Source organism: Pseudomonas sp. A-R-19 (genome assembly GCF_019956575.1).
In the GTDB taxonomy this organism is placed as follows: domain Bacteria; phylum Pseudomonadota; class Gammaproteobacteria; order Pseudomonadales; family Pseudomonadaceae; genus Aquipseudomonas.
Window position 1 is genome coordinate 57672 of record NZ_JAHBDR010000093.1, and the last position, 57671, is coordinate 115342.

General features: G+C 60.5%; 47 protein-coding genes (2 of these 47 cut by a window edge). 27 read left to right on the forward strand and 20 right to left on the reverse strand.

Annotated features, from left to right (window positions below):
• The 3 genes from KGA88_RS26010 to KGA88_RS26020 all read right to left on the reverse strand — a co-directional run.
• A protein-coding gene (locus tag KGA88_RS26010; protein WP_223595216.1) for a GntR family transcriptional regulator crosses the window boundary here: on the reverse strand, positions 1-566 show its 5' portion. 166 nt of this gene lie to the left of the window's left edge; 566 of the gene's 732 nt are visible here — the first part of the coding sequence; the start codon lies at positions 564-566; its stop codon lies beyond the left edge, outside the window.
• Between the two features lie 454 nt (positions 567-1020).
• A complete protein-coding gene (locus tag KGA88_RS26015) occupies positions 1021-1524 on the reverse strand; it encodes a murein L,D-transpeptidase family protein (RefSeq protein ID WP_110660615.1) in 504 nt (167 codons plus the stop codon).
• Positions 1525-1630: 106 nt separating this feature from the next.
• Positions 1631-2182 carry an NUDIX hydrolase gene (locus KGA88_RS26020; protein ID WP_110660616.1) on the reverse strand — a complete coding sequence of 184 codons (552 nt, stop codon included), beginning with the start codon at positions 2180-2182 and terminating at the stop codon, positions 1631-1633.
• A 147-nt stretch (positions 2183-2329) separates the two neighbouring features.
• Here KGA88_RS26020 and KGA88_RS26025 point away from each other — a divergent pair, with 147 nt between their 5' ends.
• The 10 genes from KGA88_RS26025 (at position 2330) to tadA (ending at position 11845) form a co-directional block, all read left to right on the forward strand.
• Positions 2330-2929 (forward strand): CoA pyrophosphatase, encoded by a 600-nt coding sequence (locus KGA88_RS26025; protein WP_110660617.1) that lies wholly within the window; start codon positions 2330-2332, stop codon positions 2927-2929.
• 45 nt (positions 2930-2974) lie between these two features.
• Positions 2975-3499, forward strand: coding sequence for a gamma carbonic anhydrase family protein (locus tag KGA88_RS26030; RefSeq protein ID WP_110660618.1), 525 nt, complete (start codon positions 2975-2977; stop codon positions 3497-3499).
• A complete protein-coding gene (locus KGA88_RS26035) occupies positions 3496-3711 on the forward strand; it encodes a DUF1289 domain-containing protein (RefSeq protein ID WP_223595218.1) in 216 nt (71 codons plus the stop codon). Before KGA88_RS26030 ends, KGA88_RS26035 begins: the two co-directional genes overlap by 4 nt.
• 227 nt (positions 3712-3938) lie before the next feature.
• Positions 3939-4406, forward strand: a complete 468-nt coding sequence (locus KGA88_RS26040; RefSeq protein ID WP_110660620.1) for a VUT family protein — start codon at positions 3939-3941, stop codon at positions 4404-4406.
• 87 nt (positions 4407-4493) lie between these two features.
• Positions 4494-5675: a formate-dependent phosphoribosylglycinamide formyltransferase gene (purT, locus tag KGA88_RS26045; protein ID WP_110660621.1), complete on the forward strand. Its 1182-nt coding sequence runs from the start codon at positions 4494-4496 to the stop codon at positions 5673-5675.
• Between the two features lie 172 nt (positions 5676-5847).
• Positions 5848-6396: a sugar ABC transporter ATPase gene (locus KGA88_RS26050; RefSeq protein ID WP_110660622.1), complete on the forward strand. Its 549-nt coding sequence runs from the start codon at positions 5848-5850 to the stop codon at positions 6394-6396.
• A 228-nt stretch (positions 6397-6624) separates the two neighbouring features.
• Complete coding sequence (guaB, locus tag KGA88_RS26055) at positions 6625-8094, forward strand: IMP dehydrogenase (RefSeq protein WP_008053208.1); 1470 nt, start codon at positions 6625-6627, stop codon at positions 8092-8094.
• A 99-nt stretch (positions 8095-8193) separates the two neighbouring features.
• On the forward strand, positions 8194-9771 hold the full coding sequence (gene guaA, locus KGA88_RS26060; RefSeq protein ID WP_110660623.1) for a glutamine-hydrolyzing GMP synthase: 1578 nt from the start codon (positions 8194-8196) through the stop codon (positions 9769-9771).
• A gap of 200 nt (positions 9772-9971) precedes the next feature.
• The gene (locus KGA88_RS26065; protein ID WP_223595220.1) at positions 9972-11348 is read left to right on the forward strand and encodes a multicopper oxidase family protein; all 1377 of its coding nucleotides are present in this window, start codon (positions 9972-9974) and stop codon (positions 11346-11348) included.
• Positions 11348-11845, forward strand: a complete 498-nt coding sequence (gene tadA / locus KGA88_RS26070; protein WP_110660624.1) for a tRNA adenosine(34) deaminase TadA — start codon at positions 11348-11350, stop codon at positions 11843-11845. Before KGA88_RS26065 ends, tadA begins: the two co-directional genes overlap by 1 nt.
• A 121-nt stretch (positions 11846-11966) precedes the next feature.
• Here tadA and cmoB read toward each other — a convergent pair whose 3' ends face one another.
• The 7 genes from cmoB to KGA88_RS26105 form a co-directional block, all read right to left on the reverse strand.
• Entirely contained in the window at positions 11967-12923 is a 957-nt protein-coding gene (cmoB, locus tag KGA88_RS26075; RefSeq protein ID WP_223595221.1) for a tRNA 5-methoxyuridine(34)/uridine 5-oxyacetic acid(34) synthase CmoB, read from the reverse strand.
• Positions 12920-13663 (reverse strand): carboxy-S-adenosyl-L-methionine synthase CmoA, encoded by a 744-nt coding sequence (gene cmoA / locus KGA88_RS26080; protein WP_223595227.1) that lies wholly within the window; start codon positions 13661-13663, stop codon positions 12920-12922. Before cmoA ends, cmoB begins: the two co-directional genes overlap by 4 nt.
• A gap of 255 nt (positions 13664-13918) precedes the next feature.
• Positions 13919-14554 (reverse strand): lysoplasmalogenase, encoded by a 636-nt coding sequence (locus tag KGA88_RS26085; RefSeq protein ID WP_223595229.1) that lies wholly within the window; start codon positions 14552-14554, stop codon positions 13919-13921.
• Positions 14555-14556: 2 nt separating this feature from the next.
• Positions 14557-14949 (reverse strand): protease inhibitor I42 family protein, encoded by a 393-nt coding sequence (locus KGA88_RS26090; protein WP_223595231.1) that lies wholly within the window; start codon positions 14947-14949, stop codon positions 14557-14559.
• A gap of 190 nt (positions 14950-15139) precedes the next feature.
• On the reverse strand, positions 15140-17557 hold the full coding sequence (gene lon, locus KGA88_RS26095) for an endopeptidase La (RefSeq protein ID WP_223595232.1): 2418 nt from the start codon (positions 17555-17557) through the stop codon (positions 15140-15142).
• 215 nt (positions 17558-17772) lie between these two features.
• Complete coding sequence (locus KGA88_RS26100) at positions 17773-20184, reverse strand: glucose/quinate/shikimate family membrane-bound PQQ-dependent dehydrogenase (RefSeq protein WP_223595234.1); 2412 nt, start codon at positions 20182-20184, stop codon at positions 17773-17775.
• 214 nt (positions 20185-20398) lie between these two features.
• Positions 20399-21781, reverse strand: a complete 1383-nt coding sequence (locus KGA88_RS26105) for a carbohydrate porin (RefSeq protein WP_223595237.1) — start codon at positions 21779-21781, stop codon at positions 20399-20401.
• Positions 21782-22156: 375 nt separating this feature from the next.
• On the opposite strand from KGA88_RS26105, the gene KGA88_RS26110 reads away from it, so the two are divergent.
• Entirely contained in the window at positions 22157-22387 is a 231-nt protein-coding gene (locus KGA88_RS26110; protein ID WP_090453280.1) for a VF530 family DNA-binding protein, read from the forward strand.
• A gap of 2 nt (positions 22388-22389) precedes the next feature.
• Positions 22390-23031: a Pr6Pr family membrane protein gene (locus KGA88_RS26115; protein WP_223595343.1), complete on the forward strand. Its 642-nt coding sequence runs from the start codon at positions 22390-22392 to the stop codon at positions 23029-23031.
• A 175-nt stretch (positions 23032-23206) separates the two neighbouring features.
• On the opposite strand, the gene KGA88_RS26120 is transcribed toward KGA88_RS26115, so the two are convergent.
• Both KGA88_RS26120 and KGA88_RS26125 read right to left on the reverse strand, forming a co-directional pair.
• Positions 23207-23989 (reverse strand): siderophore-interacting protein, encoded by a 783-nt coding sequence (locus KGA88_RS26120; protein WP_223595239.1) that lies wholly within the window; start codon positions 23987-23989, stop codon positions 23207-23209.
• Positions 23986-24561, reverse strand: a complete 576-nt coding sequence (locus KGA88_RS26125; RefSeq protein WP_160389834.1) for a PadR family transcriptional regulator — start codon at positions 24559-24561, stop codon at positions 23986-23988. Before KGA88_RS26125 ends, KGA88_RS26120 begins: the two co-directional genes overlap by 4 nt.
• A gap of 504 nt (positions 24562-25065) precedes the next feature.
• Here KGA88_RS26125 and KGA88_RS26130 point away from each other — a divergent pair.
• The 6 genes from KGA88_RS26130 (at position 25066) to KGA88_RS26155 (ending at position 32137) form a co-directional block, all read left to right on the forward strand.
• The gene (locus KGA88_RS26130; RefSeq protein ID WP_110660073.1) at positions 25066-25545 is read left to right on the forward strand and encodes a CS1 type fimbrial major subunit; all 480 of its coding nucleotides are present in this window, start codon (positions 25066-25068) and stop codon (positions 25543-25545) included.
• A gap of 111 nt (positions 25546-25656) precedes the next feature.
• A complete protein-coding gene (locus KGA88_RS26135) occupies positions 25657-28179 on the forward strand; it encodes a TcfC E-set like domain-containing protein (protein WP_223595241.1) in 2523 nt (840 codons plus the stop codon).
• Positions 28180-29424: a hypothetical protein gene (locus tag KGA88_RS26140; protein WP_223595243.1), complete on the forward strand. Its 1245-nt coding sequence runs from the start codon at positions 28180-28182 to the stop codon at positions 29422-29424.
• A gap of 79 nt (positions 29425-29503) precedes the next feature.
• On the forward strand, positions 29504-30775 hold the full coding sequence (locus KGA88_RS26145) for a hypothetical protein (protein WP_223595245.1): 1272 nt from the start codon (positions 29504-29506) through the stop codon (positions 30773-30775).
• A 59-nt stretch (positions 30776-30834) separates the two neighbouring features.
• Positions 30835-31578 carry a molecular chaperone gene (locus tag KGA88_RS26150; protein ID WP_110660070.1) on the forward strand — a complete coding sequence of 248 codons (744 nt, stop codon included), beginning with the start codon at positions 30835-30837 and terminating at the stop codon, positions 31576-31578.
• 64 nt (positions 31579-31642) lie between these two features.
• Entirely contained in the window at positions 31643-32137 is a 495-nt protein-coding gene (locus KGA88_RS26155; protein ID WP_110660069.1) for a CS1 type fimbrial major subunit, read from the forward strand.
• 37 nt (positions 32138-32174) lie between these two features.
• On the opposite strand, the gene KGA88_RS26160 is transcribed toward KGA88_RS26155, so the two are convergent.
• The 3 genes from KGA88_RS26160 to KGA88_RS26170 all read right to left on the reverse strand — a co-directional run bounded on the left by KGA88_RS26160 (position 32175) and on the right by KGA88_RS26170 (position 40865).
• Entirely contained in the window at positions 32175-36824 is a 4650-nt protein-coding gene (locus KGA88_RS26160) for a dermonecrotic toxin domain-containing protein (protein WP_223595247.1), read from the reverse strand.
• A 171-nt stretch (positions 36825-36995) separates the two neighbouring features.
• Positions 36996-40118 carry a transglycosylase domain-containing protein gene (locus KGA88_RS26165; protein ID WP_223595249.1) on the reverse strand — a complete coding sequence of 1041 codons (3123 nt, stop codon included), beginning with the start codon at positions 40116-40118 and terminating at the stop codon, positions 36996-36998.
• 288 nt (positions 40119-40406) lie between these two features.
• Entirely contained in the window at positions 40407-40865 is a 459-nt protein-coding gene (locus KGA88_RS26170) for an REP-associated tyrosine transposase (RefSeq protein WP_223595253.1), read from the reverse strand.
• 528 nt (positions 40866-41393) lie between these two features.
• Here KGA88_RS26170 and KGA88_RS26175 point away from each other — a divergent pair.
• Positions 41394-42815 carry an amino acid permease gene (locus tag KGA88_RS26175; protein WP_110662956.1) on the forward strand — a complete coding sequence of 474 codons (1422 nt, stop codon included), beginning with the start codon at positions 41394-41396 and terminating at the stop codon, positions 42813-42815.
• 226 nt (positions 42816-43041) lie between these two features.
• Here the strand turns inward: KGA88_RS26175 and KGA88_RS26180 are convergent, their stop codons facing one another.
• The gene (locus KGA88_RS26180; RefSeq protein ID WP_223595255.1) at positions 43042-44166 is read right to left on the reverse strand and encodes an OpgC family protein; all 1125 of its coding nucleotides are present in this window, start codon (positions 44164-44166) and stop codon (positions 43042-43044) included.
• 245 nt (positions 44167-44411) lie between these two features.
• On the opposite strand from KGA88_RS26180, the gene KGA88_RS26185 reads away from it, so the two are divergent.
• The 3 genes from KGA88_RS26185 to KGA88_RS26195 are packed head-to-tail and all read left to right on the forward strand — an operon-like array spanning position 44412 to position 47234.
• On the forward strand, positions 44412-44786 hold the full coding sequence (locus tag KGA88_RS26185) for a GtrA family protein (RefSeq protein WP_110660673.1): 375 nt from the start codon (positions 44412-44414) through the stop codon (positions 44784-44786).
• Positions 44783-45724: a glycosyltransferase family 2 protein gene (locus tag KGA88_RS26190; RefSeq protein ID WP_110660674.1), complete on the forward strand. Its 942-nt coding sequence runs from the start codon at positions 44783-44785 to the stop codon at positions 45722-45724. The genes KGA88_RS26185 and KGA88_RS26190 overlap by 4 nt, the downstream gene beginning before the upstream one ends.
• Position 45725: 1 nt before the next feature.
• Positions 45726-47234, forward strand: a complete 1509-nt coding sequence (locus tag KGA88_RS26195; protein ID WP_223595257.1) for a glucosyltransferase domain-containing protein — start codon at positions 45726-45728, stop codon at positions 47232-47234.
• A gap of 27 nt (positions 47235-47261) precedes the next feature.
• Here the strand turns inward: KGA88_RS26195 and KGA88_RS26200 are convergent, their stop codons facing one another.
• Positions 47262-48881: an FMN-binding glutamate synthase family protein gene (locus KGA88_RS26200; RefSeq protein WP_223595258.1), complete on the reverse strand. Its 1620-nt coding sequence runs from the start codon at positions 48879-48881 to the stop codon at positions 47262-47264.
• A gap of 160 nt (positions 48882-49041) precedes the next feature.
• Positions 49042-49842 carry a helix-turn-helix transcriptional regulator gene (locus tag KGA88_RS26205; protein WP_110660677.1) on the reverse strand — a complete coding sequence of 267 codons (801 nt, stop codon included), beginning with the start codon at positions 49840-49842 and terminating at the stop codon, positions 49042-49044.
• 124 nt (positions 49843-49966) lie between these two features.
• Here KGA88_RS26205 and KGA88_RS26210 point away from each other — a divergent pair, with 124 nt between their 5' ends.
• The 5 genes from KGA88_RS26210 to KGA88_RS26230 all read left to right on the forward strand — a co-directional run bounded on the left by KGA88_RS26210 (position 49967) and on the right by KGA88_RS26230 (position 54090).
• Entirely contained in the window at positions 49967-50788 is an 822-nt protein-coding gene (locus KGA88_RS26210) for a carbon-nitrogen hydrolase family protein (protein ID WP_110660678.1), read from the forward strand.
• A gap of 224 nt (positions 50789-51012) precedes the next feature.
• Complete coding sequence (locus KGA88_RS26215) at positions 51013-52338, forward strand: APC family permease (protein ID WP_110660680.1); 1326 nt, start codon at positions 51013-51015, stop codon at positions 52336-52338.
• Positions 52339-52493: 155 nt separating this feature from the next.
• Positions 52494-52928 carry an NUDIX hydrolase gene (locus KGA88_RS26220; RefSeq protein WP_110663195.1) on the forward strand — a complete coding sequence of 145 codons (435 nt, stop codon included), beginning with the start codon at positions 52494-52496 and terminating at the stop codon, positions 52926-52928.
• Between the two features lie 23 nt (positions 52929-52951).
• Positions 52952-53590, forward strand: a complete 639-nt coding sequence (locus KGA88_RS26225; protein ID WP_223595259.1) for a LysE family translocator — start codon at positions 52952-52954, stop codon at positions 53588-53590.
• A 2-nt stretch (positions 53591-53592) separates the two neighbouring features.
• The gene (locus KGA88_RS26230) at positions 53593-54090 is read left to right on the forward strand and encodes a GNAT family N-acetyltransferase (protein ID WP_223595261.1); all 498 of its coding nucleotides are present in this window, start codon (positions 53593-53595) and stop codon (positions 54088-54090) included.
• 177 nt (positions 54091-54267) lie between these two features.
• Here KGA88_RS26230 and metR read toward each other — a convergent pair whose 3' ends face one another.
• A complete protein-coding gene (metR, locus tag KGA88_RS26235; RefSeq protein WP_015093694.1) occupies positions 54268-55185 on the reverse strand; it encodes a transcriptional regulator MetR in 918 nt (305 codons plus the stop codon).
• A gap of 117 nt (positions 55186-55302) precedes the next feature.
• Positions 55303-57671: the end of a dermonecrotic toxin domain-containing protein gene (locus tag KGA88_RS26240; protein WP_223595263.1), read on the reverse strand. It continues 2866 nt past the right edge of the window; only the last 2369 of its 5235 coding nucleotides appear in the window; its start codon lies off the right edge, out of view — the gene reads right to left on this strand; its stop codon occupies positions 55303-55305.

Genomic DNA, 57671 nt, shown 5'->3' on the forward strand with positions numbered 1-57671 from the left:
GCCTGGATGTGCTGCAAGGCGCGGACAATTGGTTTGCCGATGCCGTCGAGGAATTCGTAGAGGGAGTCGCCGACCATTTGCGGCTTGGCAATGATCGAGGCGGGCAGGGTGCTCATCTCGATGGCCATGACCGTGTCGTCGGCCTTGCGCAGGCGTTTGAGGCGCGCAACTTTGTCGTTGGGCGACAGGCCGAGGCGGATCAGCTCTTCGTGGGTCGGCAGGGTGATTTCCCGCTCCAGCCATTGCGAGCTGGGCACGAAACCCTTGAGACGGAGCATTTCACTGAAGCCGGACAGGCGCGACAACGGTTGTTCAAGGCGCGGCGTGATAAAGGTGCCGGAGCCTTGGTTGCGCCGGATCAGGCCTTGATCGAACAACACTTCCAGCGCCTTGCGGGCGGTGACGCGGGAGATGCCCAGCGTCTCGCTCAGATTGCGCTCCGACGGCATGGCCTGTTCGGCTTTCCACTGGCCGGCATGGATCGCCGCTTCCAGATTGCGCGCCAGTTGCAGGTACAACGGCGTGGGTTGGGTGTCGTCGGGGCGCAGGGCCTGTAGGTCGTTCATGGCGAGTGTCCGGGGCGGATGTTGGAATGTTTTTGCCCGTGAATGGGCGAAAACTAATACCACTTGAATACCATGTCAACACCAGTGCTTTACCGCTGGCGGATGGAAACTAGCCGGCTGTGGTCTGCTGGATGCGGGTTGGTTTGAAGTGGTATTAGTGGTGGGGTTTAAAGCGACAACGATCGCAGCCTGCGGCCGCTCCCGCGGAGCGAAATGGTATTCACCCTGCAGAAGCTGCGGCTGGCTGCGATCTTTGGAATTTATTTTTGCGATGGCGACAGAAGGTAGTGCGAGGACCTGTGGCGAGGGGGCTTGCCCCCGTTCGGCTGCGAAGCAGTCGTAAAATCAGCCACCCCGGTGAGTCTGGTGGACCTAGGTTGCAGCTTTAAGCACTGCTTCGCAGTGCAACGGGGGCAAGCCCCCTCGCCACAGAAGCCCCCGCTTATCCGGAATGTTACGGACGAATTTCGATCATCGTGCCGTCCGGCACCAGGTTCCAGACTTCGCGCATGTCCATGTTGCGCATGGCGATGCAGCCGTCGGTCCAGTCCAGGGTGTGGAACAGGTCTTCCGGGGTGTCTTCGGTGTCCGGGGTGCCGTGGATCATGATCATGCCGCCAGGCTCGACACCTTCACGGCGGGCGCGGGCCGAATCGCTGATGTTCGGGTAGGAAATGTGCATCGCCAGGTTGAATTTATCACTGACCTTGCGCCAGTCGACCCAGTAGAAGCCTTCCGGGGTGCGTTTGTCGCCTTCCATCAGTTTCGGGCCCTTGGGACGCTTGCCCAGGGAAATGCGATAGGTCTTGAGCGGCTTGCCGTCATTGATCAATTGCAATTGATGGGACGACTTGAGAACCAGGATTTTCTCGATGACCTTGCCGTTCAGGGTTTCCACGGCAGAAGCCTGGGACACCGTGACGAACGACAAGCAGAACAGGGCAAGCAACCAGCGCATTGAAACGATTCCCCAGGAGGTGTCGCGACTATTTATTTATAGATGTTTTTGTAGGAGCTGCCGCAGGCTGCGATTTTCAGCGGCTACGAATGATAGCAATACGGCATCAAATAATGGCAGGCTGAGCAAGCGGAGGGATCGATTCAGACCGTACGGGATAGACCTCGGTCCGCCGGTCAGCGAAGAAGCATTCTAAGGTACGGCCCACTGTGCGGAAAGCCAGCTCATCCCATGGAATGTCCGCTTCGTCGAATAGTTGCACTTCCAGGCTCTCGGGGCCGGCAGAAAAATCCAGGTCCGCCAACTCGGCGCGGAAGAACACATGCACCTGGCTGATGTGTGGCACGTCGATCAGGGTATAGATGTTCAGGTTGCGCACCCGGGCGCAGGCTTCCTCGGCGGTTTCGCGAATGGCCGCTTGCTCGATGGTCTCGCCGTTCTCCATGAAACCGGCGGGCAGGGTCCAGTAACCGCGTCGCGGCTCGATGGCCCGTCGACACAGCAACACCTGGGTGCCCCAGGTCGCCACGCAACCGGCGACGATGTTGGGGTTCTGGTAGTGAATGGCCTGACAGCTGTCGCAGACAAAACGCAGGCGCGAATCGCCTTCGGGAATGCGCTGGGTCACCGGGTTACCGCACTGGCTGCAAAATTTCATGCTGGGGTTCCTGAATGCTGCGCCTATCTTGGCGTGCGGCAGTGCCGGTCGGCAAGTTGTCGTTTCGCGACATGGGGCTGTTGCGGGGGTTGGGCGGCCGCAGCGATTGGTGCATGATGCCGGGTAAGGCACAGATCGAGAACACTCATGCTGGACGAGCTACTGCATCGGGTTAGTCACTACACTCCACGCATATTGGAGACCGACCGTCGTTTTCCCGAGGCCGCGGTGCTAGTGCCCATCACTCGCAGTGACGAACCTGAGCTGGTGTTGACCCTGCGTGCCAGCGGCCTGTCGACCCATGGTGGCGAAGTCGCCTTTCCCGGCGGGCGTCGTGACCCGGAAGACCCCGATCTTGTTTTCACCGCCCTGCGCGAAGCCGAAGAAGAGATCGGCCTGCCGCCGGGACTGGTCGAGGTGATCGGCCCGCTCAGCCCGCTGATCAGCCTGCATGGCATCCAGGTCACGCCCTATGTCGGGGTGATTCCGGATTTCGTCGAATACCGGGCCAACGATGCCGAGATCGCCGCGGTGTTCAGCGTGCCCCTGGAATTCTTCCGCAAAGACCCCCGCGAACATACCCATCGCATCGATTATCAGGGCCGCAGCTGGTACGTGCCGAGCTATCGCTATGGCGAATACAAGATCTGGGGGCTGACGGCGATCATGATCGTCGAGTTGATCAACCTGCTGTATGACGCCAAAATCAGCCTGCACCAACCTCCCAAAAGCTTTATCAATATCTGAAGCCATCATTCGAATGGCCCTGCCTGAGCCCTGAGGAATACAACAATGAAGTACCGCCTGGGCGACGCCCGCGTCGAAACCCATCCACAGAGCTGGGTCGCACCCAATGCCGTGCTGGTGGGCAAGGTCAAGCTGGAAGAGGGCGCCAACGTCTGGTTCAACGCCGTGCTGCGCGGCGACAACGAGCTGATCCTGATTGGCAAGAACAGTAACGTCCAGGACGGCACCGTGATGCACACCGACATGGGCTACCCGCTGACCATCGGCACCGGCGTGACCATCGGCCACAACGCCATGCTCCACGGCTGCACCGTCGGCGATAACAGCCTGATCGGCATCAACGCAGTGATCCTCAACGGCGCGAAGATCGGCAAGAACTGCATCATCGGCGCCAACTCGCTGATCGGCGAAGGCAAGGAAATTCCGGACGGCTCGCTGGTCATGGGCTCGCCCGGCAAAGTGGTGCGCGAATTGACCGAGCCGCAAATCAAGATGCTGGAGGCCAGCGCTGCTCACTACGTGCACAACTCGCAGCGTTATGCCCGCGACCTGGTCGAGCAGGAACAATGACCGCCACCGAACGCCCGGTAGCATCGCCCTGCGTGAATATCTGTGCGCTGGACGACGATGACATCTGCACCGGTTGCCAGCGTACGGTGGAAGAAATCACCCGCTGGAGCCGCATGGACAACGACGAGCGGCGCAAGGTGCTGGGGTTGTGTCATGAGCGGGCCAAGGCCAGTGGGTTGGTGTGGATGCTCCCTTCCAAATCCGATCGCTGAGTGGCAGGGGCTTTTGTGGCGAGGGGGCTTGCCCCCGCTGGGCTGCGAAGCAGCCCCAAAACCATTCAATCGAATAGCTTCAGATACACCCGATTAGCCGGATTTGCGACGGCTACGCCGCCGAACGGGGGCAAGCCCCCTCGCCACAAAATCACCTCGCCACAGGTTATTTGTGTACCGAAGATGAAGTATCCTGTGCACAAAATTGACAGGTACTTTCACCCCCCATGCTCTTCCTGATCGCCTACATCAGCAGCGTCGTGCTGATCAACTTCGCCTTCTCCACCGCGCCACACCTGGACATCATCTGGTCGGCCTGGGGCGGTCTGGTGTTTATCCTGCGCGACATGGTGCAAGCCCGATTCGGACACGGTGCCCTCGTGGCGATGCTGGTGGCGCTGGTGCTGTCCTATGTCACCTCCGATCCGTCCATCGCCCTGGCCAGCGCCACGGCCTTCGCGGTTTCCGAGTGCATCGACTGGCTGGTGTTCAGCATCACCAAACGCCCGCTGCATGATCGCCTGTGGATAAGTTCGGCCCTGAGCATTCCCCTCGATACCTTTATCTTCTTCGGCATGATCGACGCCCTGACACCGGGGGTGATTCTCACCGCCCTGGGCTCGAAATTCGCCGGGGTCACCGCCGTGTGGCTGATCATGGCCTGGCGCCTGCGCAAACAGGCTGTCGTCGGCTGAAGTTCATGTAAAATGCCGCGCTTTCTCCCCATGGGAAGCGCGCATGGCGACGCGTCCCTCGATGATCCGCTCCTTGAGGACCTTCAGATGACCCGTATCGGAACTCCATTGTCGCCCACCGCGACCCGCGTATTGATGTGTGGCTGTGGCGAGTTGGGCAAGGAAGTGGTGATCGAGCTGCAACGCCTGGGCGTTGAAGTGATTGCCGTGGACCGCTACGCCAACGCGCCGGCCATGCAGGTGGCGCACCGCAGCCACGTGATCAACATGCTTGATGGTGCTGCCCTGCGCGCCGTGATCGAAGCCGAGAAGCCGCACTTCATCGTCCCGGAAATCGAAGCCATCGCCACCGCGACCCTGGTGGAACTGGAAGCCGAAGGCTTCACCGTGATCCCGACCGCCCGCGCCGCGCAGCTGACCATGAACCGCGAAGGCATTCGTCGCCTGGCCGCCGAAGAGCTGGACCTGCCGACCTCGCCGTACCACTTCGCCGACACCTTCGAGGACTACAGCAAGGCCGTCGAAGACCTCGGTTTCCCGTGTGTGGTCAAGCCGGTCATGAGTTCCTCGGGCAAGGGCCAGAGCCTGTTGCGCAGCTTTGAAGACGTCAAAACAGCCTGGGATTACGCCCAGGAAGGCGGCCGCGCCGGCAAGGGCCGCGTGATCATCGAAGGTTTCATCGATTTCGACTACGAAATCACCCTGCTGACCGTACGCCACGTCGGCGGTACCACGTTCTGCGCGCCGGTCGGCCACCGCCAGGAGAAGGGCGACTACCAGGAGTCGTGGCAGCCGCAAGCCATGAGCCCGATTGCCCTGGCTGAATCCGAGCGTGTCGCCAAAGCCGTGACCGAAGCCCTGGGTGGCCGTGGTCTGTTCGGCGTCGAGCTGTTCATCAAGGGTGATCAGGTGTGGTTCAGCGAGGTCTCGCCGCGTCCGCACGATACCGGTCTGGTCACGCTGATTTCCCAGGATCTGTCGCAGTTCGCCCTGCACGCCCGCGCGATTCTGGGTCTGCCGATTCCGTTGATCCGTCAGTTCGGGCCATCGGCCTCGGCGGTGATCCTGGTGGAAGGGCAGTCGACCCAGACTGCTTTCGCCAACCTGGGCGCTGCCCTGAGCGAGCCGGATACCGCGCTGCGCCTGTTCGGCAAGCCTGAAGTCAACGGCCAGCGCCGCATGGGCGTGGCCCTGGCGCGCGACGAGTCGATCGAAGCCGCCCGCGCCAAGGCGACCCGTGCTTCGCAGGCGGTTGTCGTAGAACTGTAAAAACAGCTATGGCGGGCCTATACCTTCTATAGGCTCGCCACATTTCACTGTAGGAGCGAGCCTGCTCGCGATGGTCGTTAACGATAACGCGGGGAGTCTGGTTCCCCGCGGTGCTCTTGAGTCCATCGCGAGCAGGCTCGCTCCTACAGGTCATTCTTCAGGCCTGTACCCCATGAATTCGCAAAGCATCATCGTGCCGAAAATCTCCACCCTGCCGGTGCACGAGCCTCGGGCCCGGGCGATTGTGCGCTGGCTGGTGCGCAAGAACATCATCGAGGAAGAACTGACCACCTGCGGCCGCACCGGCAATCGCATGGCTTATGCCATCGGCGACGGTGCCCGCGCCGTGGTCCTGCACCCGGAGGCCCTGCCGTTCGGCGAAGCGGTCAACGGTCTGGAGATCGTCACCAAGCGCTGCATCTACACGCCAGCCAAGGGTTTCCTTGAAGAAGCGGGCTGCGCCGAGTGCCGCAAGGAAGTCGGTGAAGCCCTGTTCGAAAGCCTGGAAGACTGGATGCCGGGGCGCACCGATAACTTCACCTGCCCGGAGTGCGGGCATGAAGACGACATCAACGGCTTCCTGTTTCTGCAGGAGTGTGGATTCTCCAACCTTGGTTTCATCTTCAACAACTGGGCCGAAGCCGGGTTCAAACAGAGCTTTCTCGACGAATTCGCCGATTGGCTGGATCAACCTGTCAGTTGGGTGAAAGTCGAACTCTGAACACCTGTAGGAGCGAGCTTGCTCGCGATGGACTCAAGAACACCGCGGGGAACCAGACTCCCCGCGTTATCGTTAACGACCATCGCGAGCGAGCTCGCTCCTACAGAAAAGCAGCAATATCATCCCGTACATCAGTAATGCCAATAATAGACAGAGTTTTACATTGAACCCGAGGGGGTGTCTGACTATAATGGCGCGCTTCCATTTTCCCGCTCGGGAGCCCCCGCGATGCTGCGTATCAGCCAAGAAGCTCTGACATTCGACGACATTCTCCTAGTGCCCGGTTATTCCGAGGTGCTTCCTAACGAAGTCAGTCTCAAGACCCGCCTTACCCGTGGCATCGAGCTGAATATTCCACTGGTTTCCGCTGCCATGGACACCGTCACTGAAGCCCGTCTGGCAATCGCCATGGCTCAGGAAGGTGGTATCGGTATCATCCACAAGAACATGACCATCGAGCAGCAAGCTGCCGAAGTCCGCAAGGTCAAGCGTTACGAAGCTGGTGTGGTCAAAGACCCGATCACCATCGTCGCCGACGCCACCGTGCGCGAGTTGTTCGAACTGACCCGCATGCACAACATCTCCGGCGTTCCGGTGCTGCACAATGGCGACCTGGTCGGCATTGTCACCTCCCGTGACGTGCGTTTCGAGAACCGTCTGGAAGCCACTGTCCGTGAAGTGATGACGCCTAAAGAGCGCCTGGTCACGGTCAAGGAAGGCGCCGACAAGAACGATGTTCGCGAGCTGCTGCACAAGCACCGCATCGAGCGCGTGCTGATCGTCGACGACAAATTTGCCCTCAAGGGCATGATGACCGTCAACGACATCGAGAAAGCCAAGGCTTACCCGCTGGCCAGCAAGGACGATCAAGGTCGTCTGCGTGTTGGCGCAGCAGTCGGCACCGGTAAAGACACCGGCGATCGCGTTGCCGCCCTGGTCGCTGCCGGCGTTGACGTTGTGGTGGTCGACACCGCTCACGGTCACTCCAAAGGCGTGATCGACCGCGTTCGTTGGGTCAAGCAGAACTTCCCTGAAGTGCAGGTCATCGGCGGCAACATCGCCACCGGCGCTGCCGCCAAGGCCCTGGCCGAAGCTGGCGCCGACGCGGTCAAGGTCGGTATCGGCCCTGGCTCGATCTGCACCACTCGCATCGTCGCCGGTGTCGGCGTGCCGCAAATCAGCGCCATCGCCAACGTCGCCGCTGCCCTCGAAGGCACTGGCGTACCGTTGATCGCCGACGGCGGTATCCGTTTCTCCGGTGACCTGTCCAAGGCCATCGTAGCCGGTGCTTCCTGCGTGATGATGGGCTCGATGTTCGCCGGTACCGAAGAAGCACCGGGCGAGATCGAACTGTTCCAGGGCCGTTCGTACAAGGCTTATCGCGGCATGGGTTCGCTGGGCGCCATGTCCCAGGCCCAGGGTTCTTCCGACCGTTACTTCCAGGACTCCTCGGCAGGCGCCGAGAAGCTGGTTCCGGAAGGCATCGAAGGGCGTGTTCCGTACAAGGGCACCCTGAGCGCGATCATCCACCAGTTGATGGGCGGCCTGCGTTCCTCGATGGGCTACACCGGCAGTGCCGACATCGAAGAAATGCGCACCAAGCCTGAGTTCGTGCGGATCACCGGCGCCGGCATGGCCGAGTCCCACGTTCACGACGTGCAGATCACCAAGGAAGCGCCAAACTACCGCGTAGGTTGAGCCTTCAAGCAACACGCTAAGCAACCGGGGCTGTTTTATTCAGCCCCGAGTTGTTTCTGAATCACGACTGTTTCCGAATTTTTTAGACGAGACTGAATCATGGCCCTCGACATTCACGCCCACCGCATCCTGATCCTCGACTTCGGTTCCCAGTACACCCAGCTGATCGCCCGCCGCGTGCGTGAAATCGGCGTGTATTGCGAACTGCATCCGTTCGACATGGACGAAGATGCGATCCGCGAATTCGCTCCTAAAGGCGTCATCCTCGCCGGCGGCCCGGAGTCGGTCCACGAAGCCAACAGCCCGCGCTGCCCGCAAGCGGTGTTCGACCTGGGTGTGCCGGTCTTCGGTATCTGCTACGGCATGCAGACCATGGCCGAGCAACTGGGCGGCAAGGTTGAAGGTTCCGAGCTGCGTGAGTTCGGTTATGCCCGCGTAGACGTGGTCGGCAAGAGCCGCCTGCTCGACGGCATCGAAGACCACATCGACGCCGACGGCCTGTTCGGCCTCGACGTGTGGATGAGCCACGGTGACAAGGTCACCCGCATGCCGGAAGACTTCCACATCCTGGCCAGCACCCCGAGCTGCCCGATTGCCGGTATGTTCAACGATGCTCGTGGCTACTACGGCGTGCAGTTCCACCCGGAAGTGACCCATACCAAGCAAGGCGGTCGCATCCTGTCGCGCTTCATCCTCGACATCTGCGAGTGTGAAGCCCTGTGGACCCCGTCGAAGATTGCTGAAGACGCCATCGCCCAGGTTCGCGCCCAGGTCGGCACCGACAACGTCCTGCTCGGCCTGTCCGGCGGTGTTGACTCCTCGGTAGTTGCCGCGCTGCTGCACAAGGCCATCGGCGACCAGCTGACCTGCGTGTTCGTCGACAACGGCCTGCTGCGCCTGCACGAAGGCGAGCAAGTGATGGCCATGTTCGCCGAGAACATGGGCGTCAAGGTGATCCGCGCCAACGCCGAAGATCAGTTCCTCGACAACCTGGCCGGCGAAGCCGACCCAGAGAAGAAGCGCAAGATCATCGGCCGTACCTTCATCGACGTATTCGATGCCCAGTCGAACAAACTGGAAAACATCAAGTACCTGGCTCAGGGCACCATCTACCCGGACGTGATCGAGTCGGCTGGCGCGAAAAGCGGCAAGGCCCACGTGATCAAGTCGCACCACAACGTGGGCGGCCTGCCGGAAGAGATGAACCTGAAACTGGTCGAGCCACTGCGCGAGCTGTTCAAGGACGAAGTCCGTCGTCTGGGCCTGGAACTGGGCCTGCCGTACGACATGGTCTACCGTCACCCGTTCCCGGGCCCGGGCCTGGGCGTGCGCATCCTCGGTGAAGTGAAGAAGGAATACGCCGACCTGCTGCGTCGCGCCGACCACATCTTCATCGAAGAACTGCGCAAGGCCGACTGGTACCACAAGGTCAGCCAGGCGTTCGTGGTGTTCCAGCCAGTGAAATCGGTTGGCGTGGTGGGCGATGGCCGTCGTTACGCCTGGGTCGTGGCCCTGCGTGCCGTGGAAACCATCGACTTCATGACCGCGCGTTGGGCTCACCTGCCTTACGAACTGCTGGAAACCGTTTCCGGCCGCATCATCAATGAAATCGAAGGCATCTCCCGCGTTACTTACGACGTGTCGAGCAAGCCGCCGGCGACCATTGAGTGGGAGTGATCCCGCGCCGGCCCTGAGGGGTTGATCGTTGGATGAAAAGCCGTGTGAACCTGAGTTCACACGGCTTTTTGCATTACTGCGGTAGCTTCCTGCGGCCCGTCGCCGCGCCCGCTTTGCTGTTTCTTTCACAACTGCGGGTGTATCGTATTCGCCTTTTGCGGGCCCAGGGCCTGCCGCGTTCAAGTGAGGTAGTTGAGTTCATGTCCTTTACCCGTCGCCAAATCCTCGGTGGCCTGGCCGGTCTTGTAGTCGTTGGCGTGGGGGCAGGTGGTGCGTCGCGTTACTGGCTGGGCAAGATGGCCGACGCGGATGCCGGTCACGACTATGAGCTGATTGCCGCACCGCTGGACGTCGAACTGGTGGCGGGGCACAAGACCGAGGCCTGGGCGTTCGGCCCGTCGGCGCCGGGCACCGAGTTGCGGGTGCGCCAGGGTGAATGGCTGCGGGTGCGCTTCATCAATCACCTGCCGGTGGCGACCACCATTCACTGGCATGGCATCCGCCTGCCGCTGGAAATGGACGGCGTACCCTACGTCTCGCAATTGCCGGTGCTGCCGGGCGAATACTTCGATTACAAATTCCGCGTGCCGGATGCCGGTAGCTACTGGTATCACCCGCATGTGAACAGCAGCGAAGAACTCGGCCGTGGCCTGGTCGGCCCGTTGATCATCGAGGAGCGCGAACCCACCGGGTTCAAGTACGAAAAGACCTTGAGCCTGAAGAGCTGGCATGTCGACGACGTCGGCAATTTCGTCGAGTTCAGCATTCCCCGGGAAGCGGCCCGTGGCGGTACGGCGGGGCGCCTGGCGACGATCAACGGTGTGCCGCAGGCAGTGATTGATTTGCCGGCGGGGCAGATCACCCGGGTGCGCATTCTCAACCTCGACAACACCCTGACCTATCGCCTGAACATTCCCGGCGTCGAAGCGCAGATCTACGCGGTGGATGGCAATCCGATCGAGCCGCGTCCGCTCGGCAAGGAGTACTGGCTCGGTCCGGGCATGCGCATTTGCCTGGCGATCAAGGCGCCAGCGGCCGGTGAGGAGTTGTCCCTGCGCAACGGTCCGGTGCGCCTGGGCACCTTGCGTTCGGTGACCAATACCGACGCGCCGACCGAATGGCCGCCGGCATTGCCGGCCAATCCAATCGCGGAGCCGGACCTGGCCAATGCCGAGAAACTCAACTTCAATTTCGAATGGGTGGGTTCGGTGTCGGTCAACGTCGACAACGGCAAGCCGCCGAGCCTGTGGCAGATCAACGGCAAGGCCTGGGACATCACCGACAAGACCTGCTCCGACCGGCCGATTGCCAAGCTGGAGAAGGGCAAGAGCTACATTTTCGAATTGAAGAACATGACTCAGTACCAACACCCGATTCACCTGCACGGCATGAGCTTCAAGGTCCTTGCCTCGAACCGGCACAAGGTCATTCCGTACTTCACCGACACCTATCTGCTGGGCAAGAACGAGCGCGCACAAGTGGCGCTGGTGGCGGATAACCCTGGTGTGTGGATGTTCCACTGCCATGTGATCGATCACATGGAAACCGGCCTGATGGCCGCCATCGAGGTGGCGTGATGCGTCAGATTCGACCCGCCGCCATCATCGACCGCAGCCGTGACCGCGACTTCATGCGTGAAGCCCTGGCCCTGGCCGCCCAGGGTGCCGCCCTCGGCGAAGTGCCGGTGGGCGCGGTGCTGGTGCAGGATGGGGAAATCATCGGTCGCGGCTTCAATTGCCCGATCAGCACCAGCGATCCCAGTGCCCACGCCGAGATGGTCGCGATCCGCGCCGCCGCCGAGGCCGTGAGCAACTATCGTCTGCCGGGTAGTACGCTGTATGTGACGCTGGAGCCGTGCAGCATGTGCGCAGGCTTGATCGTGCATTCGCGCATTGCCCGGGTGGTGTATGGCGCGCTGGAGCCGAAAGCCGGGATCGTACAGAGCCAGGGGCAGTTCTTTACCCAGGGCTTTTTGAATCATCGGGTGTTGTATGAGGGTGGGGTGTTGGCGGAGGAATGCGGGGCAGTGCTCAGCGAGTTCTTCAAGGCCCGCCGCGCAAAACCAGCAGACTGAACAGCGAACCCCTGTAGGAGCGAGCCTGCTCGCGATGGACGTGAACGATGACGCGTAATGTCTGGTTTACCGCGCCGCCTTCAAGTTCATCGCGAGCAGGCTCGCTCCTACAGGATTGGGATTACTTGCGAGCGACGATAACTGCCCGCATCGGCGCCGGCAGCCCTTCAACGGTCTTGCTGTGATCCTCGGGATCGAGGAAGTCACTGAGCGACTGATACTTCATCCACTCCGTCCCGCGCTGTTCCTCGATCGTGGTGGTGCTCACATCCACGCACTTCACATCCGTGAACCCGGCACGGCGCAGCCACAGCTCCAGCGCCGGCACCGACGGCAGGAACCACACGTTACGCATCTGCGCGTAACGGTCTTCCGGCACCAGCACCTGATGCTTGTCGCCTTCGACCACCAGGGTTTCCAACACCAGCTCGCCGCCCTTGACCAGGCAATCCTTCAGCGCCAGCAAATGCTCGATGGGCGAGCGGCGGTGGTAGAACACGCCCATGGAAAACACCGTGTCGAAGCCTTCGAGGTTTGGCGGCAGGTCTTCGAACGGGAAGGGCAAGTGCCAGGCGTTCGGCTCGGACAGGTAGCGCTGCACCGCCTGGAACTGGCAGAAGAACAGCCAGTTCGGGTCTACGCCGATCACGCTGTCGGCACCGGCGCCGAGCATGCGCCACATGTAATAGCCGTTGCCGCAGCCGACATCGAGGATGCGCTTGCCTTTCAGATCCAGGTGCGGGGCGACCCGCGACCACTTCCAGTCCGAGCGCCATTCGGTGTCGACGTGCACGCCGAACAGGTCGAACGGCCCCTTGCGCCATGGCGACAGGCCCATCAGCGCGGAACGCATTTGCGCGCGGGTCTCGTCGCTGCATTCGGTGTCGAGCTTCAAGCCATTGAGCAGATCGACTTCGCTCGGCTGTATCTTCGGCAGGGCGTCCAGCGCGCTTTGCCAGCGTTCCAGGTCGCCGTGGCCCTTCTCCATTTTCTTGTCGAGTTGCGCTTGCAGGGTGTTGGCCCAATCGGCCAGCGGGGTTCCGGCCAGTCGGCGGGCGAGGGGAGACAGATCAATCATGGCAAGGCAATCAACGAGGCAAAGTTAAGACACTGGAACCACGGCACGACTTTCGAGAATCCGGCGGCCAGCAGGCGTTCGCGGTGTTCTTCGAGGCTGTCGGGCTTCATGACGTTTTCGATGGCACTGCGCTTCTGGGCAATTTCCAGCTCGCTGTAACCATTGGCGCGTTTGAAGGCGATGTGCAGATCGGTGAGCAGCGCGTGCTCCTGCTCGTCTTCGAAGCGCAGTTTTTCCGAGAGGATCAGGGCTCCGCCGGGCAACAGCGACTGACGGATGCGCGCGAGCAATGCCGTGCGCTGGTCCGGGGCAATGAATTGCAGGGTGAAGTTCAGCGCGACCACCGAGGCTGGCTGGAATTCCAGGGCAAGAATGTCGCCTTCGATCACTTCGACCGGCAGCAACTCTTGGAACATCGAATCCTGGCCGTTGAGGTATTCGCGGCAGCGTTCAACCATGGCCGCCGAGTTATCCACAGCGATGACGCGGCAACCGTCGGTGCGCACGTGGCGGCGCAGGGCCTGGGTCACGGCGCCCAGCGACGAACCCAGGTCGTAGAGCACGCTGCCCGGCTGGGCGAACTGCGCGGCGAGCACGCCGAGGTTTTCGACGATGGTCGGATAACCCGGCACCGAACGCTTGATCATGTCCGGGAACACCCGCACCACGTCCTCGTTGAAGGCGAAGTCAGGCACCTGGGCCAAAGGCTGGGCGAAAAGGCGATCGGGTTCTTTGCTCACGGCGGTTCCAGCGGTGTAGGTGGAAAAGGCCGGCATTTTAGCCAAGTTGGCGCGGGGATGCGCGGGTTGTCTGATAAAGCGGCGGGGCTGACGCAGTTTGAATGCTGGCGGGGCACCTGTGGCGAGGGGGCTTGCCCTCGTTCGGCGGCGTAGCCGTCGTAATTCCGGCTGATCGGGTGTATCTGAAACTATTCGATTGAATGGTTTTGGGGCTGCTGCGCAGCCCAACGGGGGCAAGCCCCCTCGCCACAGGGGTTAGCGTGATCTTTGGGAAAATGCCGAGGCAGTGATCCCCCATTGCCCCAGCCAATAACTGAGGATGATCACATAAGGCGCTGCGTCGAACGGCACCACAAACCGGCTGATGCCGATCACGCTGTCAGAAAACACAAAGGCCACCGCACCTGCCGCCGCCAATAGCGCCGAACGCTTGGGCACATCACTGCCGAGCCTTGCGAGCGCGCGCCAGAGCATGGCGCTGATCGCCAGGCCGTAGACGATCACCGGAACCAGCAATGGCCCCAGTCCATGACTGATCAGGATTCCCAGCAGCACTGCACCCACACTGAGGGCAGTGATCAGCGGCAGCAGCGCCAGACGCCGGCAATCGCTCAAGTAGGCTTTCAGATAGGCCAGATGAGCAACCAGAAATGCACCCAGGCCAAACACGAACAAATCACCCGGCCACGCCAGCAACACATCCCCGAGCAGGGAGAAGATCAACCCCAGGCTGATCCAGCGCCGATACTCGCCTGGTGGTGCGTCATGCAGCCAGCCGAGCAGGGCCAATACGGGCAGAGGCTTCACCAGCAGACACAGCAGGGAGGCATGTACGCTCACGCCATAGAGAAAGGTCACCGCGCCCATCAGCGCCAGAATCAGCCAGCCCACGGTCAGTTAACCGAGATCGCGCAGTCGAAGGAATCCACCGGCAACACTTCCGGCGCCCATGGCTGCTGCGAGGTCAGGCGCAAGCGTCCAGTGCCTGTCGCGAAGGCCTGAAAACGCCAGGTCGAGACCCCGGCTGAGCCGACGATGCCAGCATCTTCCGGATTTCGATAAACCTCTGGTCCCAGGGCGTGCAAGACACCGCCGGCGGAATCCTGGATCGCCCAGCGATAGCCCGTGGTCGGATTGCTCGGCAGGGTCAGGATCAGGTTTTGCCCATTGCTGAGCTGCACCGGGCATTCGCTTTGTTTTTCCACGGTCACGTTGTGTTTCGGTTGCGTGGCGCAAGCGGCCAGCAAGGCGAGGGCGAGGGGGACAAACAGGCGAATGGGGGACATAGGGTCAGTGGCTCCGGCGTTCACGACGAACGGCGAGCATAACCGAGATGAGACAAAGTGTGACAGCGGGGGACGGTGTCGTTCGGGCTGACGCCATCGCTGGCAAGCCAGCTCCTACAGAGGGCGGCAGTAGAAAACCTGTAGGAGCTGGCTTGCCAGCGATAGCGCAGGTACAGGCGCTACAGGAACATCAGAACAACACCTTCGCCACATCCGCAAACTTCTTGGCAAAGTGCGCGGTCATGCCTTCCTTCAGATACTCCGGCAGTTCCTCGAAATTCCCCCGGTTGGCCTCCGGCAGAATCAGTTCGAAAATCTTCTGCCGCCGCGCCGCAATCACCTTTTCGCGCACCCCGCCAATCGGCAGTACATGCCCGGTCAACGTCAGTTCGCCGGTCATGGCCACGCCTTTTTTCGGTGGCTGGTTGCGTGCCAGCGAGAGCAGGGCGCTGGCCATGGTCACGCCGGCGCTCGGGCCGTCTTTCGGCGTGGCGCCTTCCGGCACGTGCAGGTGGACGAAGGCTTCGTCGAAGAACTTCGGATCGCCGCCATAGGACTTCAGGTGCGAGCTGACGTAGCTGTAGGCGATCTCCGCCGACTCTTTCATCACGTCACCCAGTTGTCCGGTGAGCTTGAACCCACGGTTGAGGGTGTGGATGCGCGTGGCTTCGATCGGCAGGGTCGCGCCGCCCATGCTGGTCCAGGCCAGGCCGGTAATCACGCCGACCCCCGACAGCACCTGCTCGTTGCGGAACACCGGTTTGCCGAGGGACGTTTCGAGGTCTTTCGGGCCAAGCTTGATCACCGCCTTTGGATCGTCGAGCAGTTTCATCACCGCTTTGCGCACCAGTTTGCCGAGGTTTTTTTCCAGCTGGCGCACGCCGGCTTCACGGGCATAACCGTCGACCAACGCCTTGAGCGCGCTGTCGCTGATGCTCAGGCTGCCCTTGGACACGCCGGCTTTCTCGAGCTGCTTGGGCCACAGGTGACGCTTGGCGATGGCGACCTTTTCTTCGGTGATATAGCCCGACAGGCGAATCACTTCCATCCGGTCCAGCAACGGGCCGGGAATCGAATCCAGGGTGTTGGCGGTGCAAATGAACAGCACTTTCGACAGGTCCATACGCAAGTCGAGGTAGTGGTCGAGGAACTCGACGTTCTGCTCCGGATCGAGGGTTTCCAGCAGCGCCGAGGCCGGGTCGCCCTGGTAGCTCTGGCCCATCTTGTCGATCTCGTCGAGCATGATCACCGGGTTCATCACTTCGACGTCTTTCAGGGCCTGCACCAGTTTGCCCGGCTGGGCGCCGATGTAGGTGCGGCGGTGTCCCTTGATCTCGGCTTCGTCGCGCATGCCGCCGAGGCTGAAGCGATAGAACGGCCGGCCCAGGGATTCGGCGATGGATTTGCCGACGCTGGTCTTGCCCACGCCCGGCGGACCCACCAGCAACACGATGGAACCGCTGATCTCGCCTTTGTAGGCGCCGACCGCGAGGAATTCGAGGATGCGGTCCTTGATGTCGTCGAGGCCGGCGTGGTGCTTGTCCAGCACCTTGCGCGCGTGCTTGAGGTCGAGTTTGTCCTCGCCGTACACGCCCCACGGCACCGAGGTCGCCCAGTCGATGTAATTGCGGGTCACCGCATATTCCGGCGAGCCGGTCTCGAGGATCGACAGCTTGTTCATTTCCTCTTCGAGGCGTTTCTGCACCTGCGCCGGCAAGACTTTGCCCACCAGCCGCTGTTCGAACTGTTCGAGGTCGGCGCTGCGGTCGTCCTTGGTCAGCCCCAGCTCCTGCTGGATGACCTTGAGTTGTTCCTTGAGGAAGAACTCGCGCTGATGTTCACCGATCTTGCGGTTAACTTCGGCGGAAATCTCTTTTTGCAGGCGCGCGACCTCGACTTCCTTACGCAGCATCGGCAGGACTTTCTCCATGCGCTTGAGCATGGGCACGCAGTCGAGCACTTCCTGCAGTTCACTACCGGTGGCCGAGGTCAGGGCGGCGGCGAAGTCGGTCAGCGGCGACGGATCGTTGGGGCTGAAGCGGTTGAGGTAGTTCTTCAGCTCTTCGCTGTACAGCGGGTTCAGCGGCAGCAGTTCCTTGATCGCATTGATCAGCGCCATGCCGTAGGCCTTGACCTCGTCGGTCGGCTCGGTGGGCTGGTGCGGGTATTCGACTTCCACCAGGTACGGCGGGCGATGATGCTTGAGCCAGGTCTTGATGCGTACGCGGGTCAGGCCCTGGGCGACAAACTGCAACTTGCCGTTTTCGCGGCTGGCGTGGTGCACCTTGACCAGGGTGCCGTAGAGCGGCAGGGCCGAGGTGTCGAAGTGGCGCGGGTCTTCCTGGGGCGTGTCCATGTAGAACAGGGCCAGGGAGTGGTGTTCGGACTTGGCTACAAGGTCCAGGGTCTCGGCCCACGGTTCTTCGTTGACGATGACCGGCAGCACCTGGGCCGGGAAGAACGGCCGATTGTGGATCGGGATGATGTAGACCTTGTCCGGCAGGTTCTGGCCAGGCAGGGCCAGGCCTTTGCCAGGTTTGTGCTGTGGTGCGTTTACCGGATCGGCGTATTCGCTCGGGTCTTCGGGGAATTCCTGCTGGTCGCTCATGGGGGCACCTGCGCAATGGGTATGGGTCTTAGATGGGGCAGGTTGGCGGTGGTTTCAACGGTCATTTTCTGCAACGCGGTGTTTCGCAGACGTGTTCAGCGCAGAGACAGGTTAGCTGAACCATGGCTGTGCGCGGTCAAAATGTGGGAGCGGTGTGGCACAAAAAAAGGCGACGTCCTCACGGGCGTCACCTTTCGTTTTACTGCCGCTGAAACTTATTCCGCCAGCTTGTACGCAATCACATAGTCACCCATCTTGGTGCCCAGTGAGCCGTGGCCACCGACGACCAGCAGCACGTACTGCTTGCCGTCCTTGCCGGTGTAGGTCATCGGCGTCGCCTGACCGCCAGCCGGCAGGCGCGATTTCCAGAGCTCGCTGCCGGTGTTGACGTCATAGGCGCGCAGGTATTGGTCCAGCGTGCCGCTGAGGAAGCCGACGCCGCCGGCGGTGACCATCGAGCCGCCCATGCTTGGCACGCCAAGTGTCAGGCCGATTGGCAGTGGCGAGCTGTCGCGGCTGGTGCCGTTCTTGCGTTTCCACACGACTTTGCTGCTGGTCAGGTCGATGCCGGCGACGTAGCCCCAGGCCGGAGCCTGGCACGGTACGCCGAACGGCGACATGAACGGGTGCATGATCACTGCGTAAGGCGCGCCCGTGTTCGGTTGCACGCCCGCTGTTTCGCTCTCGCGCTTGCTGCCGGCCGCGACTTCGGCGCGAGGCACCATTTTCGAGACGAAGGCCATGTAGTTCGGGCTGGTGAACAGCATCTGGCGAACCGGGTCGACCGAAACGCCGCCCCAGTTGAAGACGCCGACGTTACCCGGATAGATCAGGCTGCCCTGTTCCGACGGCGGGGTGTACTGACCTTCGTAACGCAGTTCCTTGAACTGGATGCGGCACAGCATCTGGTCGAACGGGCTGGCGCCCCACATGGCTTTTTCGGTCAATTCCGGGGCCAGCAGGTTCAGGTCGGAACGGGCCTGGGTCGGCGCGGTGTGGTCACCTTTCACGGCGCCTTGCGGAACCGGGATTTCCTTGATCGGGATGATCGGCGTGCCGTCGCGACGGTCGAGTACGTACAGGCTGCCTTGCTTGGTCGGTTGGATCACAGCCGGCTTGATGCCGTCGGCGGTTTTCATGTCCAGCAGGGTTGGCTGGCTGCCGACGTCCATGTCCCACAGGTCGTGGTGAGTGAACTGGTAGTTCCAGCGCACCTTGCCGGTGGCCAGGTCCAGCGCGACCAGGCCGGCACTGAACTTCTCGGCGCCCGGGGTGCGGTCTGCGCCCCACTGGTCAGGGGTCTGGTTACCCAGTGGCAGGTAGACCATGCCGAGTTTTTCGTCGACGCTGGCCAGCGACCACATGTTGGCCGAGTTGCGGCTGTAGTGTTCGCCCTCTGGCAACGGTTCGGTCGCATCGGGATTGTTGCTGTCCCAGTTCCACACCAGATGACCGTCGTGTACGTCAAAGGCACGGATCACGCCGGATGGCTCGTTGGTCGACTCGTTGTCGGTGACGTGGCCCCCCATGATCACCAGGTCACGAGTGATCGCTGCGGGCGAGGTGGCGTAGTAGCCACCGGGGGTGAACGGGCCGATGCCTTGAGTCAGGTCAACCACGCCGTTTTTCCCGAAACCTTCGCAGACTTTGCCGGTGTCGGCGTTGAGTGCGATCAGGCGTGCATCGGCGGTTGGCAGGTACAGGCGACGCGGGCAGGCCTGGGCGACGGCTTTGCCGGCCTCGGAAATCACTGCGGAGGCAGCGTTTTCAGACTGGGCGTAGGCCGCTTCGTCGTAGTACGACACACCACGGCAGGTCATGTGGGCGAAGCCCTTGAAGCCCACCGGGCTCTTGATCTGCGGGTCGAAACGCCACAGTTCCTTGCCGGTGTCCGGGTCCAGCGCCAGCACCTTGCTATGGGCGGTGCAGGCATAGAGCATGCCGTTGGCCTTGAGCGGGGTGTTTTCGTTGGTCAGTTCCACCGGGTCATCGGCGGTTGGCAGATCGCCGGTCTGGATGCGCCAGGCTTCTTGCAGCTTGCCGACGTTGGCCGGGGTGATCTGCTTGAGCGGCGAATAGCGGTCACCGAATTCGCTGCGGCCATAGGCCTGCCAGTCGCCTTCGGGCATCTGCGGTGCAGTGCTGGTCATGTCAGTCGAGTCACGACCCAACTCGCCGAGGGTCTCGCCCGGATGGGTGAACTGGCTGGCCAAGGCGGTGGCGCCAGCCAGGACCACGGCCACGCTCAAGGCGCCAGTGCCCATGGGGGCAGGGCCGTTGATCAGCAATGGACGACGGAACCACGGCAGCAGCATCACCACGCCGAGGGCGAACCACAGCGCCAGGCGCGGCACCAGTTGCCACCAATCCAGGCCGACTTCCCACAGCGCCCAGACGGTACTGGCGAACAGCACCAGTGCGTACAGGCCCAGCGCCGCGCGGCGCGCGGCGATCAGCAACACGCCGCTCAGCGCGAAGCCGATACCGGCCAGCAGGTAATACAGCGAGCCGCCAAGCATGCTCAGCTTGATCCCCCCGGCCAGCATGGCCAGGCCCATCAGCAGAAGCAGAATGCCGAGCAGGGTCGGCAACAGACGGCTTCGACTCAAGGCACTATCAGTGCTCATAGTGTGATTCTCCGTGACGTTTCATAGAGTCCCGCGCAAGTTCACTGTAGATGACGATCCGGCGCGGGCAGGGTTCATAAAAAAACGGTGTGGTCCTGTAGGAGCGAGCCTGCTCGCGAAAAACCCGAGAACGCCGCGGGGAATCAGGTTCGCAGCGTTATCGTTGACGACCATCGCTGGCAAGCCAGCTCCTACAGGGGTTTTGTGGTGTTTTTTAGAACGACGACTGGACCTTGATCCCGCCGATCAGCGCGTCATCGACCTCGTTCACGCCACCGGGATGGCGGATGTATTGCAGGTTCGGGCGCACGGTCAGCCAGTTGGTCACGTGCACGCCGTAATAGAGCTCGGCACTGTATTCGGTGTCCTGGGGCGGCAGGTAGGACGGATTGTCGTAGTCGAAGACGACATTGGCCTGGTTGGTCGCCTCGGCATTCTTGCGAAAGGCCGGGTTGACGTGGACGCGGGCCATGGCAAAGCCGATGTCATCCCGGGCGCGCGCGTCGAACGGGCCTTTGTAGACGAGGCCGGCCTGGACGTAGTTGTCGATGGCGTTGGTCTTCTTGTCGTGCATCGTGCCGTTGGCGAACAGGCTCAGGCCGCGAGAGTGGTCGCTGGCGAGGCTGGTGACCTGCTGCTGAAGGCCCAGCCACACGCCGTGCTTGCTCGACGCGCTGCGGTAGGCTTCGCCACTCAGGGCGGCAGGCTGGCCATTGCTGTCCTTGTAAACATCGGTGGCGTTGGCGCTGCTGTAGTAGTAACCGGCGCGGTACTCGCCTGGCAGGCCGTTGAGTTTCGGCGTCCACACCAGCTCCACCGGCAGGACCGCGCCCTGGGTACCGCTGCCGCTGAGCTTGAAGCCGTTGTCGCGATCAAGGTTCGACGGGTTCTGCTCGTACGCGCCGACCTGTGCATAAAGCTCTGGCGTCAGGTGATATTTGACCCGCAGCGCCCATTGGCTGACCGGCCAGTTGTACCAGATGTCGCCCGCCCAGTTGCCGACCTGGGAGCCGCAGAACGCCAGGTTCTGGAAGTCGCAGGGGAAGCTGTTGAAGTCTTCGCCTTCACCGAATCGGCCGACCTTGATGTCGAGTTTTTCATCGAGGAATTTCTGCTGATACCACATCTGCGTCAGGCGCCAGGTCTGGCCGCGGCCCCAGACTTCCTGAGCCGAGGTGAAGCCGCCGACACGCGGGTCGTTGATGCGGTCATTGCTGATGTTGTTGCCGCTGCGTTCGGTGAGGGTCAGCTGGAACTCGGCGTCATTCCAGCCGAGGATTTTCTGCAGATCCAGGTGCGTACCGAGGCCGAACTGGTCGCTGTAGCGCGCGGTGCGGTCGTGGTCGTAGCCGCCATGCAGGTTGCTGCCCATTTCACCCGTGTAATCGACTTTGAAGTCGTAGCCTTTTTCCGCAAGTTCGGTGCGAGTGCCGTTCCAGTCACCGAGCATCCACGGTGAGTCGCTATCGAAGGCAGGCGCGGCTTGAACGCAGGAGGCGAGGCCCAGCGCCGTGAGGCCGCCGATCAGCGCCAAGGCGTTTGGACTGGCAAAAGATGTTGAGACAGCGCTGTCTCGCGGAGTTTTAAAATCAGGCATAGAGAGGAAGTTCTTGATCTTTTTCTGGGGGAATAACGAAAACAGCGGCGTAAAGCTCGGTGCAGAAGCGTTTCAGCCAAGGCGGGCGCAAGGATAATGTTCTGTTACAAATAGAGAAAGCGCTTTTGCTGACATGCAGCCTTTCGGAATCGGTAACAGTCAGCTCTTTGTAGGAGCGAGCTTGCTCGCGATGGTCGTGAACGATAACGCGTCAAACCAGATACCAGCGGCGTCGTTGCGTTTTTCGCGAGCAAGCTCGCTCCTACAGGATTCCAGCATCCCAAGATCACCTACATTTGATAGATCGCTTCCACCCGACGAAACCCTCGGCTAAGGTGCGCGGCTTCCAATTCCCTCTCTGCATGAAGGCCCGGCATGACCGAACACAACACCGACCCGCTGCATGGCGTGACGCTGGAACAGATCCTCAACGCACTGGTTGATCACTACGAGTGGTCGGGGCTGGCCGAGCGTATCGATATCCGCTGCTTCAAGAGCGACCCGAGCATCAAGTCGAGCCTGACGTTCCTGCGCAAAACCCCGTGGGCGCGGGAGAAGGTCGAACGCCTGTACGTGAAGTTGATGCGTACCAAGCGACCGCTTTGAACATGATCGCCCCGTCCGGATTTCGCCGTCATTTTGTGGCCGTGGCTGCCACGCTCGGTTGGGCGGGTTTGAGCATCCAGATGTACCTGATTTTCCATTCACGCTGGACGCTGGGTGCCAGTCTGATCGGCGGGCTGATGAGCTTTTTCAGCTACTTCACCGTGCTGACCAATACCCTGGTGGCGACCGTGCTGACCTGTGAATGGACATCCCGCGAGTCAGCCGCGCGCCGCTGGTTCCTGCAGCCCTGGGTCAGCAGTGCGATCGCGGTGAGCATCGCCGTGGTGAGCCTCGCCTACAACCTGCTGCTGCGCCACCTGTGGCATCCCGAAGGCTGGCAATGGCTGGCCGATGAACTGTTGCACGACATCGTGCCGCTGCTGTTCCTGGGGTACTGGTGGGCCTATGTGCCCAAGGGCACCCTGCGCCTGTGGCATATCGCGGTGTGGGTGATTTATCCGCTGCTGTACTTTGCCTATGCGCTGTGGCGCGGGCATCTGCTGGCGGTTTATCCGTATCCCTTCGTGGATGTGGACAAACTGGGTTATCCACAGGTGTTCATCAATGCAGGCGGGTTGTTGGCGGGGTTTTTGGTGATTGCGTTGGTGGTGATCGGGGTGGATCGGTGGCGGGCTCGAAGGTAACCACGGCTATGGCGCTGTGGAATGCTTTTTTGTGGCGAGGGGGCTTGCCCCCGTTCGGCTGCGAAGCAGTCGCAAAACAGGTAAACGCGGTGTGCCAGGCCACCACCGGTCGCAGGTTTTAGCGCCGCTTCGCGGCGCAACGGGGGCAAGCCCCCTCGCCACATAGTGACGCCAATCACTCCTCGGCGCTGTCATCCAGTTTCCAGTACCCCACCGCCTTGACGAACTGCTCGTCCAGCCCATGCTCATCCAGCAACACCCGCCGAATCTGCCGCGACACTTTGCTCTCAGTCGCCACCCACGCGTACAGGCTGCCGGTTGGCACCTTGATTTGGCGCACGGTGCTCAACAAATGTTCTTTGCCGCCTTCGCGCAATACCCAGATCACATTGACCTCGGCCGCGCTGTGCAGCACTTGCTGCTCCTTGCCGTTCTCCACTTCCACGATCACCAGTGCACGGCGGTTGGCCGCCAGGCCTTCCAGGCGCCGGGCGATGGCGGGCAGGGCGGTTTCGTCGCCGATCAGCAAGTAGCTGTCGAAGATGTCCGGCACGATCATCGAACCCCGCGGTCCGCCGATGTGCAGGAACTGCCCCGGTTGGGCTTGCGCCGCCCAGGTCGAGGCAGGGCCGTCACCGTGCAGCACGAAGTCGATGTCCAGTTCCAGGCTATCGAGGTCGTAGCGGCGCGGGGTGTAGTCGCGCATTTCCGGCAGCGGGCCGTTGTCCTTGCCGGCGCCCAGCACCAGGGTTTCCAGAGCGGCAGCCTGCTCGGCGTTCTGCGGGAACAACAGTTTGACGTGATCGTCCGTGCCCAGGCTGACGAAGCCTGCCAATTGCGGGCCACCCAGGGTAATCCGGCGCATGCGCGGGGTCAGGTCGACCACGCGCAACACCTCCAGGCGACGGCGTTTGATTTCGTGCATGACACGGTGAATGGTGCTGATCACTTCAGTCATTCGGCTTTCTCCTGAACGGGTTGAACGGCGGGGCCGTCGACGATGGCCTTGGCGGTGTCGTTGAGCAGGTCACGGACCCGCAGGATTTCTTCCGGGCTCCAGCGCCCATGATGCATTTGCAGGGCGTGGCGCAGGTTATGCACCGCTTCGTGGATTTCCGCCGGACGATCATGGCCGCGCAGCGAACGCTTGCTGACGTCGATGCGCATCCGCACGCCATCCAGTGCAACGGCTTGCTCTTGCAGGAATAGACGTCCGGCGTCGGTAATTGTGTAGCGTTTTTTCCCGCCTTCGGCGTCGCCCAGGATCAGTTCGCTTTCTTCCAGGAACGTCAGGGTCGGGTAGATCACCCCAGGGCTGGGGCAGTAGGCGCCCTCGAACATGCCTTCGATCTGGCGGATCAGGTCGTAGCCGTGGCACGGCTGTTCGGCGATCAAGGCCGGCAGCAACAATTTCAGGTCACCGGGGGCAAACACTCGGGGGCCGCGGCCACCGCGTTCGCGGGCAGGGCGTTTCTCGAAGCCGTCACGGCCGTCGCCGTGTTCGCGGTGGGGGGAATGATGGTCTCTCATTTTTGCGTTCTCTCGTCGTCTTTAGATGTAACTTAAGATATATCTTAAGCGGATGGCAAGCCCTCCCGACCAGCGGCCACTCCTGACTGCAAAATGGAAATCAGCGTCAAACCCCAAAAAATAGTGATCAGCGGAGCGGGTCAAAAGGTCAAGATTAGTGTTAACTCTCTAATCTATTGTCCTTGTCCACTGTTTACGGGTAGTGTGGTATTAGTCTTACAGACGCTACTTGGTTAATATCTCGCAGGTCATGCTGTTAAAACGCTATTTGTAGTATTTCTCTTACAGTCAAACATTCGCTTTATATGTTTTTCTGCTTTTTTCTTTCTGCGTTAATGGCACTTTGGCTACGCATTCGCAGGAACCTTCCTGCTTACTTTCAAGAACAATTGGTCGATCATCTTTCGGCGTTGAAAGTTCAGCTGGGCAAATGGCTGCTCGTGACAGTTTTTACTCAACATGAACTTTCAGCACACCATCCTTTTTAAAGACAGGTACTGAAAGATGTTCAAGAAAATCGCATTTGCTGCTCCCCTGGCTGTTCTGGCCCTGAGTTCCTCGATGGCGTTTGCCGCCACCGAAGCCCGGCACTCCATCAGTTTGAAGGCAACTGTCAACTCCGATGACTTCTACGCGGTGCCGGTTGATTTCGACCTGGTCAACAAGGATCAGGACATGAGCTACAACCCAGGCATCGACGCCATGAAAACCGTCGACGGGCACTTTGACGTCCTTCACACCGCCGGTAAGGTCAACGCACGACTCGAAGGCGTTCCAAAGTTGATCGCCGGTAGTAAAACCATTGATTTGAAAGTCGAGCTCAATGGCAAGACATTGAATACCACTTCGCAGGAAGTTGTCGGAGATACTGATTCCAATACACGCTACCGCGCACCTTTCAAAATCAGTGCAATCACCAGCGGCAAACCTGATGCAGGCGAATACACCGGTGTTGTCATGTTGGTCGTTGAGCCTTCTGTCTAAACAAGACTTTCGACACTAATACGCTTACTTGTTCCAGGTAACGTACCCGGTCGGCAAACTTTCCGGTTTGTCGACCGTGTTTTGACTTCTTCGTAATCAGAGTATTCGTTCATGTTCCCGATGACGCCCATCGCGGCGGCGCTTGCGCTGCTGTTATGTAGCAGTGCATTTGCGGCGCCCACTTCCATTGATAACACGCCACGAAGTTTGCTGGCACAGGCCAAGGGCCTGCCGGCCGAATTCGAAGAACATTTCTTCGATGTACCGCTGGCGGTTCGGGTCGAGCTCGACCAGCAACCCCTCGGCGAGGCGATGATTGTGTTGTCCCGCGATGACCGGGTGACGTTGCTCGATTTCACCGATACCAGCGAAAGCCGCTTCAGTGCAGGTGAGCGCGAAGCCTGGGCCGATATTCTCAAACCCGGCGTGGCGCTTGGCTCATGTAGCGGGCAATGCCCGGAGCAAATGCTGGCGGCGCACTACAACCTTGAAAATTCATTGCTGTCGATCGTCACCGAAAATGCCGAGCGCGACAGCGAAGCCAAACGTTATTACGAGCAACCGCAAGGCGGCAGCAGCGGCCTGATGGTGCGTAACCAGCTCAATCTCAACGGCGGCCAGGACCAGGACCTGGGCGGTCGTTTTGGCCTGGAGGCCAGCGGCAGCCTGGGCAACTGGACACAGGCCTTCAACATGCAACTGTCTCGCCTTGGCGGCCCGGACGACAAGCTTTATCACGCCGTGCATGAGCTCTACACACAGCGCGAACTGGAAGGGAGCTTTTTTCGTCTGGGTTACTTCACCCCCAACTCCGAAGGCCTGACGCGCCAGCCCCGCTCATTCGGGACCAGCCCTGATACCGCTGTGGGGGTGATGTATGGCAGCTCCGACAGTCTGGCGATCGACAGCCCCAAGCCCAGCGTGTATCCGGTGTACGTCACGGCCAACCGTCAGGGCTCCGTGGAGATCTATCGCGATGGTTTGCTGATCAACACCCAGTCGGTGCCGGCGGGTTTGCAAACGCTCGATACGCGACCCTTGCCCGGCGGTATTTATGAGGTGGAAGTGCGGCTGATCGAAGACGGTCAGGTGACGTCCACCACCCAGGAGTTGATCTATAAGCCCAATAACTGGCGCAACTTTGATGAGCGCTGGCGCTACAACCTGTTCGCCGGGCAGGAAAGCAAACTGCTCAGCAACTGGGACCAGCAGTACAGTGGCGACGCGACGGCAGGCGCTGCGATCAACTATCTGCTGCACCCACGGGTGATTCTCGGGCTGTCCGCGCGGCAGGTTCGCAACACGCTGCAGTATGGCAGTTCCATCGATTGGAGCCTGGCCAACAGCGTCAGCCTGTATGCCAACGTTTATCAGACCGAAGACCACGGCACCGGCGTCGATTTGCAGGCGCTGTACAACTATGGCTCCGGCAGTCTGGTGGTGAGCCACAACCGCAGCTGGCTGGACACCACCAACACCTATGACACGCTGCCCGACGGCACTCGTGTGCGCCAACGCAATGTGTTCACTGGCGAGACCAGCAATTCATCGCTGGCGTTGAACCATCGGATCAGCCGCAAGAGTTCGCTCAATGCGCGGGTCTCGCACAGTGAAGGCAACGTTGAAGGTGTCGGTGTTGATCTGGGCTGGGCGCAGCGCACCGAGTTGTTTGGCAGCGATGCCAACTGGCGGTTGTCGCTGTTTGATCGTCCGGGCAGCTACAGCAGCGGCAATGCGCGCAATCGTGGGGTCGACCTGAGTATCAATATGGCGTTGGGTCGTCCGGGCCAGCAGATCTCCGGCAGCATCGGCAGTCGCACCGCCCGTGATGGCAGCCGTGACAACAATGGCTCCATCGGTTTTCGCCAAGACCTGCAAGACCACGTACTGCAAAACGTCTCGGTGACCGCGCTCACCGACACCTATGGCGTCGGCTTGTCGAGCCTGGCGAACTTTCGCACCGATGCCATCAACGGCGACGGATTTATCCAGCGTTCGTCGTTCAACGGTAACTACACCGGAGGCTTGAACCTGGACAGTTCGGTGATCGTCGGTGCTCAACGCATGGCCCTGACGAGTCAGCATCAGGGGCGAGGGGCGGGGATGATCGTCGACGTCGAGTCCGATATCGACGGCATCGCCTTGCGGGCCGACGACCTCAGCGGTGGTAGCGCGGCGTTGCGCCCGGGGCGCAATTTCATTCCGCTCACCGCCTACAAAAACAGTTCGGTGAGCTTCGACTTCGAAGGCAATCACGCGCCGGCGGCCAGTATCGAACCGGGTCGTACTCGCTATCACCTGAACAAGGGCGGCGTGGAGTACCGCAAGGTCCGCGTAATGAAAACCCTGACCGTGCTGGGGCGCCTGATCGACCCGCAAGGCCGGCCGCTCAAGGGCCACCACGTGATCAACCACGCCAGCCGTGGCGTGAGTGAAGTCGATGGCTTCTTCTCGATGGAAATGCATGCCGGTTCGCCAACCCTGGAAGTGCGTTACGCCGATCAGTTGCTGTGCCAGTTCCGGCTCGATACCGACAAACACCGCAGTGAAAACAACGTCTTGATGATCGGGGATTTGCGTTGCACGCCGGACACCTTGGCGGATGCCTCATTTACTCGACAGGAGGCCAGTTGAATGGTGAATCTCAAGACTTGGATGCCGCAATGGCTGTGCGTGCTGGCGTTGTTTGTGGCGACACCGGCCGAGGCGGTGAATCATGAAATCAGGGCGTTGTTCACACCTGATTCCGCGAACCCGCAAAGCAACAAGTTTATCAATCAGACACCATCCACTGGCTACTGTGGGGACTACCCGGATATCTGCCGTAATAGCGATACCTTCAGCATCCGGTTGATGACGCGCGTCGTATCAAACAAGCTGATTCAAGCCGATGCCGGACCGCGCGAAAGCGCAATGTTCAAGGTGCCGGGGGGGTGGCGTTCATTGACGGTCATCAATGCGGAAACGGGGGACGTTGAAACAGTCGAAGTACGTATTTCCGGCGTTGGTTCCAATTATATCTTGAGTGATACGGCCGCCAATCTGACCGGAGCCTCGAGTCCAGCGGAAGGCCACGGTCGGTTGTGGAAAGGCGCAGGCTGGGTGTATCCAGCGCCCCCCTGTACAACCACTGGGATGGGTTTTCTCGGGGCGACAACGTACGCTTTTTTCTGGAAAACCCCAGATGAACGCGCTTGCGTAAAAGTGGCCAACTTTCCAATCCCGGCCATCACCTATGACTATCTGGATTTTGCCTATGAACTGCGTACGCCCAACCCGCTAGGCATGTCATCGGGACTATATACCGGAAGCTTGAGTTATAGCCTGGGCCCTAACGGAGACTTCGACTTTGGCGATGTCATGATTCCGAACGACTCGGACCTGACCCTGGATTTCGTGCTGGATGTTCAGCACACCCTCAAAGTCGAGATTCCGCCCGGCGGCGAAAGGATCCAGCTGGTGCCCGCCGGTGGCTGGCAGAGCTGGCTGCAGGCAGGGCGGCGTCCGGTGAACCTGTTCCGCGATCAGACCTTCAACATCTCGGCGTCGTCACGTTTCAAGATGCTAATAGATTGCGGGCCTGGAATTAATAACGAATGCGCACTGGAAAACTCCGAGTTGAACAGACGAGTCGAGCTGTTCGTCTTTGTCAGCCTGCCCAATGGCATAACCGACCTTTCCGGACAACCTGTGAGGCGTTTGCGACTGAAGACGGGTGCGGGGAATGAGCTGTATTTCAAACCCGGTTTCTATGTGGATCGAGCACCGGGAACCCTGCATTTCGAAGTACCGCCCCATTCGATGGAAGGCATGCTGCGACCCGGTAGCGGCGGCAGGTATGCGGGCACTGTCAAGGTGTATTGGGATTCGGAAATCTGAAGGTGCGCGCTGCGATCAAGCACGCCGCCATCCTTGGCCGATGTTCGCCACACGGGTCATTTTTACAGGGAGTTTTCGTGTGAAGACTTGCAATGGGATTGAACGGTGGTTGTTACGTTCTTTCGTGGCGCTTTTCAGTCTGGTGGTTTCGGTGTCGGCGCAGGCCGCCTCCATTGAGGTCACGGCTTCATTCAAGCCTGATCCGGGCAACCCGATGCGTAACGAATTTATCAATACGACGCCGTATACCGGGCACTGCTCCATTTACCCGACATTTTGCGAAGGGCTATCCATCTTCAGCATCCAGGTGCCGATCGAATTCAATTCCAATGGCCCCATCGAAGCCCGGCACAGCGATATGCGCAAAGGTGCGATGTTCAAGCCCCCGACCGAGTGGGCGTCACTACAGGTTGTTCATCAAGAGACCGGAGAGCCGTCGATATTGCAGGTGCGCATAGCATCGATTGGCGGCCGATACTACCTGCCGGACCGGGTTCAAAACATCATCGGTGAGGGCGCGCCCGACAGTAATCCGGACGCGCACGCGATGCTGTGGAGTGGGTACAACTGGACTTATCCGCCCGCACCCTGTGGCTACACCGGAGGCATGTTTGTCGAACCGACGTGGCGTTCGTTTTTTTGGTTGACGCGACCAGGCAGTAGCTGTGTCCCGACGGCCGCTTACCGGATTGAAAGCCTGCGCTATGACATGTTTCAGATCGGCTACGAGCTTCGCACCCCCAATCCGCTGAAAATGTCCCCTGGACGCTATGTCGGCAGCCACACCTACGGGGTCGGTCCCGGACGTGATTTCGACATGGGCGACATCATGTTGCCCAGCGATGACAGCCTGACCATCAACTTCAATCTCGATGTTGAGCACACCCTCCAGGTAGAGATTCCTCCCGGTGGTGAAAACGTCCAACTGGTTCCGGCGGGCGGCTGGCAAAGCTGGTTGCAGGCCGGGCGTCGGCCAGTGAGCCTGCTCCGAGACCAGACGTTCAAGATCTCCGCCTCGTCGCGTTTCAAGATGCAGTTGGAGTGCGAGACGCCAGGGATTGTCACCGATTGCCAGATTCGAGACCCCGTCACCAAGTACGCGGTGGAACTGCAAGTCAGCGTCAGCCTGCCCGATGGCTTGACCGATATGTCCGGGCAACCGGTCAAGCGGCGTCGCTTGCGTACCGGACAAGCCAACGCGCAACAGTTCCAGCCCGGCTTTTTCGTGGACAGGGCACCCGGCATCCTGCATTTCGAAGTACCGCCATACGTTATGGAATTCATGTTGCAGCCCGGCAGAGGTGGCAACTATGCAGGTCGGGTCACGGTGATCTGGGACTCGGAAGTCTGATGGGCCGCGTATCGATACAGGGAGGTTGTGTTTTGTTCAATGTGAAGAGGTTCATGGATATGAAGCGTTTGTTGCTGTTGATGGGTTTGAGCGGTTTTTCCCTGGCCATTTCGGCCGGACCGCAGATTAACGTCGGCACGGTGTATGACTATCTGGACGGGGAGAAGAGCACCTACCTCAAGCGCGTGTTCAACAGCGGTGACAGCACGGCGTTCGTCAAGGTCAACATCCTCGAAATCGTTTACGACGCCGAGGGTGGTCACCAGGAAATACCGGTCAGGACGCAAGCGGACGGTAGTGGCCGGGATGGCTTGATGGCCAGCCCCGCGCGACTGATCGTGCCGGCCAAGGGCATGCAGGGCACGCGCCTGTTACACATGGGCGACCGTGACACCGAGCGTTATTTTCGCGTGCGTTTCGTGCCGGTGGTGCCGGAGAAAGAAGACGAGTTCGCCGTGTCGAGTGAAGAGCGCGAAGCCTACAAAGAGAACTTGTCGGCGGGGGTCAACGTCATGACCGGTTTCGGTACGGTGTTTTTCGTACGTCCGAAAAACAGCCGCTTCGACAGCGTAATCGATGACAGCGCCAGTGTTTACCGCTTGCGTAACAACGGCAACACCGTGGTGCTGATCGATGAGTTTCGCAACTGCTCGCTGAAAAACGAAACCGAGTGTGAGCCGGTCACCAAGCATCACGTTCTGGCGGGAAAAACCTTCGAATTCGAAAAGAAACCCGGTCGTGAGTACCGTTTCAATCTGGTCGAGGGCGCGTCGAAAAAAGCGTTGCGCATTGCCAGCCAGTAACAGCGCAGGGGCGAGTGGCATGTGCTTGCTCGCGATTTTGTTTTTGACGTAGCAGGTAGCAGACATGATCAAGCAATCAGCCATCGGCATGTGCGCTGGCGTGATGGCGCTGGCGGGTTCCCTGGCGTTCGCGGCGCGGGAAGAACACCGGTTCTATGTCTCGGTGGACATTCCGACACTGGGGTTTTACGTGATCCCGGCCGAAACGGACTGGATACATCGCGAACAGATATTACCATGGAACATTCACAGCAAAACCCTGGAGGGGATGCGCAAGAACTTCGACGTCAAGCATGACTCCAGCGCGATCGAGGCACGGCTGGAAGCCGAACCCTATTTGTCCAACGGGCGCGACGAGCAGAACATCTCTTTGCGCGTCAGTTTCAATGGCCTGGAGTTGAGCCATGATCCGCAACCGCGCGAAGTGGTATCGGCAGCCCAGGCCAGGGCCGGTGGACGCTTCCCGCTGGAGATCCAGCCGAAAGTGCCCGCCGGCGGATACAAACCAGGTGTTTATTACGGCAATGTGCGAGTGATATTCATCGCGGCAGCGCCTTGATGTGCGGCAGCCTGATGGGTCAGGCTGCCTTTGGCCATTATTGGCCAGCTTTGCGCAGGGCCTCTCGGGTCAGGCGTCTCGCCAGTTCTTTTTCGTTGTTACCGAGGTCGACGAGCATTCGGTCGAAGCTTGCTTCGCTGATCGGCTCATCGGCAAACACTACCGTGGGCAGCACCGGCAGATCGTTCATGAGTACCTTGAGCTGGTTGCGCAGGTCGGCTTTGCGAACGTCCTGCGTCGCCTCGAGCCACTGAAGCTGGATTGTACGCAGGGTCTCCAGTTTCTCGTATTTGCTCTGGTACAGTCGTTTGTTCGCCTCCATTTCAGTCGGCCAGGTTTCACGCAAGTAGTGCTCCCAGAAATCCTGTTCAAGCATCGTGTTGATCAGGCCATCGCCTTCACCCAAGGCCAGAGCCGTGTCGTACGCCTGATCAATCATGGCGTCAGTTACGCCGGCAACCGGTCGGTACAACATGCCTTGCGATTGCCACGGCAAGTTCAATCGCGAGGCGAGACCGGTCTGGTACGCCAGGTAGACTTCAACGTCATCAGGGTTGCCGCCACGACTGGCGACATCGGCCCGGGCAACTTCGTTGACGTGATCCAGTCGTGCGGCACCTTTGGCCAGGGTCACCAGTTTGCGCTGAAGCGCTGCACGGTCAGTGGTGAATGAATAGGCCTCGGAGGCGAGTACGCGAATGCCCATGCTGTTGAACAATTGCGCGCCGGCATCGGCGCAATCGACGGGGGCGATGGCCATGGTGTAGAGCTGCTCGCGCAGCTGAGTGTCGATATGCACGGCATCGAGCATGCGTGCCATGCGCTGTACCAATTGCTGGCGAGCAGGGCCACCAGCGACAGAGTCAGACGAGTGTTCCTGGTTGATCAGGACTTCGATAAACGCATGGGACCGGGGGTCGTCGGACAGTTCCTGGAAAGTGCTGATCCGTTCTACTCCCAACCCCGGTACATTGGCCCAATCGTTGGCAGTGGCCCCGTAATTCGCCGGGATAGAAATCACCAGAGGCTCGGGAGGCAATCCCACTGAGTGACGAATATCCTGGTATTGCAGTTGGTTCGTCTCTGACAAATCACCGACGTTGAGTCGGGTTCGGGCAATGACCCAGGCCTGCGGTCTGCCGGGCACTACCTCGGGAATAACGCCGAGAGGATTGTCCCGCAGGTCCAGGAGAAAACCCCTTGGTCGGGTTTTGCCCAGGGTGCCGTCGGGCCAGGTGGTCAGGCCGGTGTTTTTCAAGGCCACAAGCTTGAGCCTGGGCATGCGCCCAATGTCCGGCGCCATCGCCAAGGGGTTGTTATCGAGCCTGAGTATTTCCAGATAGGTCAGTGGCTTGAGGCGCTGGACTGCATCGGCATCAAGCACAATGGCATTGTCGCTCAACTGCAGGCGTTCCAGCCGCTGCATGGCGCCGATCCTGTCGGGCAGCGTCTTCAGCTCGCAACGCCGGGCGCTGAGTTCGCGCAGATTGGGGAAGTCTTGCAGCAAGCCATCCGGCGTTGCCTTGAAGCGCGTGTTGTCGAGCTTCAGTACCGTCACTTTATCCAGGAATTTTTTCAGCTCCGGTCGTTTTGGCCATGAAGCTTCCAGATCCACGGATGAAAGCTCCCGTGACAGATCCAGCGCATAGCCATCCGGATTGGCACGGTTGCCGAGTTCACTGTTTTTTCGCTCGAAACACTCAAGCAGGCGCTCGGCAATGTGCAGGCGTGTGCCGCGTAGCGGCATCGGATTATCGGCATCAAGTCCGGCGAATTGGTGCTCCCAGAGTTCGACAGTCCGGCGTAGTTCGTCGAGGTCTTTTTCCTGTTCGTCGAGAAGTTTCATCGGCTCGCCCTTTTCGATCAGGGCCTGGGCAAAAATGTCTACCTCGTTTTCGCTGAAATGTGGATGCAGGTCTTGAATCCGTTCGTGCAGTGTCGCGCCTGAACGGCTGGTCCCGGCACCGCGCACCAACAGCACGGTCTCATGCTCGGCCACGGTACGAATCGGTGGCGTGGCCAGAACTGTCCGGCGCTCGCCCGGCGTCTCGATCTTGGCAATGACCCATTGCTTGAAGAGCCCGGTATCGCCCGGTCGATATCCCAACGCTCTCAGTCCATCCCCGCCCATGGCCTGGAGTAGCGCGGGAAGAAGATCATCGGCTGCATGGATCTGACGGTCCTCGGCGTCGCGCACTGCATATTCTCCGGACTCGTCGCGAACCATGATCCGCACTTGTGCTGCATCTTCGGGCCCGGCGCTGCAGCGCAGTTCGCCGTCGAACGTGCCCTGGCGGATTTCGATGCGCAACTTGCCGAAGATATCGGTTTGCATGCGCAAGGTGCCCAGCACCAGGCGCTCGGTATCGCCGCTGACCAACGCGTCGTCGTACAGGCCGTGGGCGGCGCGGACCGCCTGCGTCTCGAACTGAAGCTCCCGGGCCTGGCTTTTCAGGCGCAAGGGCAGGCGCTTGTACCGGGTCATTTGCTGGCGCTCCGACGGGGTGGCACCGGCGAAGATCTTTTGCGCGACGGTTTCAGGCAATTCGGGATAGCCGCTGAAAAGTGCGGCCATTTCCGGGGGCAGCGCAGGAGGCGGATTCACCGGTGCCCCCAGGCGTTGCAGGGTGTCGGTCAGCAGGGGGGGGGGCGGGGCGTGCTCGATGTGCATCCGGCGCAGCTCGGCTTCTTCGGTACCGCTGATCTGACGGATCTGCTCCAGTTGCGTGTCGCTGAAGGCATCGGTTGTATGACCAATGCGCCTCATCAATGTCGAACCTTCCCACTCGCGCGGGTTTTCCGTTTCACAGACCCAGGCGCCCTGATCATTGTGACGCAGTGTCGGTGCATAGGCATCGAACCGCTGCGGATGGCGGATGCGCTGTTGCCCTGTGACCGGGTCGTCCAGCACTTCGAAGTGTTGATCGTCCAGGCGCAAGATGCGCCGGCCTTGATGCTGGTAAATACCTTGTCCATCCGGCTGGGCGTCAGCCGCAAGAACTACATCGGGTCGCTGGTACGGGGTCAGGTCAGGGTTCCACAAACGCGTCTCACCGTTTGCCAATTGCACCGGTTTCAGCCCCTCGAAGAACGGTGAGAGTTTCGCTCGCGCGACATTACCGATTGCGCCACCCGCCGCAAATGCGCCCAGTTGGACGACGCTTTCCAGCACGCTGATGACTTGTTCTGCAAACTCGGCAAAATGGCCCTCGGCCAGATCGACGATACCCTCGACCACTTCGTCCGTCAGTTGATAGGCGGTGTAGGCCAGCATCAGTTCGCCCAGGCCTGGCACAAACGGCGTCGCCACCAGCAGCGCGACGTTGAGAATGTCCGCCAGCATTTTTTCCAGGTTATCCCACCAGGCCCAGCGGGCCATGCGGTCGGCGTAGTCGGTGGAAATCGCGATTTCCCGCGCATCGTTGAGAATCTTGTTGAGCTTCTGTTGGTAGTAGTAGCCCCAAAGATCCTTCTTGAACGTGGTTTCCTTGTCGGTCTTGACGTTCGACAGGCTGAATTTCAAGTCGGGGTTGGCCACGGGTGTTTCACGCCAAGTGGGCAAGCTGGAGCCAGGTGGGACCGGTTGCCATTTGATATTGCTCAGGCGGTCATTCAGTCCGGCAAAAAAAAGGCCGCGTTGCTGATGGGGCACGAATTGGCTGAAGTACTGTTGATAACTTTTGCTGGAGGTGCCGTCGCGCAGCTGGCGTGTGAGCTCCGCCATGAAATCGAGTATCGACGGGTATCGCTTGAGCGGATGCTCCGGGTCATGGGGAACATAGGCGATGACCGGTACGGTACTTGTGGCTGTGTCCAGATCGGGGGCAATCAGCACAATGCCAACCAGGCGCGTGTCCATCATCGACAGGTTGTAATAGCTGACGGGCTGCCCGCGCCATTGCAACTTTGAGCGATCGTCGAGCATGCCTTGCACGACGTCATGGGCCTCCTGGTCGATGTCCTTTTTCATCAGCGCCATGTGCGCCGCGATGTTGAGCGCGGTCTTGTGACTGAGGGTGACCTTGTGGCGCAGGACGGTGTCGGCCACCGGGTTGTCCGACAGCAGAAATTCGTTCAGGTGTTGTTGGTAGCGGGCGCCGATATCCAGTTCGCGGCACAACGATTTGAACTGCTCGATGCTCAGCTTGTGCTTGAGCTTTATTACGCCGAAGTGCCCACGGGCGTTGGGGCGGGTGATGAACTCCGAGTCCTGGGTGAATGCCTCGTCGCGGGAAAAGTTGTGCAGGGCGGCATCCAGCAGCGAGACGGTGCGGCTGGTGGTGCCTGCGGAAAAGTCATGCACCCACCATGAGGTTTTTGCCGGTGCATACAGCCGCAACCAGGTCTCTTCGACGTCATCTTCGACACCGAAGCGGTCCTTCAGCGCCTGTTGCAACAAGGGTTTGGCGAAGGCGTAGACATCCTGCAATTCGCTCAGGGCCCGGTCGACATCGTTTTGCGCGGTCCAGCCGAGTTTGACGTCCTTTTTCAAGCGTTCCCGTAGCGCCTGTGCAGCGTCCAGCTGCCAGGCGGGAAGGGTCACGCGATCATTCTTCAGCGCAGTGATGCGAGACAGTGATGCTTCTGCCAGCCAGGAAGGGATGGCCTGCCTGACCAGGTCGAAATGGACGCTTTGATCCGTCGGGTCGTTGGCGAGCGAGTCTGAAGTCCGGTGCGTGTGGTGCATGGTTTGATCGTCCGTTGATCATGGATGGAGCGATCAGACTAGGCAGGTACCTTAGGTAAAAAAAGCGCAAAAACAGGTTCGGAATGACGTCTATATCGTCCCGAACCCGGCAAAAAACAGGAGTGAAAAATACATGTTTACCGCCACGCGGACATCGGTGCCGATCCGCGGCTAGCGGCGAACGGTTGCCTCGGTTACCGAGGTTGGCTGGCACATGGTGTGGGTGCCTGGTTGCAGGTACGGCGTCAGGATCGGGGCCATGCCCTTGAGCACCTGCACCGGCAACGCCGAGGTGAAGGTGAAGCTCTCCGCCGAGCGGCCCGGCACGAAAGCGGTCAGTGTGCCGAAGTGGGTGTCGCCGATATAGAACACAAACGTGGCCGTGCGGTTGAGGGATTTCGAACTGAGGATTCGTCCGCCCGAGCCTATGGCTTCGATACGGTTGTCGCCAGTACCGGTCTTGCCACCCATGGCCAACGGAGTACCGTCGGGCAGTTTGAAGCTGCCGGCCACACGTTTGGCCGTACCGGCATCCACCACTTGCGAAAGGGCTTCGCGCATGGCCGTCGCTACCTCGGACGGCATCACCCGTTTGCCGACGTCCGGGTCGTTGATCAGTTGGGTTTCATACGGGGTGTTCGCAGCGAAATGCAGGCTGTCGATGCGCAGGGTCGGCATGCGCACGCCATCGTTGAGGATGGTGCCGATCAATTCCGCCAGGGCTGCCGGGCGGTCGCCGGAGCTGCCGATGGCAGTGGCCAGTGACGGCACCAGGTGATCGAACGGATAGCCGACTTTCTGCCAGCGCTGGTGGATGTCGAGGAACGCCTCGATTTCCAGCATGGTGCGGATGCGACTGTCACGGGCGCCCTTGTGCCTGCTTTTGAACAGCCAGCTGTAGACCTCCTGGCGCTCGAACTGGCTGGCTTTGACGATGTCGCTCCACTCGGCGTCGGGGTGGTTGAGCAGGTAGCCCATCAGCCACAGGTCCAGTGGGTGAACCTTGGCGATGAAGCCCTGGTCCGGCAAGTCGTAGACACCGGGGCTGTAGGCCTCGTAGAGCCTTATCAGGCGCTCGTCAGTGAGTTTTTCCGTGAGCTTGGTGCCCTTGAGGTGCGAGCGCACGAAGGTATTGAAGCTTTCCTGGCTGGCCTGTGGCAGCAGGTAGCGATGGACGGCGGCCATGCGGATCGGCGTCGGACGCATGCTGTCAAGGAAGGTGTCGAGCCGTTCCTGGGTGTCCTTGTTCCGGTACTTCTTCCAGAACTTGAGCAGGAACGAAGTCCCTTCGCGGTCGGCGAACGAGGCCAGGTATTCCTGGCGTCGCGGGTCGCGGTCGTCGAGGAACAGTTCGGCACGGTTGTTCGGGCCGGAGTAGGTGGTATAGCGCACCAGGTCACGCATCAGGCGAATGAACGGCAGGTTGATCGACTCGCGCAGGGCATCGCGCAGGGTCGGTATCCGGCCGTTGTCCTCTTTGCGGAAGTTATGGAACACATGCAGGCCGCCACCTGTGAAAAACGCCTCGCCGGGGCTGGCGGAGTATTTGCGGTCCAGGGCGGCGCCGAGCATTTTTTGCAGGTCGCGGTCTTTGTTTTCGATCAGGTAATCGACGGCCCAGCGGCTCAAGCGGTCCTGATCCGGCACGTCGACTTTCTTCAGTTCGGGAACGGTCATGCCGGCGTATTTGTCGTGCAGTTCGGAGATGATTTGCAGGTAGGTGGTCAGCACGCGCATTTTCGCGGTGGAGCCCAGTTCCAGTTTGCTGCCTTCGTTGATATCGAATGGCTGGTCGGTGCTGTCGGTCTGCACCCGAACCCGCGAGCCGTCCGGGGTCAGTTCAAACAAGGTGAAGCTGTAGCGTACCTGGGTGGTGCTGGTGGTGGTCAGGAGGCGTTCGCCGATCAGGCCGATCTGCGTGGCAAAAGCCGGGTCGGCGAGTTTTTTCAGGTACTCGGTGGCCTCGGTTTGCAACTCGCCTTGCAGGGTGCTGGTGGCGGACAGGTCGAGGCGGTCGAGGTCGTACAGCGGGCGATTGAGCATGCCGGCCAGACGGCTGCGCGCGACACTGATGCCTTTGTTGGTTTCGATCGGTTGAATGGTCGGCTGGGTGGCCCAGTCGCGGTAGGCCACTTTGCTGGCCAGCGCGGCGGCGGCGAACGGCGCGTCGATCACATTGTTTTGCGCCAGCAGGCGAATATGACTGTCGGTGAGGTCGGCCAGTTCATCGTGACCCTTGGTCAGGTAGTGAGAAGGGCGGCGCTGGGCGATCATCAGCGACAGCATTTCACGCAGGGCCAGGCCTTTTTCCGCCATGGTTTTTGGATCCGTCGCAGTGCTGGTCAGGGCGGCGTTGGCCTGGTTGAAATCGGATCCATACCAGACGCGCAAGCCCTCAGCCATGCCATGCACTTCACCATGGCCCGGTACAGCCGACAGCGGCACGCTGTTGAGGTAGTCGCGAACCACGTTCTGCCGGGCTTCGAGGGTTTGTGGCCCGGCCTGATAGGCGCGTACGGTGGCGGAAATCATCTGGCGAATTTTTTCCGCGCCATTGACCGTCAAGCCATCGGGGGAATGCCGGTACTTCTCCAGTTGCGTGGCCAGGGTACTGCCACCGGCGGATTGGCCGGGCACGTGCAACAACTTGGCCACCTGCGACCACGCCGCCATGCCGAATCGTGGCCAATCCACCGCCGGGTTGGCCAGCGGTTGCTTGGGGTCGAGCAGGAAGCGGTTCTCGATAAACAGCAGGCTGTTGACCACCACCGGCGGGATCGAGGCAAAGGTCGAATAAAGCTGCTGCGGGTAGTTGTACTGGTACAGCGGTGCTGCGCGGCAATCGGTGATCGACAGCCCGGCCTGGATTTTCTCGGCATAAGGCACGAACAGGCCCTTGTCGCTGTACTTCAACAGCTCCGGGGAAAAGCGCGTTTGCGCCTCAACGACGAAATCGCGCTTGATCAGGCGCGGCAGGAACTCATCCAGCGAGCTGTAGCCCAGGCGCCGATCGAACGGACCATCGCCCGGATAGCGAATCGCATCGCTGGGCCCGGGTTTGAGCTCATAGTTCAATGACGCGGCGTATTTGCTGACTTCCCGGGCCTGGAACCTGGAGGTACGCATTTCCCTCGCAGCCGCCAACCCCACGACAATCGCGATGATCAACAGCAATAGCCAGAACGCTCCCCACCCGTGCCTGGAACGACGGGGTTTTTCAGGTAACGGCGCTTCATCCACACCTTCAGTCGGGACCACGGTTTTACTCGAATCGGTTTGCCACAAAGCGCCCATAGTCGACTGATCCATTCACGCAGATTGATCGGACTTGACTGAAGCTTAGACGGTGGTTGGCGAGGGTGAAAAAAATGTGCAGGGCAGAATGATGCACGGACACACCAATAAGTAGGCCAAATGGAACCATTGTGGCGAGGGGGCTTGCCCCCGTTCGGCTGCGCAGCAGTCGTAAAACAGGTAAACACGCTGTGTCAGACAATCACCAGTCGCAGGTTTTAGCGCCGCTTCGCAGCGCAATGGGGGCAAGCCCCCTCGCCACAAAGTGTTTGGCGTATGGGCGTCTGTTTACAGCCAGCACGCATCCCAGAGCGGATAGTCGCCAATTTTATCTACAAGCCCTGCCCTGAGTGGATTGGCAACAATGTAGCGAGCAAACGGCAGGAGATCTTCTCCGTCGCGAATGGCCCGGTCGTGGTAGCCGGTTTGCCAGAGTGGGCCATGGCGGCCGGTGACTTCATTCAGTGTGCGGGTGCAACGTGACTTGATGGCTCCGATGACATGTCCAAGATTGCCTTCCTCCAACTGCATCAACCAATGAAAGTGATCGGGCATGACCACCCAAGCAAAGGAACTCACTGCGTTGGACTCATGCGCCCTGCGCAGTTCTGCAACAAGCAAACGTCCCAAATGCCAATCCGAAAAGACCGGTTGGCGATCATGAACAACGGCGGTGATCAGATAGGCCCGGCCGCTCTCGGAGTATCGGCCCAGACGCAAGCGATGGGAGTTGGGCTGAGTTGGCATTCCATTGCTTCCCTTGAGGTTTTCAATTGCACATTCAAGGCTAGTACCCGGTTGTCCAGGGCAGCTCTGCTTGTGTTGAGTGAAAACTCTGATACCTGTGAAGGAATAACGGCATGAGAAGGCTTTTGTTGTTTTTGTGGCGAGGGGGCTTGCCCCCGTTCGGCTGCGAAGCAGTCGTAAAACAGGAAACTGCGGCGTGCCAGACAACCACCAGTCGCAGGTTTTAGCGCCGCTTCGCAGCGCAACGGGGGCAAGCCCCCTCGCCACAGGTGTTGCTGCGGCTGAAGCGTGGTGGCGGTCTGTAATGACCGAACTAGAGCCTTTTTTAGGGTAAATACGGCTTTGGCAGGGGCATGACGATGCACCATTGTTGTGCAATACTCGGCGCCGCTTTTCCCACTGATCTTGCAGGTTTTTCCTACAAGGCGGCGTTGCCCACGAGGCGGGCCGGTTCGGGAAGTGATGGCTTATCGGTCTGCGCTTCGCCACTCGGTGGTCATATCCAATAACAAGACGAGGTTGTCCCCCATGCCCGTAGGCAATCACCTGCCCCAAGGCGAGACCGCTCAGGGCGGTCCGCTTAAACGTGAACTCGGCGAGCGGCATATTCGCCTGATGGCACTCGGTGCCTGTATCGGCGTCGGCCTGTTCCTGGGCTCGGCCAAGGCCATCGAAATGGCCGGTCCGGCCATCATGCTGTCTTACATCATCGGCGGTCTGGCGATCCTGGTGATCATGCGCGCCCTCGGCGAGATGGCTGTGCATAACCCGGTCGCCGGCTCGTTCAGCCGTTACGCCCAAGACTACCTCGGCCCGTTGGCGGGCTTCCTGACCGGCTGGAACTACTGGTTCCTGTGGCTGGTGACCTGCGTCGCGGAAATCACTGCCGTGGCGGTCTACATGGGCATCTGGTTTCCCGATGTCCCGCGCTGGATCTGGGCGCTCGCTGCGTTGATCAGCATGGGCTCGATCAACCTGATCGCAGTCAAGGCCTTCGGCGAATTCGAGTTCTGGTTTGCCCTGATCAAGATCGTCACCATCGTTGCGATGGTGTTTGGCGGCATCGGCATTATCGCTTTCGGTTTCGGCAACGACGGCGTGGCCCTGGGGATTTCCAACCTGTGGACCCACGGCGGCTTCATGCCCAACGGCATGCAAGGCGTGTTGATGTCCCTGCAAATGGTGATGTTCGCCTACCTCGGCGTGGAGATGATCGGCCTGACCGCCGGTGAGGCGAAGAACCCGCAGAAAACCATCCCCAACGCCATCGGCTCGGTGTTCTGGCGGATTCTGCTGTTCTACGTCGGCGCGTTGTTCGTGATCTTGTCGATCTACCCGTGGAACGAAATCGGTACCCAGGGCAGTCCGTTCGTGATGACCTTCGAACGTCTGGGCATCAAGACCGCCGCCGGCATCATCAACTTCGTGGTGATCACCGCTGCGCTGTCGTCCTGCAACGGCGGGATCTTCAGCACCGGGCGCATGCTCTACAGCCTGGCGCAGAACGGCCAGGCCCCGGCGGGTTTCGCCAAAACGTCGAGCAACGGTGTGCCGCGGCGTGCGCTGCTGCTGTCGATTGGCGCCTTGCTGCTGGGCGTGTTGCTCAACTATCTGGTGCCGGAAAAGGTCTTTGTCTGGGTGACGGCGATTGCCACCTTCGGCGCAATCTGGACCTGGGTGATGATCCTGCTGGCCCAGCTCAAGTTCCGCAAAGGCCTGAGCGCCAGCGAGCGAGCAGGGCTGAAGTACCGCATGTGGCTGTATCCGGTCAGCTCGTACCTGGCGCTGGCGTTCCTGGTGCTGGTGGTCGGCCTGATGGCGTACTTCCCGGACACCCGTGTGGCGCTGTATGTGGGGCCTGCGTTCCTGGTGCTGCTGACGGTGCTGTTCTATGTGTTCAAGCTGCAACCGACGAATGTTTCGCAAGGTGCGACGCGTTCGGTTTCGTAAGTTGTAACGCTTGAAAAGCAAAAGCCCCGGTCGAATTGATCGGGGCTTTTTGTTGATAGACAATTAACTATGGCCGGGTGTTTTTGTGGCGAGGGGGCTTGCCCCTGTTGCGCTGCGAAGCGGCGCTAAAAACTGTGACGGTTGATCGTCTGGCACACCGCGTTTTACCTGTTTTGCGACTGCTGCGCAGCCGAACGGGGGCAAGCCCCCTCGCCACAGGGATCAGTTAAGCAGTTGTCGTCTGCGTCGCTCGGGTCAACCGCTTGTTGAACTCCAGCCATGCCGCCAGCAACGCCATCAACCCGGCACCCACCATCGCTGTGAAGATCTGCATGGCAAAAGCGTCGTCGGTCAGCGCATTGACCATGTCCGCCAAGGGCGCCAGCAGCACGCCCAGACAGAAAATCTCCAGCGAGAAACGACCCATGCGGCAACTTTGCTGCGCCAGCCAGTTTTGCGTCCATCCGCTGTCGGGAATCAGTTTCGCCGTGACGTAGGCCAGGGCGAGAAAATGCAGCAGGCGCACGGGGGACAGGTTGGTCTTGCTGATGGGGTACAGGACGTTCTGCAAGCTCGCCGGCACCATCGCATCGTGTAGGTCCGGCCAGCGCCACAGGACGGTCAACACCCCCGCGGCCACCACATACAGCGCTGCACCGACAAACAACGGCTGGCGCAGCAGTGGGCGGGGTCCGGGCACGCGCGGGCGCTGGCTGTGAATCGCAGCGGCGCCGCCGAGTACGAACAGCAACTGCCAGGCAACCGGGTTGAAATACCACACGCCGTCCTTGATGGCCGCCAAGTTCCAGCCAGCCAGAGGCACCATCAGATACAGCGCCACTGACATCGCGACCACCACCCAGGCCTTGCGCACCAGTATCGGCAACACCAAGGGCAAGCCGGCCAACAGCACGATGTACAGCGGCAATGGGTCCATCAGGTTTGGCTTGAAGCGCAACAGCAGTTCATCGATCAGGGCCTGCTGAGGGTTGCTGATGAAGTGGTGCATGCCCATTTCTTCTACTAGATCCCGTGTTTCCACGTGGCTGTTGGCGAAAAACACAATGCCCATCAGCATCGCCAGCAGGAAGATATGCACCACGTAGAGCACCCAGGCGCGGCGCAGGATTTTCACGCAGGCGATCAGAAAGCCTTCACGTGCCAGGACTTTGCCGTACGCCAGCACCGCCGCGTAACCGGCCAGAAACACGAAAACTTCGGCAGCATCGCTGAAACCGAAGTTACGCAGGGTGATTTGCCCCAAAGGATTGTGAGGCACGTGATCCCAAAAGATGAAGATCAGTGCCAGACCACGAAAAAAGTCGATCCGGTGATCGCGCGCTAACGTCATGACAGCAGGCTCGTAACAGCGGGTGAAAATAGGATTGGCCGCGGGTGCAGAAGGTCGCGCGCCCAAGCGGCGGGGCGCAGGGTGGACTGATTCGCGGGCAATTGCAAAACCGGGATATTACCGGATGTCTCGGGTGTTGCCTGAAGGCTTAACCGCTGGTCTGAAAGGTCCTTCAACCTGCGATTTCTGACAGTAGACAGGCTCAAATACTAACAAGTACAACGTTCTTGAAACGGGAGCCTCACATGAGACTGTTGTGGAAGGGGCTGTCCAGTTACACGGTGATCGGGGTCGCCAACACCCTGATCCACTGGCAGGTCTTTTTCCTGCTGAGCGTGGCGGCCGGCCTCAGTCAGGCGCTCAGCAACCTGGCGGCCTTCTGCGTGGCAGCGTCGTTTTCCTTCTACATGAACGCGCAATTTACCTTCGCCGCCAGTGCCTCGGTCGGCGGATATCTGCTGTTTGTTTCGGGCATGGGGGCGTTGAGCCTGGGTGTCGGCCATCTGGGCGACATCTGGCGATTGCACGGCTTGCTCACCGTAGCCCTGTTTTCAGCGTTGAGCCTGGTGTTCGGATTCCTGTATTGCAAATACCTGGTGTTTCGCGAGCGTGATCAATGAAAATCTCGCTCATTGTCCCGGTGTTCAACGAAGAGCAGTCAATCAACCTGTTTTACCAGGCCGTGCGCCGCGAGCTGGTGCTGCGCGACGCCGAGGTTGAAATCGTCTTCATCAACGACGGCAGCTCCGACCGCACGGCCGAACAGGCTACGGCACTGGCCCAGGCGGATGATCAGGTCATGCTGATCAATTTCTCGCGCAACTTCGGCAAGGAACCGGCGCTGTTTGCCGGCCTGGAGCACGCCAGCGGCGATGCCGTGATTCCCATGGATGTCGATCTGCAGGATCCGATCAGTGTCATCCCGTTATTGGTCGAGCAATGGCAAAAGGGCGCCGATGTGGTACTCGCCAAGCGCCGCAATCGTGATGTCGACGGCTACCTCAGGCGCCACAGCGCGTCGATTTTCTACCATGTGCTCAATCGCATCGCCTACACCCGCATCGAGGAAAACGTCGGCGACTTCCGGCTGATGGATCGCAAGGTGGTCGACGTGATCCGCTCCCTGCCCGAGCATCAGTTGTTCATGAAAGGTGTGTTGTCGTGGGCAGGTTTCAACACCGTGGTGGTGGAGTTCGAACGGGCAGGCAGGGTGGCGGGGAACAGCAAGTTCAATGGCTGGAAGCTGTGGAACCTGGCACTGGAGGGCGTGACCTCGTTCAGCACCGTGCCGCTGCGCTTGTGGACCTACGTCGGTGGCGGCCTTTCGATTTTCGCGGTGCTTTACGCGGTGTACATGGTGCTGGACAAGATTTTCTTCGGCAACAGCGTCCCCGGTTATCCGTCGCTGATGACCGCGATCCTGTTTCTCGGCGGCGTGCAGCTGATCGGCATCGGCATCCTCGGCGAGTACATCGGGCGCATCTACATCGAGGCCAAGCACCGGCCGCGTTATGTGATCAAGGACATCGTCGGTGGCAAAGACCGGGGCAGGCGCTAGCATGGGCCGGCTCAGCGACTTCTTCGTTCGCGAGCTCAGCCGGCATCAGGTCTGGCGGTTTTTTCTGTTCGCGACCTTCTTGTTTGTCCTGCCGTTGATCCTCGCGGACTATCCCTACATCGATGACAACTGGCGCTCGCTGGCGGCGGGCTTGGCCTGGTCCGAGCAGGGACGGCTCTTTGCCCAGCTGTTCTACAACGCGTTGACCTTCAGCCATGCCGCACCGAACGTCTTTCCCTTGCCCTTGTTGATCGCCATGCTGGCCATGGCATCGGCGCTGACCAGTCTGGCATTCCATTACTGTCCCCGGCCGACCATCGGCAGTTGCCTGGTGGTATTGCCGCTCTGGTACAACCCGTTCTTTCTGCAGAACCTGTCCTACCAATACGACGGACCCGCTACGACCCTGAGCCTGGTCGCGGTGATCTACGCCATTACCTTTCGTCATCCGTGGCGCAGCGTGCAATGGCTGGTGCCCGCGTTCCTGATTGCACTGGCGCTGGGCTTGTATCAGATCAGCCTGAATGTGTTCCTGGGCCTGTGTTGCCTGGAGTTGCTCAGGGCCGCCAACGATAAGACGTCGCCGTTGCCGTGGCGCGACTTGCTGGGCTGGAAAGCCGCGCAGGTGATCCTCGGCGGGTTCATCTACAGCATCAGTGCTTATCCGTTCATGGGCTCGAATCGCACATTGCTGCTCGATTGGGCGGGCGACCCCTTGTTGCAGATCGAGATCAACATCGGCCGGGTCCTGGAAAAAGTCGTGCTGCTGTTCCATGGCGGATGGCTCTGGGTGTTCGGCGGGTTGCTGCTGTTTGCGTTGGTCGGGGCGGTGCAGTTGGGAGGGCGCGTAGCGGCGCGCCAGGACAGCGCGCCGAAGAAACTGTTGATCGGCCTGATGTGTTTGCTGGCCGTGCCGGTGGTGACGTTGCTGGTGTCCGGTGTCGCGCTGTTTTTCCGTGACTTCAACGAGGGCGCCCGAACCTTGATGGGCTTCGCTGTGCTGCTGGTGTTGCTGTTTTATTTGAGTCATCTGGCGTTGGCGTCGATCCATGAGCGACTGCCACTGTTGTTGATCATTCCGTTGCTGGCGATGCTGTCGTTGTCGTTCGCCTATGGCCGGGTGCTGACGATGCAGAAAACCTTCGCGTCCACGGCGCTGGCCAGCCTTTCGTACGACATCGCCAGCCGTCAGGCGCTGCGCGAGGCCAGGCTGATTTACCTTTCGGTGAGCTATTCGGACCACTGGTTAACGGCGGCGGCCGGCTCGTTCAAGCAGATGCCAGTGTTGCACTACCTGCTCAATATCGACTTCTACATGCTGGCGGAGAATCTGCCGAAAGCAGGTATCACCAATGTGGTGGCGGAGCGGGAGCGGCGCAATGCGACGCGGGTCGGCTATCAGGGTTATCCGGCGCTGGTGGACAGCCAGTACTACCGGATTTACCTGATCGGTGATTACGGTTTTATCGTGATGAAAGAGCCGCCCCCGATCAAAACGCTGCATTGGTGAGACGCCATTTCGACCGGGGCGGCGAGGTTACGCGGCCTCTATTTCATGGGGCTCGAAACTGTCCGCCCGGGCCATCTGCCACATCCGCGAGTAGAACTCGCCATTCACTTCACCGGTCAGCAATTCCCCCGGCTTGAGGAACACGTGCAACTGCGAGAACAGCTTGATCTCGGTCGCCGACATGCGTCGCACCAGGTGCTTGGCGGACAACTGCGACGGATGTTCGAGGCCGGCGGCGGCGAGCATTTCCGCCAGGGCCTTGAGGGTGTTGCGGTGGAAGTTGAATACGCGCTGGGCCTTGTCCGGCACCACCAGCGCGCGCTGGCGCAGGGTGTCCTGGGTGGCGACGCCGGTCGGGCATTTGTTGGTGTGGCAGCTCTGCGACTGGATGCAGCCGATGGCGAACATGAAGCCGCGCGCCGAGTTGGCCCAGTCGGCACCGATGGCGAGCACGCTGGCGATGTCGAAGGCGCTGACGATCTTGCCGCTGGCGCCGAGCTTGATCTTGTCCCGCAGGTTCAGGCCCACCAGGGTGTTGTGCACGAACAGCAGGCCTTCGCGCATCGGCACGCCGATGTGGTCGGTGAACTCCACAGGCGCCGCGCCGGTGCCGCCTTCCTTGCCGTCAACGACGATGAAGTCCGGGAGGATGCCGGTCTCCAGCATGGCCTTGGCGATGCCCATGAATTCCCACGGATGACCGAGGCAGAATTTGAAGCCCACCGGTTTTCCGCCGGACAGTTCACGCAGTTGTGCGATGAAATGCATCATTTCGATGGGCGTGGAAAACGCGCTGTGGCGCGACGGTGACACGCAGTCTTCGCCCATCAGGATGCCGCGGGTTTCGGCGATTTCCCGGGTGACCTTGTGCTTGGGCAGGATGCCGCCGTGACCGGGCTTGGCGCCCTGGCTCATCTTGATTTCGATCATCCGCACCTGCGGCGTCCGGGCTTGCGCCGCGAAGCGCTCCGGGTCGAAGCGCCCGTCGCTGGTGCGGCAGCCAAAGTAACCGCTGCCCAGTTCCCAGGTCAGGTCGCCACCGTTTTCCCGGTGATAGGGGCTGATGCTGCCTTCGCCGGTGTCATGGGCGAAATTGCCGAGCTTGGCGCCCTGGTTCAGCGCGCGGATGGCGTTGGCGCTGAGGGAACCGAAACTCATGGCCGAGATGTTGAACACCGACGCCGAATACGGCTGGGTGCACTGCGGGCCGCCGACGGTGACGCGGAAACCGCTCGGGTCGCTCAAGGGTGCCGGGCGCATGGAGTGGCCGATGAATTCGAACCCCGACTGGTACACGTCAATCAGCGTGCCGAAGGGTTTGTCGGCGGTTTCGTTCTTGGCTCGGGAATAGACCAGCGAGCGCTGGGCGCGGGAGAAGGGCAGGGCGTCGCTGTCGGATTCGAGCAGGTACTGGCGGATTTCCGGGCGGATGCCTTCGACCAGATAACGGATATTGCCGAGGATGGGATAGTTGCGCCGCACTGCGTGCGGACTTTGCAGCAAGTCGAACAGGCCGATCAGGCTGAGGACGGCAGTGACAGCGGTAATCGGCCAGAGCCAGTCGTATTGAAGAAAGGGCAGGCTGGCGAGGGTGAAGATCACGCAGACGGCAAAGAAGGCGTAGCGGCTCAGGAGTGACAGGCTCATACGGGTTCCTTGGGTTCGGACTCAAATTTTTGGCTAAACGCAAACACTGTGGGAGCGGGCTTGCTCGCGAAGACGGAGTCACATCCAGCACCTTTGTTGACTGACACACCGCTTTCGCGAGCAAGCCCGCTCCCACATCAAGCAAAGCACCTCATGGGCATCAGGCATTTTGTGCCTGGAGAAAAATCGAAAACAGCTCGGACTGGGATTTGATTCCCAGCTTGCTGTACATGTGTTTCTTATGGACTTTCACGGTTTCGACAGAGATTTCCAGCTTACGGGCGATTTCCTTGCTGGAGCAACCGCTGAGCATCAAACGCCCGACATCCAGCTCCCGGACCGTCAACTGCGCGCCTTTGAGCTGCTGCACCGAAGCTTCCAGTTGCACCCGCCAGTCGGCTTGCGGCGGTGCGGGGGCCAGGGCCACGACTTCGTTGATTTCATAGGGTAGACGCTGGCGCAGCAAACCGAGCACCCAGGGCTGGATCAACGACAACAAGGCAATCTGCTGGCCGCTGAAGCGCTGCTTGCTGCCCAGTGACAGGCACAGCGTGCGGTCGCCTTCGAGCTGGCAATTGAACTGGATTTCGTCGGCCACCACATTCAGACGAAAGTAGCGCTGGTAATACTCGGTCAGCTCGAAGTGCTCCGGGGCCACTTCCGACAGGCGATACAGCCCGGTGCGCGATTGCTCGCGGCAGGCGATGTAGAACGGGTCGAGCAGGTACAGGCCACGCAGGTAATCCTGGAACAACGGGTCGGGGCCGCCGTCCTCGCCGGGACATTCGGCGAACACCTGCGGGCGCTGGTCGGCGCTGAAAAGCAGGGCCACCCAGCTGTCGAAGGGCACGTACTGATCCAGTAGACGTACAAGCTGGGTCCAGAAATTGGGCTTGTCCAGGGCGTCGATCAGTTGCCCCACCGAGCGGTGCCAGGCGATGTCGTCCAACGAGAGTGTCATGCATCTACCCCTATCGTGTTACCCCAGCGGCGTAATTCCCCGCCCGGTTGCTTGCTGCGCATACTGGCGCACAGACACTGACCGGGCAATCTTTCTGCCGCCCGGCCCATAACAAGGAATACCCATGAAGGTCGAACTCGCCCAATTGGCAGGCCGTGACAACGATACGGCTTACAACCTCGAACGCACCCTGGCGGCCATTGCTGCATGCGCAGTCGACACGCAATTGATCATGTTTCCTGAAGGCCACCTGATGGGCTTCCCTTCGGCCGAGACCGTGGCCGAGGTGGCCGAGGCGCTGGAGGGTCCCTCCGTCAGTGCGGTGATCGCCGCCGCCCGCGAGCGCAAAATTGCCGTGGCCATCGGCATGGCCGAAAACGACAACGGCCGTTTCTATAACACCACGCTGCTGATCACCCCCGAAGGCATCGCGCTGAAGTACCGCAAGACTCACTTGTGGGCCTCGGATCGCGGTGTCTACGAGGCGGGCGATCGCTACGCCACCTGCCTGTGGAACGGCGTGCGCGTAGGCCTGCTGATTTGCTACGACATCGAATTCCCCGAAAGCGCCCGCGCCCTGGCGCAACTGGGGGCGGAACTGTTGATCGTCACCAACGGCAACATGGACCCGTACGGCCCGACCCACCGCACCGCGATCATGGCCCGCGCCCAGGAAAACCAGGCCTTTGCGCTGATGGTCAACCGGGTGGAAGAGGGTGACGGTGGTTTGTTGTTTGCCGGCGGCAGTGCGTTGGTCGATCCGCTGGGCAGCTTGTTGTTCGAAGCCGGACGCGAGGAAGGGCAGTTCGCGGTGGAGCTGGACCTGAACCAGCTGACAGCGGCGCGCCAGGATTATCGCTACCTGGATGATCAGCGGCTGAGGTTGCCGGGGGACGTGGTTGAGCATGTTTCAGGATTGCGCGAGCTGCTGATTCCCAAGAGCTGATCCGGGTTCTTTTTGGTTTGTACTGGCCCCTTCGCGAGCAAGCCCGCTCCCACATTGGTTGTGTGAACGCCCGAGATCAAATGTGGGAGCGGGCTTGCTCGCGAAGAGGCCCTGACAGACGACACACCTATTTGCCAGTTGAACCAAGAACAACAACGCAACACCCGTAATTTGCGCCGAACTCGGCTCTGCCATAAATCCAATAAAATTCGGAGTAGTCGCTCATGGCTCGTTTGCAACGCACCCTGTCACTGGGGTCGGTGGTGCTGTTTGGCATCGCCTACATGACACCGATCATTGTGCTCGGCACCTTTGGCATCCTCGCCCAATCCACCGCCGGCATGGTGCCCGCCGCGTACCTCGCGGCGCTGGTGGCGATGTTTTTCACCGCCATGAGCTACGGGCGCATGGCCTCGGCCTTCCCGGTGGCCGGCTCGGCCTACAGCTATGTGCGCAAGGCCATCAGCCCGAAACTCGGGTTCATTGCCGGTTGGGCGGTGCTGCTCGATTACCTGTTCCTGCCGATGGCGATCTGGCTGATCGGCGCGGCCTACCTCAACTCCGCATTCCCGGCCGTGCCGCAGTGGATCTGGGTGCTGGCGTTCATCGGTATCACTAGCGCGATCAATATCGTCGGCCTGAAACTGGCCAATGGCATCAACGCCCTGCTGATGCTGGTGCAGTTCCTGGTGCTGATCGCCTTCGTCGTGTTGTGCGTGCATTACATCGGCGGTGATGCGAGCACACCATTGTGGTCAGTCAAACCGTTCTTCAACGGCGACATGCAGATGCCGCTGATCATGAGTGGCGCGGCCATCGCCTGTTACTCGTTCCTCGGCTTCGACGCGGTCAGCACCCTGACCGAAGAAACCCGCGACCCACGCCGTACCATTCCCCGGGCGATCATGTTGATCACCTTGATCGGCGGGCTGATTTTTGTCGGTGTGTCGTACTTCGTGCAGATTGCTCATCCGTCGTTCCAGTTCGACAACGTCGACTCGGCGGCCTATGAAATTGCCCGCAACATCGGTGGCGACCTGTTCGTCTCGATCTTCCTGATCGGCCTGATCGTCGGCCAGTTCGCCTCGGGGTTGTCGGCCCAGGCCAGCGGTTCACGGCTGCTGTACGCCATGGGCCGCGACGGCGTGCTGCCAAAAGCGTTCTTCGGCACCTTGCACGAACGCTTCGGCACGCCGATCAACAGCATCCTGCTGTGCGCGGTGGTGGCGTTGCTGGCACTGAAACTGGACGTCACCACCTCGACCTCGTTCATCAACTTCGGCGCGTTCCTGGCGTTCAGCCTGGTCAACCTGTCGGTGATATTCCATTACTGGATCGGTGGCGAGAAAAAAGGCCCGCGCGAGTTCGTGCTGTTCCTGCTGTTCCCGTTCATCGGCCTGGCAGCGGATTTGTGGCTGATGGTCAGCCTCGATCACTTGGCGGTGTACCTGGGCTTGAGCTGGCTGGCGATTGGCGTGGTGTACCTGGCAGTGTTGACTGGCGGTTTCCGGCGGCAGCCGCCGGAGATGGATTTCCAGGAAGCGGCGTAAAGGAAACTGTAGGAGCGAGCTTGCTCGCGATAAACCTGAGGGCGCCGATGGGCCTCTGGTTTTACGCGTTTTCGTTCACGACCATCGCGAGCAAGCTCGCTCCTACAGGGCGGACATGTGATCCTTGGCGTTTTTGAGTCAAGGGGCTTCTGTTTATGTCGACGTTTTCCATGCCAACCTCCGGGATTATCCGCATCGCCGCTGCCCTGCTGATCGGCCCTGACGGCCGCACGTTGCTGGTGCGCAAGCGCGGGACCACGGCGTTCATGCAGCCGGGTGGCAAGATCGAGCCGCATGAATTGCCGGTCCATGCCCTCGCCCGGGAGCTGGAAGAAGAGCTGGGTCTGGACATCGACCCGGCGCAGGCCGTCTACCTCGGTCACTTCTCGGCACCGGCCGCCAATGAGCCGGGGCATGTCGTACACGCCGAGATTTTTCAGCTGCACATCGATGTCGACGTGACACCCGCGGCGGAAATCGAAGAAGTGATCTGGATCGACCCGGCCACCGACGGCGATGTCACCTTGGCGCCATTGACACAGGACCTGATCCTGCCGTTTTATCGAGCATCGTTGACCGCGATCGCTTGATCATTACGCAAAGGACTTCGCCCATGATCCCGCTTCAAGACCTGCTGATTTTTGCCGCTGCCGCGTTGCTGATGGTGCTCACGCCGGGGCCGAACATGATCTACCTGATCTCTCGTTCGATCTGCCAGGGGCGCAAGGCCGGGGTGATCTCGTTGCTTGGGGTGGTCGCCGGTTTTCTCGTGCACCTGTTCGCTGCCGCCGCCGGTCTGACGGCGGTGTTCCTCGCGGTGCCGGTGGCCTATGAGGTGTTGAAGTGGGCCGGTGCGCTGTACCTGTTGTGGCTGGCCTGGCAGGCGGTAAAACCTGGCGCGCGCTCGCCGTTCGAGGCGCAGCAGCTGCCCCCGGACTCGTCACGCAAGCTGATCACCATGGGCTTTCTGACCAGTGCCCTGAACCCGAAAATCGCGGTGTTCTATCTGTCGGTGTTTCCGCAGTTCATCACGCCGGAGCACGGCTCGGTGTTCAGCCAGAGCATCATCCTCGGCCTGACCCAGATCAGCGTCAGTTTCTGCGTCAACTTGCTGATCGCCATGTTTGCCGCGGGCATCGCCTCGTGGTTCGTCAACAATCCGGCCTGGCTGGCGATGCAGCGCTATTTCATGGGCTTCGTGTTGTCGGCCCTGGCGGTGCGGTTGATGCTTGAGCAAAAACGGATGGCCTGAACATGTGGATCGAGCGACTGGATGCCAGCCATGCCCTGGACTATCGGGCGCTGATGCTTGAGGCCTACGACCTGCATCCGCAGGCCTTCACCTCGAGTGTGCGTGAGCGGGCGGCGATGCCGCTGGGCTGGTGGGAATCGCGCCTGACCGGCAAGCTGGACGTGGTGCTCGGGGCGTTCGAAGAGGGCCGGTTGGCCGGCATTGTCGGCCTCGCGTTCGAGCCCAGGGAAAAGGCCCGGCACAAGGTGACGCTGTTTGGCATGTACGTGACCGCCAGGGTCCGTCAGCGCGGGCTCGGCTATAAACTGGTTCAGGCCGCATTGGCCGAGGCGCAGGACCATGCGGGTGTGCGCCTGATCCAGTTGACCGTCACCGCCGGCAACGCTGCCGCGTTCAACCTCTACCAGCGCTGCGGTTTCGTCCAGTTCGGCCTGGAGCCGATGGCTGTGCGAGTGGGGGAGGATTACTTCGACAAGCTGCATATGTGGCGCGAACTCTAAGGATCACCAAGATCCCTGTGGGAGCGGGCTTTTGTGGCGAGGGGGCTTGCCCCCGTTGGAGTGCGAAGCGCTCCCTTTGCATTCCTTCAGGTTCACTGCGCTTGCAGGTTTCGCGACTGCTTCGCAGCCGAACGGGGGCAAGCCCCCTCGCCACAAAGACCGCATCGTTTAATTGTTTTATCGAACCGCACTCACCCCATCCAACGTCGAAAACGACGTGTCCTTGGCCGTCAGCAGGAAATCACGCATGTACGGCGCATCGAGCATGTCGGCGCGGATCGCCGCATACAGCGTGGCGAACAAACCTTTCTCACCCAGCCGCTTGGCCTTCACGTAACCCCGCGAGCTGTACTCATGCAGTGCCCAATGGGGCATGCCGCACACGCCGCGACCGCTGGCCACCAGTTGCATCATCATCACTGTCAGTTCCGAGGTGCGGACCTGAGCCGGCTCGATGTCGGCGGGTTCGAGGAAACGGGTGAAAATGTCCAGCCGGTCCCGTTCCACCGGGTAGGTGATCAAGGTTTCCGGGAGCAGGTCTTCGGGGACGATATAGGCCTTGCCGGCCAGGCGATGCTGGTTGGCTACCGCGAGCATCGCTTCATAAGTGAACAGCGGTACATAGGTGATCCCGGCCAGGTCCAGCGGATCGGAAGTCACCACCAGGTCCAGATCGCCACGGGCCAGGGCCGGCAACGGGGCGAAGGAGAACCCGGAAGCCAGGTCCAGCTCGACTTCCGGCCAGGCATCGCGGAACTGGTCGATGGTCGGCATCAGCCACTGGAAGCAGCTGTGGCATTCGATGGCCATGTGCAGGCGCCCGGCGGTACCCCCGGCCAGGCGACTGATGTCGCGCTCGGCGGCGCGCAGCAGCGGCAGGGTGGCGTCGGCCAGTTGCAGCAGGCGCAACCCGGCGCTGGTGAAGCGTACCGGTTTGGTCTTGCGCACGAACAGCGGCATGCCCATGCGCTCCTCCAGCTCCTTGAACTGGTGGGACAGGGCCGATTGGGTCAGGTGCAGGCGGTCGGCCGCATCCACCAGGCTGTCGGCTTCGCGCAAGGCGTGCAGGGTCTTGAGGTGACGGATTTCAAGCACCGGGGGCTCCATGAGAGAAACTTGTCGATAAATCGAAAAGGTTGAGTTTGTCTCATGTTGGTGCCGCTGTCGACCATCAGCACGGCGGAGCACATTACATGCTCCGCCGTGGCTGCTTCACAGCGTGGAAAAGTGTTTGTTACCCAGCGGTTTGCCAATGTCACCGCGCCAGATCGCCTCGACCGTACCGCCGCCGGCGGCCACGTCCTTCTGCCATTGCAGGCCGAGGTTACGTTGAGACGGTAATTTCAGATGGCCTTTGACGAAGTCGCTGAATTGCGGTTTCGTCGAGGTGTAGTGGAAGTGGGCGTACCACAGGGTTTGCGCCGGTTCGCTGCGCAGATCGCGCACCTCGTACTCCTGCAGGAAATCCCGTCGTCCGTCGGTGCGCTTGCCCAAGTCGCGCAATTGGCCTTCCTTGCGAATATCCACCACTTGCTGTTCACGCAGATAGTCCAGATAACCTTCGGTCGGGGTCTTGCTGTTCATGCTTTGATCGATGCGCAGGCTGCGCCCGGTGCGTAGCATCTCATCCGCCCGATTGCGCAGTTGCAGCGCTACGGCATCAGTGGGGGACAAGCGTTCGATGGCCCGGGCGCGCATGGTCAGTTCGGTGGCCTCGCTGCCCATCATGTGTTCGAGGTCGACCGGCAGCATGTCCTGCCGCGCGTAGCCTTCGACTTTGCGGGTGTAGGCGTTTGCCGCCTCCAGCCTTTTCCTGGCTTCTGCCAGCAATGGCCCGACATCCGTCGGCAGTTCCGGCTGCACGGAGCCCGTTGGCTCGCTGAGGTGATATTTGCCATTGGAGCGTGGCAGCCAGGTTTCCGTGTGGCCACCGACCCCTTCGACGGTGAAGCGCTTTTGCCGGGTGACGGCGTCGGTGCTGGCGATACCGATCAGCAACTGGTTGTCTTCGGTCTCGAACAATTGCTGTCCGGGCCGGCCTTCCTTGGGCACCACCGAAGGGCGCGTCTTGATGGCTTGGCGTGCAAAGTCTTCAACCTTGTCCAGGTTATCCAGAAACACCGTGACGTGCTCCAGGTCCAGGTGCTGTGGATAGCCGAGTGTCCAGGCGCCCAACTGGCGACGGAACTCGGCATAAGCGGTCAGGCAGTCTTCGAGAACTTTGTTGCGCTGACTGACGCTTGCGCTCACGTGGGGTAGCTGGTGTTGGGTCAGCAACGCGCGCCCGAGCTTGTTGCGGGCCGTTTTCAACTGCAAGTGGAAGTACGTCCAGGACAGGTCGGTCACCGCGTCATAGTGGGTGATGATTTCCAGGGTGTGTGCGGTTTTCAGATAGAAGTGATTGGCGTCGCTGAATTTCTCATTCACGATCGCCATGTCGTGTGCCATCTTCGATTTTTGCGCCCGGTTAGTGATCCGGCGGTTCCAGCGATTGGCTTCCTCTACTGTCACATAGACTTGATCGAAGTCATTGAGAAAGTCTTTGCGGGCCTCCTTGCGTTGTGCCATGAGCTGCAAATGGGCGACGGTATCGGTGCCCGGCGTAGTGTCCGAGCGGTTGACCAATTGTTCGATACGGTCGAGGTGCTCCAGCAGCCGTTCCTTGAGCAGACCGATCCGTCGCACCGAGCGGTCGACGATGACCCAGGCGCAACGGCTTTGAATGTCTTCGATTTGTGCACGTTTGCGGCCATGGCTGTACAGCATCAGCTCATCGAGATTCAGGTAGTGAGCCTGGGCGATGTCGATATCGCTCGCGCAGGCTGCATCGGCACGGGCGCGAAAGGCCGGGCGCTGGGCGGGTTCGAGGCCAAAGTAGTGCTCCAGCGTGTTGCTGCTGCTGCGGGTCAGGGTATCGAGTTGTCGGGTGTAGGCGTCGGCGGTATGGGTCAGGGTCAATTGTCGACGCAAGGCGCGGTCCGTCCACCAGCGCGGCAGCCAGCGGCGAATGGCGGCAGGCCAGAGCGGGTCGAGCCCGTCGGCCATGTGCCCGAGCACGGCACCGCCACCCACGCCGCCGCCTTCGATCACGGTACCGTACACCCTATAGTGAGTGTTCCACTGGCCCGCTTCATCGAGTGCTATCGGCTGTTTGTAGGTCCGCGTAGAGGTGCCGCTCAAGCGCCAGTGCGGCGGATTGTCCGCCAGTTCGATGCGGTAGATTCGCCCCTGGCTGAGCATGAAGTCGCCGTCGGCGTGTCGATACACATTGCGATAAAGGCCTTCGCTGCCCGGTTGCAGGCCCGCGAGGGAAATCGGCTTTTCATATTCATAACCCTTGAAGCGTTCCAGGGACAGTCGCGCGTGGCGTGGCGTCGACACTTGCAAGGCCCTCGGACTCTTGCCCAGCGCCCGCCACTGACGGCTGCGCGTGGCGGCGCGGACGCCAGCTGGGGTGGAAATGGTGCCGGAGGCAATATCCATGGCCGCGTCGATCAGCGACAACAGCACCGCTTCCACCTCGGCCAGGCCATGGCCGACATCACCGCGCAGGAACGCCGCCACCGCCAGGTTGGCGCTGT

Excerpts from the sequence above, each read along its gene's own strand:
- KGA88_RS26170 (WP_223595253.1), bottom strand. The coding sequence starts at position 40,865 with ATGCCAACTCAGCCCAACTCCCATCGCTTGCGTCTGGGCCGATACTCC.
- KGA88_RS26025 (WP_110660617.1), top strand. The coding sequence starts at position 2,330 with ATGCTGGACGAGCTACTGCATCGGGTTAGTCACTACACTCCACGCATA.
- KGA88_RS26175 (WP_110662956.1), top strand. The coding sequence starts at position 41,394 with ATGCCCGTAGGCAATCACCTGCCCCAAGGCGAGACCGCTCAGGGCGGT.
- guaB (WP_008053208.1), top strand. The coding sequence starts at position 6,625 with ATGCTGCGTATCAGCCAAGAAGCTCTGACATTCGACGACATTCTCCTA.
- tadA (WP_110660624.1), top strand. The coding sequence starts at position 11,348 with ATGCGTCAGATTCGACCCGCCGCCATCATCGACCGCAGCCGTGACCGC.
- KGA88_RS26090 (WP_223595231.1), bottom strand. The coding sequence starts at position 14,949 with ATGTCCCCCATTCGCCTGTTTGTCCCCCTCGCCCTCGCCTTGCTGGCC.
- KGA88_RS26155 (WP_110660069.1), top strand. The coding sequence starts at position 31,643 with ATGATCAAGCAATCAGCCATCGGCATGTGCGCTGGCGTGATGGCGCTG.
- KGA88_RS26185 (WP_110660673.1), top strand. The coding sequence starts at position 44,412 with ATGAGACTGTTGTGGAAGGGGCTGTCCAGTTACACGGTGATCGGGGTC.
- KGA88_RS26195 (WP_223595257.1), top strand. The coding sequence starts at position 45,726 with ATGGGCCGGCTCAGCGACTTCTTCGTTCGCGAGCTCAGCCGGCATCAG.
- KGA88_RS26135 (WP_223595241.1), top strand. The coding sequence starts at position 25,657 with ATGTTCCCGATGACGCCCATCGCGGCGGCGCTTGCGCTGCTGTTATGT.
- guaA (WP_110660623.1), top strand. The coding sequence starts at position 8,194 with ATGGCCCTCGACATTCACGCCCACCGCATCCTGATCCTCGACTTCGGT.
- KGA88_RS26220 (WP_110663195.1), top strand. The coding sequence starts at position 52,494 with ATGTCGACGTTTTCCATGCCAACCTCCGGGATTATCCGCATCGCCGCT.
- purT (WP_110660621.1), top strand. The coding sequence starts at position 4,494 with ATGACCCGTATCGGAACTCCATTGTCGCCCACCGCGACCCGCGTATTG.
- KGA88_RS26200 (WP_223595258.1), bottom strand. The coding sequence starts at position 48,881 with ATGAGCCTGTCACTCCTGAGCCGCTACGCCTTCTTTGCCGTCTGCGTG.
- KGA88_RS26115 (WP_223595343.1), top strand. The coding sequence starts at position 22,390 with ATGATCGCCCCGTCCGGATTTCGCCGTCATTTTGTGGCCGTGGCTGCC.
- KGA88_RS26050 (WP_110660622.1), top strand. The coding sequence starts at position 5,848 with ATGAATTCGCAAAGCATCATCGTGCCGAAAATCTCCACCCTGCCGGTG.
- KGA88_RS26215 (WP_110660680.1), top strand. The coding sequence starts at position 51,013 with ATGGCTCGTTTGCAACGCACCCTGTCACTGGGGTCGGTGGTGCTGTTT.
- KGA88_RS26190 (WP_110660674.1), top strand. The coding sequence starts at position 44,783 with ATGAAAATCTCGCTCATTGTCCCGGTGTTCAACGAAGAGCAGTCAATC.
- KGA88_RS26120 (WP_223595239.1), bottom strand. The coding sequence starts at position 23,989 with ATGACTGAAGTGATCAGCACCATTCACCGTGTCATGCACGAAATCAAA.
- KGA88_RS26020 (WP_110660616.1), bottom strand. The coding sequence starts at position 2,182 with ATGAAATTTTGCAGCCAGTGCGGTAACCCGGTGACCCAGCGCATTCCC.
- KGA88_RS26065 (WP_223595220.1), top strand. The coding sequence starts at position 9,972 with ATGTCCTTTACCCGTCGCCAAATCCTCGGTGGCCTGGCCGGTCTTGTA.
- KGA88_RS26125 (WP_160389834.1), bottom strand. The coding sequence starts at position 24,561 with ATGAGAGACCATCATTCCCCCCACCGCGAACACGGCGACGGCCGTGAC.
- KGA88_RS26030 (WP_110660618.1), top strand. The coding sequence starts at position 2,975 with ATGAAGTACCGCCTGGGCGACGCCCGCGTCGAAACCCATCCACAGAGC.
- KGA88_RS26110 (WP_090453280.1), top strand. The coding sequence starts at position 22,157 with ATGACCGAACACAACACCGACCCGCTGCATGGCGTGACGCTGGAACAG.
- KGA88_RS26165 (WP_223595249.1), bottom strand. The coding sequence starts at position 40,118 with ATGGGCGCTTTGTGGCAAACCGATTCGAGTAAAACCGTGGTCCCGACT.
- KGA88_RS26040 (WP_110660620.1), top strand. The coding sequence starts at position 3,939 with ATGCTCTTCCTGATCGCCTACATCAGCAGCGTCGTGCTGATCAACTTC.
- KGA88_RS26015 (WP_110660615.1), bottom strand. The coding sequence starts at position 1,524 with ATGCGCTGGTTGCTTGCCCTGTTCTGCTTGTCGTTCGTCACGGTGTCC.
- KGA88_RS26140 (WP_223595243.1), top strand. The coding sequence starts at position 28,180 with ATGGTGAATCTCAAGACTTGGATGCCGCAATGGCTGTGCGTGCTGGCG.
- KGA88_RS26130 (WP_110660073.1), top strand. The coding sequence starts at position 25,066 with ATGTTCAAGAAAATCGCATTTGCTGCTCCCCTGGCTGTTCTGGCCCTG.
- KGA88_RS26230 (WP_223595261.1), top strand. The coding sequence starts at position 53,593 with ATGTGGATCGAGCGACTGGATGCCAGCCATGCCCTGGACTATCGGGCG.
- KGA88_RS26225 (WP_223595259.1), top strand. The coding sequence starts at position 52,952 with ATGATCCCGCTTCAAGACCTGCTGATTTTTGCCGCTGCCGCGTTGCTG.
- cmoB (WP_223595221.1), bottom strand. The coding sequence starts at position 12,923 with ATGATTGATCTGTCTCCCCTCGCCCGCCGACTGGCCGGAACCCCGCTG.
- KGA88_RS26180 (WP_223595255.1), bottom strand. The coding sequence starts at position 44,166 with ATGACGTTAGCGCGCGATCACCGGATCGACTTTTTTCGTGGTCTGGCA.
- KGA88_RS26100 (WP_223595234.1), bottom strand. The coding sequence starts at position 20,184 with ATGAGCACTGATAGTGCCTTGAGTCGAAGCCGTCTGTTGCCGACCCTG.
- KGA88_RS26035 (WP_223595218.1), top strand. The coding sequence starts at position 3,496 with ATGACCGCCACCGAACGCCCGGTAGCATCGCCCTGCGTGAATATCTGT.
- KGA88_RS26160 (WP_223595247.1), bottom strand. The coding sequence starts at position 36,824 with ATGCACCACACGCACCGGACTTCAGACTCGCTCGCCAACGACCCGACG.
- KGA88_RS26205 (WP_110660677.1), bottom strand. The coding sequence starts at position 49,842 with ATGACACTCTCGTTGGACGACATCGCCTGGCACCGCTCGGTGGGGCAA.
- KGA88_RS26150 (WP_110660070.1), top strand. The coding sequence starts at position 30,835 with ATGAAGCGTTTGTTGCTGTTGATGGGTTTGAGCGGTTTTTCCCTGGCC.
- KGA88_RS26210 (WP_110660678.1), top strand. The coding sequence starts at position 49,967 with ATGAAGGTCGAACTCGCCCAATTGGCAGGCCGTGACAACGATACGGCT.
- lon (WP_223595232.1), bottom strand. The coding sequence starts at position 17,557 with ATGAGCGACCAGCAGGAATTCCCCGAAGACCCGAGCGAATACGCCGAT.
- KGA88_RS26105 (WP_223595237.1), bottom strand. The coding sequence starts at position 21,781 with ATGCCTGATTTTAAAACTCCGCGAGACAGCGCTGTCTCAACATCTTTT.